Here is a 57,671-nt window from a genome sequence, read left to right on the forward strand (position 1 = left end):
GTAATGGTTCAAAACTTGGCAGTGCAAGCAATACGCTAGGTTATAATGGCACCGTATTTGAGCCTATTGATGAATTTAAAGGTGATCTAGCGCGCGCCTATTTTTACATGGCAACCCGCTACGAGAACCGTATCGGCAGCTGGCAAGGAAATACTGACAACGCTGATGCCATACTTGATGGTACTAGCACGGTGGTTTTTGAAGCTTGGGCTCTGGCGATGCTAAAGCGTTGGCACCAAGAAGATCCTGTGAGTGCTAAAGAACGCCAGCGCAATGACGCCGTTTATCAATTTCAAGGTAACCGAAATCCCTATATCGATCATCCTGAATATGTAAGCCAAATTTGGGGTCATTAGGCTCTTTATATTGGGTAAGTAGATAGGCGCGATAGTAGTGCCTATCTACTTGTTATTTATTGTTTGTTGTTCGGAATTGTCTACTGGTATTAGCCTTTATAAATACAACCCGCCGTGCAGGTTTCTTTAATTTCAACTTTGCTGAGCAGTGGTAAGCTTGGCTTTAATTGTTGCCAAATCCATTTCGCAAGCACTTCACTGGTTGGGTTCTCTAACCCTTCAATGTCATTCAAGTAATAGTGATCTAAACGATCATAAATAGGTTTAAATATCGCTTTAATTTCAGAAAAATCAATCACCCAACCAGTATGAGGATCGACCTCACCTTCTACATACAGACGAACTAAAAAAGAGTGCCCATGTAAACGGCCGCACTTATGCCCTGCAGGTACATGAGGTAAACGATGCGCGGCTTCAAACATAAACTCTTTGTATAATTCTGTTTTCATCTTGGTTCTCAAGCTTTTAAAAGAGAGGCAATACTAAGGAATATAGACTCACGAAACAAGTTTCTAGACAGCTTTGTTTACATTGCAAGACAGATGAAGCAGTACAATTTATCACGGTGATACAACGGAAAATCCCACGCCTTTGAGTGATATTTTAAGCATTAATAGGGAATCATGACGTGCCACATCACATTTGTTAAACCTATAATATGTATAGGGTCACACTCCAAAGACTACAACTTTTGCACTAGTGCATATTAACGCTATATTTACACTGTCACCCTCTCAATAATAATAAAATTATCATGAACTCAACAATTACGTCTAAATTGCTACTTACGCTCATCACCGTTTTTGCTTTTGTATTAACGGTATCAACCAGCTATCAATATATACAACAACGTGACCTTCTCAATTCGGTGTTGAGCGAGCAGTTACACGATAAAGCGAGTAACTACTTTGATAGCCTCAATATGATGATGTTGACTGGTACCATGGCTCAGAAAGAGACCTTACGCCAAAAGGCACTCGCGCAAGATGGTATTGAACAGGTGCGAGTATTACGTTCAGAGGCGGTCAGTAAACTTTATGGTCCTGGAAAAGAAAATCAACAGCCAATGGACGAGATAGATAAACGCGCACTGGCCGGGGAAACCGTCATTGAACCATTCAATGCTTCCTGGGGGAAAGGATTAGTCGTCGCCTTACCGATGAAATCAAGCCTAGATTACCGAGGCACAAACTGCGTATCTTGTCATATGGCGGAAGAAGGAACCGTTTTAGGAGCTATTCGTCTTGAATATAACCTGAGCCATGTAAACCAAATGATCAGTACTCACACTGTCATTGCCGTTATTATTATGGCTTCCATTGCCTTTATCGGATTTATGATCACGCTTTTTTTGATCCGCAAGATGATTGTTCGCCCTATCCAGCATACGTCACGATTCATGTGTGAAATCAGTAAGAGCAAAGATTTATCAAAACGACTTATCAGCACCAAAAAAGATGAACTCGGACAACTCGCGGTCTCCATCAACTCTTTAATGGACACGGTTTCGGACAGTTTGGCAAAAGTGCAAGAGACCTCTCATTCGCTTGCCGATTCAGCAAACCAGTTAACCGACGTAGCACAAACAACCAACCAAGCGGCAAAAAATCAGCAGCGTGAAACCTCTGACGTTCAGCTCAATATTGAAGAGATGCAATCTCAACAACAGACGGTTAATCAAGCTACCGTTGATGCATCAAAGCTTATCAAACATACCGCTAATGTCGCTCAACAAAGTGCACAGCAAGCACATACAGCTAGCGCAGATATCAAAGGTTTGGTAAGCGATATCGAGTCCGTGAAAGATAAAATTTCTGAACTTAATAATCAGACAGGGCTGGTTTCCTCCATTCTTGAAACTATTAAAAGTATCGCCGAACAAACTAATTTGCTGGCTTTAAACGCGGCGATTGAAGCAGCACGAGCGGGTGAACAAGGAAGAGGCTTTGCGGTCGTGGCCGATGAAGTGCGAAAACTCGCCTCACGAACAGCAGAAGCGACTGGAAACATTGAGAAAATCATCGCTCAATTCCAACGTGACAGTGAAACATCGCTCGCCTCAGTTGATTTGGTTTGCTCACATGCGCATCAACGTTCAAATGAAGTCGAAGTTTTATCTTCCGCAATGAGTAATGCCGTACAAGAGATGCAGCAGGTGCTTGATCATGCAAACAATATTCAAGATCAAACACGAACGACCACACAAGTCAGCCAAGAAATTCAAGGGAAGATCGAAGTCATTACTCGACATGCTGATGATACGTCTCAATCGGCAACGCAAACCCGAGAAATCAGCGTCAATTTAAAACAGCTATCGCAGCGCTTAGAAACATTGATGAATCAATTTACGCTTTCTGCTAAGAATTCGGCCACGAATCGACAATAAAGGTTGATGCGAACGAATTGACAGGTAATATGTGCCATTGAATTAAAAAGTAATAAGCAACCCAATGTTTCGCTTGTTTTTTGTCCACTTTATAGAGTGAGAATACCTTTGAACATTGGGTTGAATTTTTACCTCAATGGAGACTATATCAAACATGACTTACGCGCCTGTAACAGACGTATTGAGCGGTAAGCTGGCCGTTGACAGTGAAGTGACTGTCCGAGGCTGGATTCGTTCTCGTCGTGATTCCAAAGCTGGAATCTCTTTTCTTGCCATTTATGACGGCTCTTGTTTCGACCCGATTCAGGCCGTGGTCCCTAATAATCTGAATAATTACAATGACGAAGTGCTAAAGCTCACTACTGGCTGCTCTGTCGAAGTAACAGGTAAGATTGTTGAGTCCCCTGCTTCTGGTCAAGCATTTGAACTTGCAGCAACTGAGGTGAAGGTTGTTGGCTGGGTTGAAGATGCTGAAACCTACCCAATGGCAAAAACTCGCCATTCAATTGAATATCTTCGTGAAGTGGCGCATCTTCGCCCACGCACCAACGTGATTGGCGCAGTGGCTCGTGTACGCAACTCCCTTTCTCAAGCCATCCACCGCTTTTACCACGAGCAAGGTTATTTCTGGATGTCAGCGCCGCTGATTACCGCTTCTGATGCAGAAGGTGCGGGTGAGATGTTCCGTGTTTCAACGCTGGATTTCGCTAACCTTCCTCGTACTGAGCAAGGCAATGTCGATTTCAATGAAGACTTCTTCGGCAAAGAGACATTTCTTACAGTTTCAGGACAGTTAAATGCCGAAGCGTATGCTTGTGCATTAAGCAAAGTGTACACTTTTGGCCCAACGTTCCGTGCTGAAAATTCAAACACGAGCCGCCACCTTGCAGAATTTTGGATGGTAGAGCCAGAAGTCGCGTTTGCTGATCTAAACGATGTCGCGAAACTGGCTGAAGATATGCTGAAGTATGTCTTCAAAGCCGTTCTTGAAGAACGTCGTGATGACCTTGAGTTTTTTGCTTCGCGTATCGACAAAGAGGCAATTACTCGCCTTGAGCAGTTCGTTAATTCAGATTTTGCGCAAGTAGACTATACCGATGCGGTGAAGATCCTAATCGATTCAGGTCGTAAGTTTGAATTTGATGTTGAATGGGGCATTGATCTTTCTTCTGAACACGAGCGCTTCCTTGCTGAAGAGCACTTCAAAGCGCCTGTGATCGTCAAGAACTACCCTAAAGACATTAAAGCATTTTACATGCGTCTAAACGACGATGGTAAAACTGTCGCTGCAATGGATGTTCTTGCCCCAGGTATTGGTGAAATCATCGGCGGCTCTCAACGTGAAGAACGTTTAGATGTTCTTGATGCGCGTATGATTGAAATGGGCATAGATCCTGAACACATGAGTTGGTATCGCGACTTACGTCGCTACGGTACTGTACCGCACGCGGGTTTCGGCCTTGGCTTTGAGCGCTTAGTATCCTATGTGACCGGTATGGGCAACGTGCGTGATGTGATTCCTTTCCCACGTACACCACGCTCTGCAAACTTCTAAAAATCAAACACGATTTTTGTAAAAACCACCGACGTTAAACTTGGTGGTTTTTTTATTTCCCCAACAATCAGTGTTCATTCTCAATAACAATAGAGTGAATTTCAAATAAACATGAGATCAAAATCACCTCAATTTCATCTTCCTTTGTTACATTTAGTTCAATTACATGATCATGTTCACTCTATTGTGCTATGCAACCGAGTTACATTAACCACGTATTCAGATCGATCCATGGCGAGAACTTATATGAAAAAAAATGATGTAGATAATTTGCAGTACAATGGTGAAACAAACGGTGTTCATGGCTGGATGACTCCTTCTGGTCAACCTTACTACTGGCATCCTGATTGGCTTCATATCGCAGAAGATGCTACTGGCTTAAAGCCTAAACAAGCGTTAGATGTGGCAGAAAATGAGCAAGCAACAAAAAAACATGCCGTGTCGGCTATTTTGAAGCATATCAATCAATGGGCTTCAGAAAAGCTCGCCGAACACCCTGAAATAGAAACCGAAGCCATCGAATCTCAAATTGGCTTAAAAAAGTAACTACTACGACTTGTTGGGAGCGTCTCAACAAGTCGGTTTCAACTAAAAATAAATGAAGATCTGATCTATAAGTGCCTCGATGAAGCTCGTTGCAATATTTCCTGCGCTATTTGATTGAGTGGTAGCACCGAACAAGCACCACCACGTTCGATTGCCTCTTTGGGCATACCAAAAACGATACAGCTTGCTTCATCTTGTGCAACTGTATAGGCACCGCTCTCTTTCAACTCATGCAAACCTCGTGCGCCATCATCTCCCATTCCCGTCAAAATAAAACCGACAGCGTTAGGGCCTACATGCTTTGCCGCTGAGCGAAAAAGTACATCGACTGATGGTTTATGCCTGTTAACTGCGGGGCCATCTTTGATTTCGACTTGATAATGTGCACCACTTCGATTCAGTTGCATGTGACGGCCACCTGGAGCGATCAATGCCAACCCCGGAAGAACTCGGTCACCATTCTTTGCTTCCCTGACCTCGATTTGACAAAGCCCATTGAGCCGATCAGCAAACATCGCGGTAAATTTTTCGGGCATATGTTGCACGATAACAATCCCCGGAGAGACTGCTGGCAATGCTGTTAAGATTGCTTCTAAAGCTTGTGTCCCACCTGTAGATGTGCCGATCACGACCACTTTTTGTGTGGTCTTCAATGTTAATGTCGAGTGATTCGGATTCGGCATTGTTTGCTGTACTTTCTTGAGTACATGAGGTTTGGGTTTAACAATATTTTCTAGCTTTGCTTGTGCGGCGGCGCGCACCGCACTTAACATTTCCTGCCGACTTTCTTGTAGAAAATCTTTCAACCCTGCTTTGGGTTTAGTGATAATCGTCAACGCACCCGCTTGCAATGCTTGCATAGTCACTTCCGCACCACGTTCCGTCAGTGTAGAACAAATGATGACAGGCGTCGGATGCTCCGCCATCAGTTGCTTAAGAAACGTAATACCATCCATACGAGGCATTTCTACATCTAAAATAATCACATCTGGCCATTGAACAGCCATTTTTTTTTGAGCGAATATGGGATCAGAAGCGGGAGTAAGCACTTCAATATCAGGTTCATTACTCAACAAAGCGCTGATCACTTGCCGAACAACCGCGGAGTCATCCACGATTAATACTTTTATTTTTTTCATGTAATGCCTCTATAAGTCGACACTCAATGGCTGATTAATAAGCTACCTCTCTTGCAGAAGATCGCCCATATTGAACCCAAACATCACCATTTTGGACATCAAAAAATACTTTACGATAACGCTTTCCACCCACATCATTGCGGCTTACTTGAAAACCGTGCTCTTTCAGTAACTGCATACCCAGTCGCACATTTTGTTGTGCAACATTTATCGAAGCGACTTTGCTGTAGTGACCTGCAAACATAGTGCTACCTCCAAATACTTTAACAACACATTCCTTAGGATTGATTTGATGTCGTCGACACTGAAGGGAAAAGTACGCCACAACATCGCTAGCATAATAGCCTTCAGGTTGTTTGGCCTCTTCACCTAGGGCGGATCGCTGGCTCAACAGATAATGGCACATACCCACTAACTGCGTTTTTGGATGCCATAACGTAATGGCAACGCACGAACCCAGCAGCGTATGAATCCAACCTCTGTGATGACCAAAGAATATCTCGCCAGGCATCAAGTTCAGAGCCTCTGTTTTAGGTAAAAATTCGTTCGCCATTAATCACGAATCCCTCGTTTTTGATAGATAGACGGCTGCAGTAATTGCAAGTCATCGCAGTTGAGTCCGTTTAATGTTTCAGAGTGGCCTATTAATAAAATACCGCCACTTTTTAATCGGTTCGTAACGTTACTGATGACTCTTTGTTTGGTATTTTGATCAAAATAAATCATCACATTACGTAAAAAAATAAGATCAAAGTGACCAAGTTCATCCAACTGATTTTGTAAGTTCGCTAATCCGAATTTTACTTTTTTCCTTAATGAATTAACGATTTTCAATGTGTCATGCTTGGTATCAATGCCTTTTCGGCAATACGTTTTGAGATAGGCTTTCGGTATATGTTCATGGCGTAGCATCGGATAAATACCTTGTGATGCAATTTGCAACACTTGACTATTGATATCGGTACCAACTATTTGCCATTCTCCTTGGTAACGGCTGTCTAATAACATTGCCAGAGAATAAGCCTCTTCACCTGTCGAGCTTGCTGCGCTCCAGCAACGGATCTGTTTTTTCCCCCATACAGTAAAGAGATGGTGCTGGATGTAAGCAAAATGGGCCTCTTCTCTAAAAAAGTACGTTTCATTGGTGGTCAGCAAATTGATGGCTCGTTGCTGTTCAAGTTTGCGTACTTGCTGATCGCTAAATTTCGTCAAATACTCAAAATAGTCCCGATATGAACTTATACCGAGCTCTCTTAAGCGCCCGCTTAAACGCCCAACCACCAACGCTTTCTTACTGGGTGTTAGTGCGATACCTGCAGATTGATATATCCAGCCACGATACAACTCAAAGTCTGCATCACTGATAATGGACATTTGCTCCATGGCTGAATTCCCAAGTTGCTGAGATTTGTGCTTAACTTGCAAGTTCATTCTGCTCTTTGACCTGTTCCATCATGGCCAACTCTTCAACAGATAGGACTTTATCCTCCGCTAAAATAATGACAAACTCTTCATCGAATTGAGCCATACCACAAATAAATTCGGTCCGGATCTTGGTACCAAAATTAGGGGCAGGCCTCATAAACTTACTTGATATTTCAATGACTTCAGAAACACTGTCAACCATAACACCTAGGTCTTGACGCTGTTCTTCATTCGTCACTTCGATAATGACAACACAAGTCTTTTTATTCACTTCTTGCGGTTTAAGATAAAAACGCCGAGCTAGGTTGACGACAGGTACCACTTCACCACGCAAGTTAATAATGCCTTGAATGTAGTCAGGCATCATTGGCACCTGAGTTACTTTGCCATACTCTAATATTTCCTTAACATGCAAAATCGCAAAGGCGTACATTTCACCATTGAGCTGAAATGTTAAGTACTGTTGATCTTGTGCTAATTCTGTATTGGACTTAGCCAATATCATCGAGTTAGCCTCAACCGGGATAAGATTAGCCACATTCACCTCCAGCCACTAAAAGCGCACATACTCAGGTTCATCGTCCATAGAAATAAACTCAATATCCTTTTTCTGTTTAGGACGTTGCTGCTCGTGGTGAACTGAAGATTTATTTGCTGCTTCACGGTGATTATTTTCCGTTTTGAAGAAGGTCATTAGTTGCTGGAGCTGCTGTGCTTGGCTACTCATCTCTTCAGAGGTCGACGCAAGCTCTTCTGATGCGGAAGCACTTTGTTGCGTGATACTGTTGAGCTGTTCCATCGCTTGGTTAATTTGTGTTGCTCCGGTTGCTTGTTCCATTGAAGCTGCGTTGATCTCTTGCACTAAATCGGATGTTCTTTGAATAGAAGGCACCATTTCATCCAGCAGTTTTCCGGCTTGTTCCGCTAAACCAACGCTATTTTTAGCGACCTCACCAATTTCTTGAGAAGCAACCTGACTGCGCTCTGCCAATTTTCGGACTTCGGCCGCTACCACTGCAAAACCTTTACCATGCTCGCCAGCTCTAGCAGCTTCGATTGCGGCGTTGAGCGCAAGTAAGTTAGTTTGATAAGCGATATCATCAATAATACCAATTTTCTCAGCTATCGATTTCATCGCTAACACGGTTTTAGCTACCGCTTCTCCACCTTCTTTCGCTTCTTTAGCCGCTTTACCTGCCATGCTATCGGTCACTTTCGCATTTTCAGTGTTTTGCGCGATTGAGGCTGACATCTGCTCTACCGACGAGGTAGTCTGTTCAACACTGGCCGCTTGTTCGCTCGCACCTTGACTTAAGTTCTGAGCGGTAGCTGAAACTTCTTCGGATGCCGAAGCCAATGCATTACTTGAGCTATTCACTTCACCTACGATGTCTGACAACTTGGCCACCATTTTTTGCATGGCTTCAAGCAAGCGACCCAATTCATCGCCTGACGTCGCTTCAATTTTACCTGTTAAATCACCCACAGCGAGTCGGTTAGCCAGCGACACTGCTTGCTCTAAAGGATTACAGATCCCGCGGATCAAGGTAACCGCAAATCCAATACCAAACAGTAGCCCCAATATAATTGATCCAATGGCTATCATTTGTAGGTTGTCATAAAGCTCAACCTCATGGTTATAAACATTCTGCGCTTCATTCGATTGCAGCTGAATTAATGCATTTACTGTTTTTTCAACGGGTGCATAGAGTGGGCGCACTTTATCAACCGCAAGGCGAGTCGCTTCATCAATGTCTAAACGTCGCAAAGCATCAATGGTGGGCTGTAGAGCTTGCTCAACAAAGGCTTTGTTCTGTTCTTCAAACTGTTTGGCTAACTCAGCTTCCTCTTTAGTTAAGTTAGTTAATTTGTATTTGCTCCATTTTTCATCGATTACTTTGAGATGATTCTCGACGGTCTCGATTTGGGCACGAATAATATCCGCTTCTGGGTACAGTTGTGAGAAAGCCAGCGCTATACGATTGCTCAGAAGACGAGATTTAATGTCACCGATAGACAGTGCTGGTACGGTTCGGTCATAGTAGACCGTTTCTAGCCCATGCAGTGTTTTTTGCATGCCATAAAGCCCTAGTGATCCGACTACAATGAGTAACAAACTTAAGATGCCAACTAGCATACTTAGTTTGAATTTAACTGAAATATTTTTAAACATAGCCTATTCCTTTCTGACGATGTAATTGAGCCAAGTTAGTGCATTGCCAATAAGCGATGCTTCGACTCTTCCTTCATAATATGTTGCGATAAACTGGCGATATCTAAGATAAGAGCAATATCCCCGCTGCCCAAAATAGTCGAACCGCTGATTCCTTTAACCCGTGAAAAAATCGGCCCAAGTGGCTTAATTACGGTTTGTAATTCCCCCAACAAATTATCCACGATCAAACCAGCACTTTGCCCCGCACTACTGACCACCACCACATTTTGGCGTTTTGAGCGACGCGCAGTGAGGTTAAATTGCACTCTTAAATCAATTAAAGGCAGCACTTGTCCCCTGAGATTAATATAAGGTTTGCCTTGGCCATCTTTGAGCCACTGGTCATCAAGTTCAACGCATTCTTGAACGGCATCCAATGGCACAACGAAGGTTTCGCTACTCACTTCAATTAAAAAACCATCAATGATCGCGAGTGTGAGCGGCAATACAATGCGGATAGTTGTTCCTCGATTAAGTAGGCTGTGAATCTCTACTCGACCTCGCAAATCAGTAATATTTCGCTTCACTACGTCCATACCGACACCGCGTCCTGAAATATTGGAAACCTGCTGGGCCGTTGAAAAGCCGGGCTCAAAAATGAGCTGAAAAATCTCGTCATCGGTCACGAGTTGGTTTTCATCAAGTAGCCCTTTTTCAATCGCTTTTGCGCGCAATTTTTCGCTGTTAAGCCCTTTTCCGTCATCGCTCACATCGATCACTATATTGCCTGAGTCATGGTAAGCATTGAGCGTGATGGTGCCGTGAGAAGGTTTACCATTTGCGACACGCTCTTCCTCTGTTTCAATGCCGTGATCAATCGCATTGCGCACTAAATGCATTAAAGGATCGCCAATTTTTTCAATCACTGATTTATCTAATTCGGTATCCGCACCGGTAATCGTGAGATGAATACTTTTGTTTAGCTCCTTCGCCATATCACGAACAACGCGTTGAAAACGGGCAAATGTCGCACCGATAGCCACCATTCTAAGCTGTAGTGCCGCGTCTCTGACTTCTTCGAGAAGGCCATTGAGCCGTGCAACAGATTCAATCATTACATTTTCGCCAATTAGCTCCGCCTGTAATGCACTGCCGGCACCTGCGGTGACCAATTCCCCGACTAAATTAATTAAGGTATCTAACTTTTCAGCATCCACTCGCAAGCTTTTTTGCTCTTTGGTTAGCGCCTCTCGGGCTTTACTTTGTTTATCGACCGCCGCATTGAGTACGGGTGCTAATTGAGCATCAGCCTGAGTGATAATTTCGCCTATGGGTATCGCGTCCGAACTCGCTTCTCGCCGCTCACTTTGTTGCTGCAATGCACGCTTCAATTCAGTCTCAGTGAGCGCGCCACAACGAACTAATATTTCGCCAATTCTATAATTTTCATCGGGCATTGATTGAATGTGCTCAATGAAGTCACCCACTTTGGCACTGGGTGGAAAGATGCGAACGTCACCTTCTTCACGAATGAATTCAAACACGTCTTCGATTTGTTGTTTAGATGCCGGCGAATAGAAACGCAGTTCAAAACCCAAATAACAACATTCCGGATCAAAGTTGTGCCAATCAGGTAATTTTCGGTCGACCGCCTCGATATAAATAACCTCTCCCAGCGTAGTTAAATAAGAAAGAAAAGAGAGCGGATCCATACCATCTTGGAATGCATGAAGCGGGAAAGTTAAAGAGATATGCCAGCAGAAATTGTCGAGTGCGGTGTGATCAGGTTCAGATTCCGTGGCTGGTGAATGACTTTCTGGTTCAGATTGACCTAAAAACTCAGACAATCGGGCTCCTAAGCGCTGTCCGGTAACGTCATCTTCTGATGACTCTTGCCCCGTTTGAGCATCATCAATCAAGCTCACCATGTGATCGCGGCACTCAAGCAACAAGGAAATATGCTTTTCATGCAACTTAAGTTGTTCTGAGCGCAATAAATCAAGCAAGCTTTCTACTTTATGAGTAAAACGAACGATCTCATTTAAGTTAAATATCCCTGCTGAGCCTTTTACAGTATGCGCTGCTCGGAAAATTGCGTTTAATCGCTCATTTAAGCCATCAAGATTCCCGCTATCCAGTTCAAGAAGGTCAGATTCCATCCCTTCAAGCAACTCCCTACTCTCATTAAAATAAGTTTGGAGCGCCGCAGCCATCATTTCGTCCATAGTATCTCCCTGGGGCTTCGTCATTAGCTTGTCACTTTGTCTTATTGTGAACTCGAAAGAACGATAGGGTCATGAAACCATCCCACTAGCCCCAGTTTACCCAGCACATCCACCACGACTTCACTGTGATGAATCAGTTCACATCCCTGTTCTATTCTTGCTTTTTTAAATGCCATCAATACTTGTACGCAACTGCTGTCCAGAGCAGTGACTTGGGAAAGTTCAATGGCGATCTTCTCGCTATGAGACACAAAAGGGGTCAGCTGCTCAAACAAATTTCGAGCCTCATAAATCGTCAGTTCACCGTCAAGTTTTAACATTAATTGCTCATCGGTTTGGTGTGGAGTCAGCATAATCCCCCCTTAGGCTTGGATCAGTTTTGCTACGGCGGCAAGCATCTGTTCAGGTGCAAAGGGTTTTACAACCCAAGCTTTCGCACCCGCAGCACGACCCTGTTCTTTCTTCGATGCCTCAGATTCAGTTGTGAGCATAATCACCGGCGTAAATTTTGTGTCTGGCCTTTGCTTCAGCTCTTTAAGTAAGGTAATGCCATCCATATTCGGCATATTTACGTCGCTGATGACCAAATGAACACGATTCCCGGCCAATTTGGATAATGCATCTTTACCATCATGAGCTTCGATCGTCTGATAGCCTGCTCCTTTTAAGGTCATACTCACAACCTGCCGAATTGAAGCCGAATCATCTACAACAAGTACCGTTTTGTTCATCACGAGTTCCTCATTTATTTATTTACGGTTCTCAAAAGAAAGTAATGTCCGTGCTAGTCACCTTGCTTTTCACCTCAGTAACCTTGCCTTTGTGGCTTTCATGTTGTTCTATCATGGTGTAGTTCTTGGTCATTTTTTCCAGCCATTTTTGCGGGGATAATTCGCCTGCGATCGCATGATTGCTGTCTTGTTTGAGCAGCTCTAATGAGTCACTGAGTTCTTTGAGATTGGTGCTGATTTGCTCTAATATTTGGCTTACTCGGTCTTGAAATTGCAATTTCACAATCACACTACTGATTGTTTCCTTCACCGAAAATGCATCTTCTTTTAACCGCTCAGACTGTTGCTGTAAGGTTTGTGCCATATCTTGGAAGTGGTTAATGACATAATCGATACGCTGCTCGGTTTGTTCCATTTGTTCACTCTCAGCCGCAATAGCCATTTCAGCCGTCTTAAATGTAGTATTAATCGCATCACTGACAACGTTCACTTTCTCCGTCATGCTGCTAGCGATCTCCCTTGAACGCTGTGAAAGGTTACGCACTTCATCGGCCACCACTGCAAAACCTCGACCGGCCTCTCCTGCTCTGGCTGACTCAATGGCAGCATTAAGTGCTAATAAGTTGGTTTTTTCAGCAATGCCCACCACATCGGTTGCCATTTTTTTTAAATCGACTGTGTATTGATCAAGGCTGCGCATTTCATCAAGCATATGCTCTCTTGTCTTTTGGCTTTCTCTAAGCTCATCAACCGCTTTAGAAAGCATGGCTCGACAACGCTCAATTTCGCTCATTAAATTGCGCTCATCTTTTAAGGTTGAACCTTGCGAGAAGGAGAGTGCTTGTGAAAGCTGCGTGACAAGATCACCAAATTGCTGGCTCAGTTGAGTAACAGAATCGGTAAGTTGCACATTGGCTAAATCAATATGACGAGACCACACTGGTAGAGATTGAGCAAAGAGAGGCTCTAAAGAATGATATCCATCCAGTTGGATCTCTTGTGTTTGAGAAAGGTGTTCAATCGTCTTTTTTTGAGCTTTGACTTGGGAAATGAAGGATTCGTAATTCCAAATTGCATAGCTAACACTAGCAAAAGTAACAAATAATAGAGCCCAAACACCAAAATGTGTTGGCTGTGGCATAAGAGCAACTATCGACAATAGCACTAAGGGCACGTAAACACGTACCAGCCTAATGAGGAGCATGATTTATTATCCTTTAGCCATAAAACACTGACGAAAGCTATGACGTTATGTAAGAAGTTGTTATGCAACGCCTAGAGCTCATAACTAAAGATAGGAAAGCTTGGAGGAATCTGCAATGTAGTCGGTAGATGTAATTTTACTTTTGTTGTGTTAGGTAATTTTAAACAGTCCACTCTTATCAGTCAGAGTAACGATTGACTTTCGTTAAGTTCGGCTGAGTAACGTCATTAAGCCCTCTCCTCTGTTCTCATAACATGACGCACTGATCGGATCACATGGGCTTTATTTTATTTAGCTATCTTTCCTAGAAATACATCACTAGAATCCATCGCTTTTCTGATCCTCCGCACATCGGTTAGTTACGAAAATACAACATTGAACGAATTTAATCACCTAAACTTAAGCATCACATACTGTAATGAAATCAAATTCATGAATAATACCAAGCGAAACAACAGCCAACTCACCGCACTGCTCTACCTCTTAGCTGCGCTGCTATTTGCCACCTATGGCGGACGAATCTGTCCGATGTTGTCCAGTTTAAGCGCATTAGAAATCACCACTCATGTCACGATTAGTGTATTTTGTGCATGGGTAATGCGTCGATATCTCTTTATTCACCATCATTGGGCAAAAACAGAACAGTATGCGAAGCTCGATAGTGTTTTGTTTTTTCTTGTCAGTATTCCACTCGCTCTTTATTACAATCAGCACTATCAATTCACTCTCGATAGCAACGTAAAAGTCCTGTTTGGTTTAACACTGTTTGGTTTCTTTACCGGAAGCTTATTACAACTCATCGCTAAACGAGCTCAATATCGCCAGCACGCAGTACAATTGAATCGTCAACAACTCCAAGGTGAAAGGCATTCGATTGTTAAGCAGATGATCGGGTTAATGATGCTGATGATCCTCACTCTGACAGCCACACTCACGATGGTCGCAGTGAAAGATCTTTTTTGGCTTGAACATAACCCTGCCAGTTTAATCAATGGGCATGGCAAGATAAGTATTATTAAAGAGTTTATTTATGTTTCTTTGGTTTTGGGCGGTTATGTAATCGCTATCCTCTGGCAGTGGGGAAAACTGATGAAGCAAATATTGCACGCTCAAGAGCATTCGCTATGCCAAGTAACTCAAGGTGATATAGCACAACGCTTACCGATTTTTGAAAATAACGAGTTAGGCTCTGTGGCTTGGTTGACCAATCAAATGTTGGATAGCCTACAAAACTCACAGGATGAAGTAAAAACCACGCGTGATGTCGCCATCGTCAGCCTAGCCGCTTTAGCTGAATCTCGCGATAATGAAACTGGCGCTCATATTTTACGTACTCAAGAATATGTCAAAGTACTCGCGCAATATCTAAGCCAAAAACCGAAATATCAGCCTTTATTAACGCCCACTTATATTGATTTACTCTACAAATCAGCCCCATTACACGACGTTGGCAAAGTCGGTATCCCTGATGCCGTCCTACTGAAACCCGGCAAACTCACCGATGATGAGTTCACTATTATGAAGGGGCACCCAGAGATCGGCGCACAAGCGCTGTCGATTGCCGAGCAGCACCTTGGCACAAGTTCCTTTTTAGCAATCGCGAAAGAAATCGCCCTCACTCACCATGAAAAATGGGATGGTTCGGGCTATCCAAAACAACTCAAAGGGGAAGAGATTCCACTCTCAGGCCGTTTAATGGCACTGGCTGATGTATATGATGCGCTCATCTCAAAGCGCGTTTACAAACCCGCGTTTTCTCATGATGAAGCAAAAGCCATCATTCTACAGGGCGAAGCGACACATTTTGACCCACAAGTCGTAGAGGCTTTTTTGAGTGTTGAACAACAATTTGTCGCCATTGCCGCTCGCCATCAGGATAAACATTAATCTCTTATTACAGTGACTCCTCCGCTCAACGGCAATATATCGTATTTGATGATGAATTTTGCCGTTGAGCTGACTACTTCTCAAAGTAAAACCTATTTAATCTCCCCGCCTGAAAACGGTGGATGATAGAGTTTTTTTTAAAAAATCGCCTTTTTGTTCATGATTCTTAGCCAACACAAATTATTTTCAGTTTTTCTGTTTTGTGTGTTGTAACGGATATTTCATAAAGGTATAAATACCTTAATTTTATGTTTCTAAAATCCCTTCTAACACTTTACATGGATGATGATTATGTTTGAAAAAGTTGTCGCAGCTCCGGCTGACCCTATTCTTGGTTTAACCGAAGAGTTTAAAAAAGATCCTCGCACTGAAAAAATTAACCTCGGTGTTGGTATCTACAAAAATGAAGCAGGTGAAACACCTGTTCTTGCGACAGTAAAGAAAGCGGAAGCGGCGTTGCTTGAGTCTGAAAAGACCAAATCTTATCTCACCATTGAAGGTACTGCTGAATATGGGCTCGCGGTACAAAAACTCCTGTTTGGCGATGAATCTGAGATTGTGACGCAAAAGCTCGCAAAAACGGCGCAAGCGCCGGGTGGTACTGGTGCACTGCGTGTAGCTGGTGAATTTATTAAGCGTCAAATCGGCGACGTGAAAGTGTGGATCAGCAACCCAACATGGGCAAACCATCACGGTGTTTTTAATGCGGCTGGTTTAGAAACCACGCAGTATTCGTACTACAATGCCGAAACGAAAGATAAAGATTTCGCAGCGATGCTTACCGATCTTGAGCAAGCTCAAGCGGGTGATATTGTTCTTCTACACGGGTGCTGCCACAACCCAACTGGCATTGATCCAACCGATAAAGAGTGGGAAACGTTAGCAAAATTAGTCGCTGATAAAGGGCTTCTTCCTCTGTTTGACTTTGCTTATCAAGGTTTTGCGAAAGGTGTTGAAGAAGACGCACAGGGCTTACGTACTTTTGCGAAATACAATAAAGAGATCTTAGTGGCAAGCTCATTCTCTAAAAACTTCGGTTTGTACAATGAGCGCGTGGGTGCGTTTACCATCGTTGCTGGCTCAACAGATGTCGCTGAAACAACCTTCTCACAAATCAAAGCGATCATTCGTTCCATTTATTCAAACCCACCAGCGCACGGTGCTGCGGTCGTTACTTATATCCTCAACAACGCCGAACTGCGCGCAGAATGGGAAAACGAAGTGACGGAAATGCGTGAACGTATTCAAGAGATGCGTGAGCTGTTTGTTACCACCCTAAAAGCCGAAGGTGTGAAGGCTGATTTTAGCTTTATTGAACGTCAAAATGGCATGTTCTCTTTTTCTGGTTTGAACAAGGAACAAGTTGCTCGTCTGAAAGATGAATTGGCAATTTACATCGTCGGTTCCGGCCGTATCAGTGTGGCAGGCATGACGAAATCGAATATGGGCCCACTGTGCAAAGGTATTGCAGCGGTTCTATAATCGATAATGATAAGAAATAGACAACAATAGCCGCCACTTGTCGGCTATTTTTTTATCTTCAATTCACTGAAATGGCACTTGATTCACATCGAAGCGCGTACACTTTCCCCTCTTGCCTGCAAAGCACGTTCTTTTCATGTACTATAACTCTCTGAATCCTATGTCCAATGCCACCGATGTAACCGGATCCCTTTGACAAGTTATATCGTTTAGCTGGCTCACGATGTCAGAATCCCACAATATGAACTCCGAAACACAAGGAAGCCTCCATGGAAGCAGAACTAATTGAAATCAAGAACTTCCTTGCTCAATATCCACCGTTCAATGAACTACCTGAAGAAACACTGATCGAAGTGACGCAGAGCGTAGAAATCTCCTATTTTCGACAAGGTACACCCATCATTCATTTTGGTGATCATATCCAGGACTTGTATTTGATCCGCAGCGGCGTCGTCGAGGTGTACCGTCGCAAAGGCGAATTATACAACCGCCTAACCGAAGGCGGTTTATTTGGTCAAATGGGGCTATTGACGAATAACCGTGTTCGTTTTCCGGTCACAGCGATTGAAGATACGCTGGTTTATTGTATTCCAGAGGCAAGGTTTCAGGATTTATATGACAACTATGATTCCTTTGCTGATTTCGTTGAAGTGCAAGATAACGCGCGCCTTCGCCAAGCCGTACTGAGTAAAACAGAGCAGAATGATCTCACCACCTCGAAAGTACGAACCTTACTCAGCCGAGAAGCCCCTTTCGTTTACAAAACAGAAACCATTCAACATGCGGCGATCAAGATGGCGGAAGAGAGTATCTCTTCACTGCTGGTGATTGATCCTGATATTTTGCAAGAGAGTGACGACGATAACAGCCCGGTAATCGGCATCCTGACTGACCGAGATCTCTGCACGCGTGTATTAGCCGTTGGCATCGATCCTAATCACCTCGTCACGGAAGTGATGACAACGGAGGTTATCTCATTAGATCATAATGCTTATGTCTATGAGGCCATGCTGAAAATGCTTCGGTACAATGTTCATCATCTTCCTATACTCAAAGAAAAAAAGCCGATCGGTATCATTGAAGCGACCGACATTGTTCGCTACGAATCACAAAACTCATTGCTGCTCGTCAGTCGCATCTTCCAGCAACAAAGTGTTGAAGAGTTAGCCACACTGTCGCACCAAGTCAAAGACAGTTTTGTTCGTTTAGTCAACGAAGATGCGAACTCACATATGATCGGCACGGCGATGTCAGTGATTGGCCGTAGCTTTAAACAAAGAATCATTGAACTTGCCGAAGAATTACTAGGCTCGCCGCCTATTCCATACTGCTTTTTAGCCTTGGGTTCTATGGGCCGTGATGAACAGTTAATTGTCACGGACCAAGATAACGCTTTAATTTTGGACGATAGCTATGAAGAAACACAACATGGTGCTTATTTCGAAGCGTTCGCCAAATTTGTCTGCGACAGCTTAGATCAATGCGGTTACAGCTACTGTACGGGGGACATTATGGCCAGCAACCCGATGTGGCGTATGACTCGTAAAGAATGGGAAGCCTGCTTTGCCGATTGGATAGATAACCCTAACCCTAAAGCGCTATTGAATGCATCCATCTTTTTTGACTTATACGGAGTGTGTGGCAGGACCAAATGGGCAGAACAACTGAATGGGTTTATTGTCCGTCGAGCACGCAAAAATAATCGATTTCTTGCATGCCTTGCACGAAATGCACTGAACCGCACGCCACCATTGGGGTTTTTCAAAGACTTTGTGATGGAAAAAGATGGACGACACAATAACACCATCAATTTAAAACGTCGCGGCACGGCACCGTTAGCGGATTTAATCCGTGTGCATGCATTGGCTGTCGGTTCACGTTCTACCAACTCGTTTGAACGTTTAGATGACATCATTGAAGCCGGAATTCTACCCAAAGGACGGGCGCAAGATCTGCGTGACGCAATGGAGTTTATCGCTATGGTACGCATTCGCCACCAAGCGGCTGACGTTGAACAAGAAATAGAGCCAGATAACAATATCGAGCCAGAAAACCTATCTGATTTTGAAAGACGTAACTTAAAAGATGCATTTCAAATCCTAAGCAATGCGCAAAATTTCTTGAAATTCCGTTATCAAGCCAGCAATAACTTTAAGTGAGAGTGATGATTAAACAATGGTTTCAAAAACCGAGCATCGATTGGGTAGCAAAATATGCCAATAAGCAGTCGTTGGTTAACCATCCGTTACTCAAAGATTTTTATTCAAGGCCGATTGCTAAGGGTTGCACGCCAATCGATGAAATAGAGTTTGTCGCTTTAGATTTGGAAACAACGGGTTTAAGTGCGCAGCATGATGACATTATCACCATTGGCTTGGTGCCTTTTACCTTAAACCGTATCTATCTCAACCGCTCTAAACATTGGATAGTTCGGCCACGCCAAGCGTTAAAAGAGGATTCGGTGGTTATCCATGGCATCACACACAACGATATTTTAGATGCGCCAGATTTGGCAGAAGTGCAGGAGTCGATACTGAAGGCCTTATCTGGAAAAATTGTTGTGGTTCATTACCGTCATATTGAACGTAGCTTTCTCAATCAAGCATTAAAAGTGCGATTGGGTGAAGGTATTGAGTTCCCTGTGATCGATACTTTGCAATTGGAAACGGAAATTCAACAACGGTTGCATGGAGGTTTATGGAACCAGTTAAAAGGGCAAAAACCACAATCAGTGCGTTTAGGGCAAGCGCGGGCGCGTTATGGACTACCAGCGTACACCCCACACCACGCTTTAGTTGATGCTATTGCCACCGCGGAATTATTCCAAGCACAAATCGCTCATCATTTTGATCGGCAGCAAAGTGTCCGAACGTTGTGGCTATAACTTTTTGATTATCCTTTCAAGGGATTCTTTCAAGGTTTAGTACCGTGATCGACACGAGCAAAAAAAGAGGAACCCATGTTAGGTTCCTCTTTTTTAATCACATCTCGGCTTTTACGCTTAGAACTTACAGCTTAAAGCGACGAATTTCATTTTCTAACTGATGCGAAAGCTCAGAAAGTTGTGATGCTTGTGCTGCTGCTTCATGCGCTTCTTGTGCAAGATCGTTAGACACATCGCGGATCCCTTCCGTGTTGCGAGTAATTTCCGACGTCACAGAAGCTTGCTCTTCAGCGGCCGAGGCAATTTGCGTCGCCATGTCACTGATGCGCTCAACTGAATTATGAATTTGCATCAAACTTGCTGCAGCGGCGTTCGCATCATCTACGCTGGTTCCAGCAAGCATACGGCTATCACCCATAATGCCAACCGCTTTACCCGTCGTTGATTGCAACGTTTCGATCATCTGCTGAATTTCTTTTGTCGAAGCATGTGTACGTTGGCTAAGCACACGAACTTCATCGGCAACCACGGCAAAGCCACGACCTTGCTCACCAGCACGTGCAGCTTCAATCGCCGCATTCAATGCTAGCAGGTTAGTTTGCTCTGCTATGTTTTGAATGGTCGCCAGAATCGTATTGATGTGTTTGCCGTGTGCTTCCAGCTCAAGGATAACATCAGTGGCCACTTGAACTTCTTTGGCCAGGTTTTGAATCGAACCTTGTGTTTGTGAAACTTGATTCGAACCATGTACGCAAGCCGTTACCGCTTCGCCAGAGTTTTGAGCGGTATGATCCGCGTTACCGGCAATCTCTTGTGTAGCTGCGGCCATTTCATTGATGGCCGTAGCCACCATATTAATTTCATCTTGTTGTAAACGGATACGCGCACTACGCTCTTTGGCTTGAGCGGCCGTCTGTTTTGACTGTTCAGACAACGCAGCAGAAACAAAGCTGAGTTTAGAAACCATGGTGTGCATATTACCGACAAAGGTATTAAAGTTTTGTGCTAATTGCCCAACTTCATCATCACTTCTTGGTTCAAGACGTTGAGTTAAATCACCGTCTCCGGAAGCAATTTCCTCTAAGGCTTTGGATACTCGGCTAAGATCTCTAAACAAAAAGCTCACTAACCAAGAGACGATCACAATCACAGCGATAGTAATCACAAGTGCAGTCACAATTAGGTCAATGAGCAAGGATGTATGCGCTGCTTCTTCCGTTGCACGATCCATTTGGATAGCAAAGATCCAATCGGTTTGCGGCACTTTGGCGAAGTAAAATAGCTTATCAACACCTTGTAATGACGCGTCTTCAACGGTACCTGAAGCCACTGCTTGCTCTATCATGTTCATCGTCAACGTCTTCGACAATGACGACACTGGTTTTAATAAGAAATTTTTATCTGGATGCGCTAAAAAGGTTCCATCTTGCGCATCAATCAACATCGCGTAGGCATTTTTGCCCGCATCTAAACTGATGACATCTTGGATCAACTGATCGATTAACACATCGGCACCAACGACGCCGACAAATTGCCCATTGCGACGCACAGGATCTGCAATTGTCACCAACAGTGCATTGGTGATCGCGTCTTTATAAGCGGTGGTGATAATTTGTTTATTCGCTGAAACGGCATCTTTATACCAAGGACGTTGGCGAGGATCATAGTCAGCACGGTTACGCTCAGGGTGTGAACGATACATCTCACCTTGCGGTGTACCAAAGAAAATATCATCAAAGCCACCCGCTTTGCGAGCTTGCTGTAAGAAAGGAACGACATCATCTTGAGCGGTGTAGTCATTAAAAGCGGTTGAGATCTCTTTACGGACCACAATCCAGTCCGAAATGCCTTTCGCAGCGGCAGCTGACAAGCTTTCTGCCCGCGAATATACGCCATTTCGAGTTTGTTCAAAGAGTTGATCAGCGGCTAGCCAAGTCAACGCGCTCGCCATAACGACGACGGCAGAAAGACTGGCACCGATTAGCTTTTGCTTTAAGGTTAATTTCATTGGTTTGCAGAATGTTAGATACAGGAACGGAGGCGGATATTAACCAGATTTAACACAAGATGCACGAAATATATGTCGAATTCTGACACAAGATAACCATTTGCTTTTCTTAGTATTTTAGCAAAACACTCTAATGACGATCGTCAAAAAAACATCAAAAAGGCGACTTTCGTCGCCTTTTCAAATCAATGTCGAAATTAACGTTTCAAGAGCTCGGTTCGCATTCCCAACAGTAGGCTGACACACATCAACAGCAGCACGATAGTAAATGGCAGCGCCGTTGATATTGCGGCGGCTTGCAACGCTTCAATAGCATTGGTGCCACCAATCCATAACAAGGCTACGGCGATAGCGCCTTCCATCAACGCCCAGAAAATACGCTGTAGGACAGGGGCATCCACTTTGCCTCCAGCAGTAATACTATCAATGACCAGTGACCCTGAATCTGATGAGGTGATAAAAAATACCAACACTAACACAACCGCAATCACTGAAAGTAACGTGCCATAAGGCAGTGCATCAAACATTTGGAACATCGCCAGTGGCACTTCGGTCAAACCATTCGCGCCTAATTGGCCAACATTGTTGATGACTTGATCAATCGCCAAACCACCAAATACAGACATCCAAATCAAGGTAACAGCAGTAGGTACTAATAATACGGCGGTGAGAAACTCGCGGATAGTACGGCCTTTTGATACTCGCGCAATGAACATTCCAACAAATGGTGACCATGAAATCCACCAAGCCCAATAGAACACTGTCCAACCTTGGAACCAAGCCTCATCAGTTCGACCGTGCGGGTTACTGAGTGGGATGATATTTTCAATATACGCCATTAATGTGGTTGGAATGGATGAAAAGGTTACGGTATAGCCAATCAGTGCAACCAAAATCAGCAGCAAGAACGCAACGATCATATTGATGTTACTGATGACTTTGACACCACCATCAATACCACGCACCACGGAGACCACTGCTAATAAAGTAACAACGGTAATCACGACAATTTGTAAGCCCATTCCGGCATCAATGCCAAACACATGATGGATACCACTAGCCGCTTGTTGCGCCCCCAGCCCTAATGACGTTGCTAAGCCAAACAATGTTGCTAATACAGCCAGAATATCAATGATATGCCCTGCCCAGCCCCAAGCGCGATCGCCAAGCAACGGGTAAAAAATAGAGCGAATAGAAAGCGGAAGCCCTTTGTTGTAAGTAAAGAACGCAAGGGAAAGCGCTACCACACCGTAAATGGCCCAAGGGTGTAGACCCCAATGGTACATGGTTGCACCTAATGCTAGTTTAGCTGCTTCGGGTGTGTTAGCTGCAACACCTAAAGGTGTCTCATACCAACCAGTAAAATACGCCACCGGTTCAGCGACACTCCAGAACATGAGACCAATACCCATCCCTGCGGCAAACAGCATAGAGAGCCAAGAAATAAAAGAGTAGTCTGCTGTCGCCTCTTGGCCACCTAAACGTATTTTACCAAAGGGAGAAACTATCAAGCCTAAGCAAAACAGCACAAAAAGATTACCCGACCAAATAAACAGCCAGTCAAAAGTGCCAATAATTTTCCATTTAACGCCATCAAGCACGCTCTTCGCAACCTCAGGATCAACGACTAAAGCGGCGACTAAAAATAGCGCAATAAATCCAGCACTAAAGCCAAACACTGGGTTATGAACATCAAACCCCCACTTTTGCACGTTATCTTGCCCGACAGTGTAGTCAGTACTGTCGATACTGTACTTATCAATACCTTTTGTCATTTTACCTCTCTAGAAATCTAGACATGATTTTTCAGTTGAGATTAATAACCATGAGAACGAAACAATTTTAAGAAAAAAAACCAAAAATAACTTCGTACTCATAGCAATTTGTTTTTCAATATGCTGAATACCCTACCAACATCACAGAAAAATTCCACTAAAAATCAACAAAAAATGCCATATAAGGCAAAAATCAAGCCTAGACGGTTAAATGTCAACCAATGAAGGGTGGGAATTGAAAACAAAAACATTCGAGTACTAATCATTTTACATCTCAACTTATACACTCATCATCTTAGACCAAAACAAAAGAGGTCGAATGCTACTGTTCAAGTGAAAAGAACTGCGCTATGGTCCCCGCTTATTAATAACTTTCTTTTTGGGACAATGAGTTTGGAAAAACATGAAGAAGTTTTGATCTCAATTCGACAAATTATTCGCGCAATTGATCTGCACTCTAAAAAACTGAATAGAGACGCTGGACTTACTGGTCCCCAGCTTATTTTAATGCGCTCAATTCAAACCCTTGGTGAGGTGACTATCCGCACATTGTCGGATCATACGAACATGAGCCAGGCCACTGCCACCACCATTTTGGATAGATTAGAGCGCAACGGATACGTACAGCGAATTCGCAGCAATACCGATAAACGAAAAGTGCACGCCCATTTAACGGACGAAGGTAAGAAGCTGCTAGAAAAGGCACCGCAACCATTGCAAGAAAGCTTTGTCGAACAATTTAGGCAGCTTCAAGAGTGGGAGCAAAGCCTGTTGCTCTCATCAGTACAACGTTTATCTTCTATGATGAATGCCGAAAACATCGATGTCGCACCGATGCTCGAAATTGGCTCTATTACCAAAGAAGAGTAGCTTTGATTGCATTTTAAAATTTGATCGTAAAAAAGCCTCGGGGCTACCGAGGCTAATTCATTCACAACGAACAGCAGATTAAATAGCTTTATAGATAACTTTGTTGCCTGCTAACTGCTCTTTCACTACCAGATTTTCTTCTACTAGTTTCTTGAGTGCGCCAGTGGCCCAAGCGGCGGCTTTCGCATCTTCTTGACCAGCACTTAAGCCGATCGATTTAGGATTCATACCTTCTGCGTGGTTAGCGACGATATCTAAAACCTGTTGCTGTTTTGGCGTTAACGCAACATCCACTTTTTTAGAGTTCGCTGCACCTTTATCCACAACTACTTTTGTTGCAGCGGTTTTTGCTACGGTCGATTGCGCTGTTACAGGCTTTGCTGATTGAGAGGCGATCAAGTTTGCAACCGTCGCTTTAATACGCTTTTGCAATTTTGCCTGCACCTTACGCTTATGAGCAAGTCTCATCGAATATTTCTCCATTTCACTGCGTTTCAAGCAGTGGTGAAAATTTGAAGCGCGTTTTATATCAAAAATCGTCCTCGATTTGTAGGGCATAGCACAGATTGAGGGGCAAAAACGCATTTTGATGCGTTAACTGACTACAATTTATACAGGTCGCAACAGCCAACAACGATGCTGTAGCTCGAAGGAGTTTCACTGGTTTATGCACACCCAACATTTGTCTAATACGCGCTTTTCTCTGCAATCACCTGTGGTTAAATGGGTCAATACGACTTGTATCATCGCTTCAATTTGCATTGTCATGTTCTCATCCAACATTATTCATGCGCTGCTGTTAGTAAGTGCACTGGCAGTGACTCTAATCACCTTCTATCTTTTGATTTTGAAAGGAAAAGTTAGCTACACCCTAACCGCTACCCATTTTCAGCAGCATCTCTTTAAAGGAGGTTGGGTCGTAAAATGGAACAATATTAGCCGCATTGGGGTATGCAGTTATGAATATCATGGTTGGCACCAACCTTTGCCTTGGATTGGGATCAAACTGAAGGATTATTCACCTTACCTTGAGAGTGTATGCCCCAGAATCGCTAGTGAGATCTTGCTCAGCCAGCGCGCGCTGCTCTACTTAGGAGCAAAACAACAGCGCAAAGAGACTCAATTTGAAGACTTGGTACTCGACAACGCACCTTACACTGCGCCAAACGGTAATTACTATCATGGTCTTATGGCAATGTTAGCCAATCGGATGCGCTATCAACGGCAATTTTTTGATTATGATATTTTTATCTCAGCGCACGATCTGGATCGTGACGCCGAGGCGTTTGTGGGGCTGATTCGGCGCTACCTCGCGGCGGCCGAACCAGACTAAGACATGGTTTAATGGGCGCAGAAGGAACACTCTGAGCCTAATCAAGATCAATACAGGGGCATTTCATCTGCGACATAAGGGTTATTGGCACGTTCACGGCCAAAAGTCGATTGCGGACCATGGCCGGGCACAAACGTCACATCGTTGCCAAGTGGCCATAGCTTAGTTTTGATCGAGTGAATAAGGGTATTGAAATCACCTTGCGGGAAATCCGTACGGCCGATACTACCGTTAAACAATACATCACCAACAAACGCCAATTTCGCTTGCTGGCTAAACAGCACCACGTGACCGGGCGTGTGGCCGGGCGTGTGCAATACTTGTAGAGTTTGAAGGCCAAACTTCACTTCATCACCGTCATTAAGCCATTGGGTAGGTTCAAAGGCTTCCGTCAGTGGAAAACCAAACATTTGGCTTTGACCTTCGAGGCCTTGTAGCCAGAAGTTGTCCGCTTTGTGTGGTCCAATAATATCGACGCCGCCCAACTGCTGCGCCAGCGGTTCGGTTCCACCGACATGATCTAAATGACCATGAGTAAGAACCAAACTGACCACTTTTACCCCGAGTTCATTGATCAACATCACGAGCTGTTTCACATCACCGCCGGGGTCAACCACGATCCCTTCCATGGTGTCATCACACCAAACGATAGAGCAGTTTTGAGAGAAGGAAGTGACGGGCACCACTTGATACTTTAACGACATACTAAAACCTTGTTCGAATTCGCAGTTGGCCGAACTATGACATTGACACTTTCATTTGACAAGTCACGAACAGCCTTATGACCAATGACGTACAGGCCCAGTATCAATGTGCACAAAATCACTGCTAGGATAATAACCAACACCGCCAGCGCCCAATTCGATCGCCGCTTCGCGTACTTGACTCAACTGAACACCATCTAACCGAAAATCAATTGCTTGGCCTAGCATATGGAAACTTTTCTTAGCAACCCCAGAGGAGTGAGTGCGCAACATTTCATTGGTGGCAGGAGATCGATAACCAGAGATGATTTGTACTTCCGCTTGCGTACCAAGTAGAGATTGAATTTTCGATATTTGGTCAAATAGATTTTTGTCCATTGGATGGACTTCGTTGCGGCGGAAATCACGGCAAATATGGTTGAGCCGATCAAGCTCAGATCGAACATAACGAACACCGTTGAAATAACAGGTTTCAAGTGTTTCACCGGTATGTAAATTATTCATCGCGAGTATGCGAGAGGTTTCAGGGTACGATGCCAATACTATCTGGGGGGCACACGCCGCTAAAACGACACCACTACCAGCCAATTTTATAAAATGACGACGAGAAACTAACAAGGTTGGATACCTTCACAACTGAATTTATTTTCAACAAGCCCGGACACTACCGGACTCCATTGTGAAGATCAAATGCATAAATTGTGCTCGAAATGCTCAAGAGAGAGCCACAGCATCGTTACTCTTTGAACATAAAAGAGATCTTTATTAAGTCATTTTTTGGTAAATTGAGAGACGCATCCCTGCTTACTTAGGTGACCACTGTTTTAGCGGTATCCATTCACCCATTACTGGTGCTGAATGCATCATAACGATAGATATCATCTCGGTAATGCAGTTCCCCACCTTCATACCAAACGGTTTGATAGATGATGTATACGGGGATGCGCTGCTTTAATGGGATCGTGCCATTCGTAGGCCCTTCTTTACCCGTTAATTTATCACCATTAATACCTTGGGTTTCTAATATCATCGAAGCAAACTTATCGGCATTTTGTACTCGAATGCAACCCGAACTAAAGGCTCGCGACGTATTATTGAATAGGTATTTACTCGGCGTATCATGTAGGTAAATCGCTCTACGATTGGGCGTATTAAATTTATACAGACCTAATGCATTATCTTGCCCGGCTTGCTGACGCATTCGGTAGGGAAAAGAGGCCGGATTCACCGCAGACCAGTTGATGTTGCTTGGGTCAATTTGATCGTTCGAGCGCCAGCTCGAAACAATATCAATATTGTGTTGACGCAAATAGTTTTGATCTTTTTTTACCATCGGCAGAATATCTTCTACCATAATTTTGTATGGCACATTCCACGTCGGGTTTAGGATCAAAGAATCTAATTTGGTGCTCATGAGTGGCGTTTTGCGTGAAACTCGGCCCACCACCACTTTAGACTGAAAGACTTCTTTACCTAAATACCAGTAACGCATGTCAAAGCTGGGAACGTTGACTACGATCTGTGTCTCTTTTGATTCTGGCCACAAACGAGTTCGCTCTGCATTTAATGCCAACATAGACAAGCGTGCCTGCAAAGACAAATTTAACCACTTTAAGGTCTCGGGGCCAATCATGCCGTCAGCTTTTAAACCGTGCATCGCTTGAAACTCTTTCACAGGTTTGACCAAGCTGTTGTCATACCAAGTTACGTCGTCACGCACTGTGCTAACATCGATATTAACTAATGATAAGCGGGCAATAAGCACACTACGTTGTGAGAGCTTATCGCCAGGTTTTTTTAAGCCTTTTTGGGTGTACAACGAGAGCGCTGCATTTTCAGTACTGAGCAGAAAATCATAGGCGTGTAGCAGTTGATCATAAGCCGCGTTGTTGGGCGCATAGCCATTGAGCAGATCTCCGATACTGTTAACTTCCACCGCAACATGAAGGGCGAACAAGGCTTCTTGGCTTGGTGGAGCAATGGCAGAGTTGAGCTTACGTTCAAAGAACCAAGCCATACCGACTTTGGGAGCTTGCTCGGCATAACTCAAATACAAAAGTAAAGTATCGGTCGCCAGCAGATCGTATTCGTTGAACGCTTGCTGATTCCGGTACGCTTTCATTTGCGCTAACTGGCGTGAAAATAAAGGGCTAAACCCCGCTCGGCGAATCACTTCCAATTGATGTTCAAATTGACGAACAATCTGCTCATCTTGCCAAATGCGCCGATTCTCATTCTCTTGGTAAATTCGTTCGACTAAATGTGGATATTGGATAAAAGATTGCAACGAGGCATTCTCTTGAGAGACAGCAAAAGGCTGTACCTTCTCGGCAGAGTAAAGAGAAAAGCTACTAAAAATCAATAATAAAGCAAATAGGATGCTTTTACTCATTCCGATCTATCCAACAACGCTGATTCACGTTTCAGTATGGCAAAAGAAACGGCTATCTGCTAAACGTTGTTGTCGATATCAACAATATATTCATAAACTCTCATGCAATGAGAATTATCATTAAACAAATTTAGTTCGCTTACTCAGCTTTTTTGGCGAGAGTAATCAATGGCAGACCAGTGATTGTCCCATTGGACATTACTACGCGTGCGTATTTCAGGTTGAGGATAGGGTGAATTAACGACCAAGCCAGCTCCTGAACTGACTTGGAACTGCTGATCTTGCACTACCACGCCAGAAGCATCCGGCAAAGAGGCCAACTCAACCAGTTGCAGTGTCTCTTTTGACCAAATACCGTAACAGTTACCTCGTGGAGAAGTCGCTAAAATCCATTGGTCGGTCGCCGCAATACTGGCAATGTAATGGTTGAATCTTGCCCATTGTTCAGGCTCTGCCAAAAGCGGAATGAGTTCGCCACCTTGGTGATGTAGCGCTACCAAAGGTGGATACTCTTCCGGCTGACCTCGGTATTGTTGGCCGCACAGCACAGTATCTGCACCATCATGAGCAAGATGACGGATGCTCAAATGGTGGTCGTTCAATATCCGTTGCTCAAGCACTTCTCCTTGATGAGAAAGGTAGGTCAAGCTTGGCATCATGCTCTCTACGTTGAGTGGCTCGCGGCCGAAGGTATGCACTCCACCCACCCCAATCGCGAGCCTGCCATCTGGCATCACAATGACTTCGTGAGGGCCAATACCAAACCCACTGAACTCAGCCACTTTTTGGTAGCTATGCTGCACATCATACACACCAATAATGCCGCGACTTGTCGCTTTCTCGCCTTCGGTTGCATAAAGCCACGCACCATCATTTGAGTAAACGCCGTGCCCATAAAAATGTCGCGTGGGTTGCGCCAGTTGCAATTTGATGAGTTCTCCATTTTGATAGTTAAACACCATCAAAAACTCACCGGGACGACGGGCAAAAGCGACCGCATGCGTCAAGGTAGGATGGATAGCAACACCGTGTCCCCTTGCAGGCAAAGGTAATTGGTGAATCGCTTGGCCTTGGGCGTCGGCTACAACGGCGCGAAACTGCGAGCCTTTATGAATAGCGCAACCAATCAAAGCGGGTTGTGGGTCGTCACGACGAGTAGTGGCGCACCCCAGCGGCAGCAGAGGCGCTGAAGTGCTCAATAACGCCGCTTTCAGCAGCGTACGCCTTGTTAGATCAGTCACCATCGGTTGCATTAAATCCTATCACTACGCCTAGCTCTACCGCGACTTCGTCATGCAGTAAATAATTGAGTTGTTCGAACTTGTTATAGAGCGCAAGCACCTCACGGTAGCCTGCTTTTGTTTGCAATAAATCAAATAAGCTGGTTGTTTGCGGCCACGTTTCCAACATCAAGGATAAATGTGCTTTTACGCGTTCGGCCATGGCGACTTGATCTCTTTCCCGCAACATCTGATCTAAACCGTCTTTTGCTAAATAGAGTGCTTGCATCGCTTGCACATTCCTTTGCAGGTTATTCAAAGAGACTTTGGCGCGCCACGATTCTGAAAAATAAGGGCGTGGCTGGCCGATATTGGCTAAGGGGCGACTGAGTTTTTTCATGCTGTAATCAAGCTGATTGGAGAACAGCGCAATGTATTCGGCTTGCCAAGCGCTCAGATCCAGCATCAACCATGGATTCTGTTGCCATTGCTCAGCAATCAAATGAGATTTCGTCGCCAAATTCGCGCTGATCGCTTGTCCAATCATACAGCCCGTTTCTAATTGCTGGTTTTTCAGAAGCGGCGATTGAGGGTCATAGAGTAACCATTCCAATGCGCCAATCCCCTGCACTGTAACACTCTGGTTTGCAATCTGCTCCTCACCCCAATGCTTGCCACTGCTCACTAACAGGCTCATTTTTCGCCCGGTAGTGTCTTTTTTATCTGGCCAAAATTGTACGTTCCAACTTTGCTCGAGTGCTTTAGCTGGCCCTCTCTCTTGCCCTTGTAAAAACATCCACGCCCCAATAGTTTGCTGCCACTGTTCTTTCAGCAAGGGCAATGCAACATCGTCCGGCTGGCATTGCTGATCAAATAATTGAGCAAGCTGGTGCGATTGTTGAGCAAAACGCTGCGCCGCAGCAAATTCAACCTCATAAACACCTTGGCTAACATGATTGGTCTTTTGCGGCTCAAGCGCTGATTTCGGCGTGGGTTGGCAAGCCGAAAGTACGCTGGTAACTGCTATCGAAAATAACAGAGGAAATTTCATGCTCGCACCCTATAAAGAATTAAGAAAAGCGATCAACGCGTTGCGTTCGCTGGCATTGAATTGACGTACTTTCTCTTTGGCACCTTGCGCCTCACCACCGTGCCAAAGTACCGCTTCCATGAGATTACGCGCTCGGCCATCATGTAAAAAATAAGTATGGCCGCTCACCTCTTGCGTATAGCCGATCCCCCACAAAGGCGGGGTACGCCACTCTTGTCCATTAGCTAAGGCTTCAGGACGATTATCGGCTAACCCTTCGCCCATATCATGCAGTAGTAAATCACTGTAAGGATGGATTTCTTGCTCTGACAAGGCTGGGTGATCCGTTCTTTTTACCGTTTTAAGGTCAGTGCGGTGGCAACTCTCACAGCCAACTTGTTTGAACAATGATTGACCCAGCTTCACTTGTGGATCGTCGACATTGCGACGCACTGGAACGGCTAAATGCTGAGAATAGAATTCGACAAAATCAAGAATGTTGTCACTGACCTCAGGGTCGCCGCCGTTAGGTAAGGTTTGACAGAGTGTTTGCTTCTCGGTGCAGTTTTCTTTGGGGAATAAACGGCTGGTCAATCCTAAATCGCCGTTAAACGCCGCGGCATTCTGTTGCATTAAACTAGGCTGCCCGGCTTTCCAACCAAAACGCCCGATGGCAAAATCTTTTTTTTCTACATCCCAAACACGGTTCACTTTGCCAGAGATACCATCGCCATCACTATCTTCAGGGTCTGCCATTGCTAATAAGCTGGCATCAGCAATGCTTTCAAGTAGGCCAAGGCCAATCATTGGCGGGGCGACACGCGCCGAAAACTGGGTATCAGGATGCATATCACCATAACCAAGTTCAGTAATTTTTAAATTAGGTTTGCGTAACATCACTTGGTGGCCATCCGTAAAAGCAACCGCAATCTCTTGATAAGTGATGTGGATTTGTCCTTCTGCTTTTTGATCGGGCAAAGCGAAATCTTGTAACTGTCCACCATAGATGGGTTCGGGGATCCCCCCTTCTTTGGCATAGATCGCTTTTTGTTCATCCGTCAGCGCTGGAATACTCAGGCGAACCAACATCGAAACGGCATGTGTGTCATTTTTTTCTGGCGGATGGCCGCGACCATCTTTGATGTGACAATTTTGACAACCATTGGTGTTAAAAAGCGGCCCTAAACCATCTCTTGCATCGGTAGATGATGGCGCTGGCACCCAAGGGTTACGAAAGAAACTGTTTCCCACGCTAAAATCGAGCCGTTTGCTCATCGGCAAATTGGCCGCAGGAAGCGAGTAAGCATTCGGCCCAGCTTTGGTTGTACTGGTTTTGCCACCCGATTTCACCTCATCGGCATAAACGGGGTTGGCAAACAAGGTTAGGAGCGCGACGGTAAAAAACGATCTCATTGGGCTTTTCTCAACATCTTTATTCAGTGTAAACGTGGAAAAGGGCTCATCTGAGCCCTTGGATTTTTCATCTTATTATTAGAATTCGTGGTCTGCAGTATCTGGATTAAGGTTATCAATTCCAATCACTGAAGCGGTACGTTCTATCGAAGCGGTTTGAGCCACTAAAGCCATAATGGCTCCATTGACTATCGCGTTGCCTTGAGGATTGTTAGCCGCGATCAATTGATCGAAATGCTGATTATCTTTTTCAGCCGACGTGACTAATTTGCCGACTTCAGCGCGCGCACTGTCAAACTGCTTTTGAATCTCTTTGGCTGCTTGTGCATCCTTTTGTGCCACTAAATCATTCAGGCTTGGGCCTGTTAGTACCTTTCCGTCTTGACGCTGGTAAGAACCCGTATAAAGGTTGTAAATACCTTGTTCATTGTAGTAATGAGAGTTATGAGTATTATCCGAGAAACAATCGTGCTCATCTTCAGTCGAGTTTGCTTCTAGCGCCACTTTCATACGCTCGCCCGCTAATTCGCCCAGTGATAAAGACCCCATACCAAATAGCATCTTACGCAAACCATTGTCTGCTGATTCCGCAAGTAATTCGTGACGGTAATTGGCTTTTTCATCCGCAGACCACTGTTTTTCCATCCATGCCAAATCTTGCACGAGCAGCTGAGCTGCCGCTTTTAAGTATTGAGCACGGCGATCACAATGGTTATTGGTGCATTCGCTACCCACGACAAAATCCGTGTAAGCACGAGCACCAGCTCCCGCATTGGTGCCATTTAAATCTTGGCCCCACAGTAGAAACTCAATGGCATGATAACCTGAAGCGACGTTAGCTTCAGAGCCACCGATTTCGTTTAAGCTGGCAATCAGCTCTGGTGTGATAGTGGAGACATCAATCGTTGTCGCACCAATTTTCAACGTTTGGTTGGCAATGATGTTAGCGCTGGCGCCTTCATTGCCCAGTTCATATTGGTAATCAGTAGCGACGTAGTCAATCAGCCCTTCATCAAGAGGCCAAGCATTGAGTTGCCCTTCCCAATCGTCAACAACGGCATTGCCAAAACGGAAGACTTCGGACTGCTGGTAAGGCACTCGCGATGCTAACCACGCTTGTTTCACCTCTTCCAATTTAGCCGCCGAGGGAGTCATCAAGAACTGATCGATTGATTTTTCTAATGATTGAGCGGTCGTCAGCGAATCAGCAAACACGGCATGGGCAATATTGGCATAATGTTCGACCACCTGCTCCTTAGTGACGGTAGCGGCAAATGACGCACTACTTGTGATGGCAAGTGAGGCAGCAATTGACTGAATAAGAAGCGTGTTAACTTTCATGGGAGCATCCTTGTTGAGGCGATTTGAGCTTTATCTTGTGGTAGTGCTAATTATTATCATTTGCACCTTTAGTCGCCGATAATACAAATTATCCATTTTTTTGCAAGGTAAAAACGTCAAAAACCTCACCGAAATGAGGTTTTTGGCTATCATCTATAAGTCTGAATTATAGTTTTAAGTTGTGTTTGCCATGGGAGACTTTGGCCTTGAGGTAATTTTCATTACCCGACTTAATATGTGCTGCGGTATTCACGACCTCTACAATTTCAATACCATGCTCCTTCAGCTCACGACTTTTTTTAGGGTTATTGGTGACTAAACGAATCTTAGTCACATTTAACGCTTTCAACATCTGCGCCGCTTCAGTGAAATCACGCAGGTCGTCACCAAAGCCAAGATGATTATTGGCTTCATAAGTATTCATCCCCGCACTTTGTAAGCGATAGGCATCAATTTTGTTGTACAGACCAATGCCTCGACCTTCTTGACGCAAATAGAGGATAATGCCGCCAACTTCGCCCATTTTATTAATGGTTTCTTCTAATTGTTCACCACAATCACAGCGTGATGAGTGAAAAACATCGCCCGTTAAACACTCTGAATGCATACGGACTAAAGGAGTTTCCTGAGTAACATCAGCGGATTTAAAAATGACCGCAACATGTTCTTTGTCTGTTTTCAGTCCTCTAAAAGAGAGTATTTCGGCGTCAATATTGCTTTTTAGACCGACTTTGAAATCCACTCTGGCTCGTACTTCCGCCATATCTACACTCACTTGAATAATTGCTTGTTGCAATGCTGAATTGATTTGCATTCGAATTGACCCATTGATGACCTAACTATGGGGATAGATACTCCCCTTTTCAATAAAAAGATCACTTGCTGAGAAATGTTATAATATAACAATTCTCAGCAATCAAAAGAAAAAATCTCACCACTTCACGTTATCTTGTTCAGTTCAAAGACAAAACACGTTGATTATTAGACTATATTCCATAGTCAGGACTCACACTCAACATCCAAAATAAGGAAAAATCATGCTGATAGGTTTCGACATTGGCGGCACCAAAATTGAAATTTGCGTACTGGATAAATCAGGAAACACCCTCTTTAAACACCGAACCCCTACCCCACATGAGTACGAGCTTTTTCTAAGCACCTTATGTCAACTGGTTGCAATGGCCGAAAGCGAAACGCAAACTCACTGCCAAATCGGGATTGGACTTCCCGGAGCCATCAGCCCAGCGACAGGGCTTATCAAAAATGCCAATTGCACTTTTTTAAATGGTCGAGATTTAAAAGCCGATCTGTGCGCTCGCCTCCAGCGCAACGTTGTAATTGCCAATGATGCCAATTGCTTTGCGCTGTCTGAAGCGGTCGATGGTGCCGCCAAAGATGGTAACGTAGTCTTTGGCGCGATTTTGGGCACCGGTTGCGGTGGCGGTATTGTGATCAACAAACAGGTATTGGTCGGTGCGAACGCCGTATGTGGTGAGTGGGGGCACAATCCGCTGCCAAGTTTTACCAGTGAACGTGATGGGCCTACTCGCCACTGTTATTGCGGACGCGATAACTGTATTGAACTCTTTATCTCCGGTTCTGGCTTAACAAAGAGTGCTCAGTTGATTGGTCAACAAGAGTGGAATGCAGCCGAAATTATCACTCGCTACCAGCAGCAAGACCCACAAGCAACAAAGCTTTATCAACAATTGATTGATCAAATGGCGCGCAGCTTTGCTTGCATCGTCAATGTGTTGGATCCTGATGTGATAGTGCTTGGCGGAGGATTATCAAACGTAGCATCGCTGTATGTTGATCTACCGCGGGCAACAGCGGACTATGTTTTTTCTGATAGTGCACAGATTGTGTTTACCCAAGCGAAATATGGTGACAGCAGCGGCATCCGTGGTGCAGCTTGGCTAGGTTTGAACTAGCAGAAAGTGATTAAAGTCACAACTTTAGTCATCGAAAAATTAAGTAAAGCAAGTGTTTTACATATCAACCAATTGATATTTAAACTATATATCCCTAATTCTGTTTACACTTCACTCCGCGCATAAATACAAATGATAGTAATTACCATTTAGATCCAATATCATTGCACACAGCTTAAATCTGTTATTGATGAATAAGGTAATAACTCAGATGTACACTAAAACACTACTATCAGCCTCCATATTGCTAGCACTTTCCCCTGCAGCTCTCGCAGAAGAAGTTTCTCGATTCGATGAGGTCGTTGTTTCGGCAACGCGAACTTCTCAAACCATCGAAAATACCGCCGCTTCTGTTGCTGTCGTTTCGAGCAAAGACATTGAAGCCAATATGGCAAAAGATGTTGCCGCTATCTTTGAATATACCCCTGGAGTTTCAACCAATAGCTCATCTCGCCAAGGTGTACAGACCATCAATATTCGCGGCGTAGAAGGTAATCGAATCAAAATCATGGTTGATGGAGTCACACAAGGACAAGCATTCGACGGAGGTCCTTACTCTTTTGTCAATTCGAGCGCTATCAGTATCGATCCCGATATGGTAAAGAGTGTTGAAGTCATCAAAGGTGCGGCGTCAAGCCTTCACGGCAGTGATGCCATTGGTGGTGTCGTTGCTTTTGACACCAAAGATCCCCGTGATTTCCTAAAAGGAGACGCAACCACAGGCGGACAAGCAAAGCTTTCCTACTCTTCAGAAGATAAATCTTTCAGTGAACATATTGCCATTGCAAATAGAAGTGGCAATTTAGAGACCTTGGTCGCCTATACTCGCCGTGATGGACAAGAGCAACAAAATTTTTCAGATCGTAAAGAAAATTATTCGATAGAGAGTCAAGATAGTGCAAAAAATGACTTGCTACTTAAGCTCCAATATCAACTGAGCGATGCTCACCGTTTGGAGTTCTTTGGTGAAGCACTGTATAACAAAACAGATTCTGATATCGCTCATTCCAGTTACAAAAACTATCATGGTCAAGATACAACGAAACAGTATCGCCTTGGCATCAAACACATTTGGCTAGCTGACTCTGCCATCGCAGACACCATCACTAGCCGAGCATCTTGGCAAAGCAAAGAAGATAACGGCTTAACGCACCGTTTTCAGCCAGCATCGTCAGGAAGGCCTCCTTACACTCCAGCCAATGCGGACAACCAACAAACCAAAGATTACTTCTACAATGAAGATAAAATTGAATTAGAAACGCAACTGGATAAGTTAGTTACCTTAGGTCAAACCGAACATAACTTTATTTATGGTTTAAGTTTTGCCAGTAGCGATATTTCAAATACCAATACAGAACTCAACTCGGATCCTGCAACGCCAAATCAAGTTTTGGTTTATACACCGGATGCTACAGACCAAAAAATCGGCCTCTTTGTTCAAGATGAGATCACCCTTTTGAGCGGTAATTTGATTGTCACACCAGGCCTTCGTTATGATTCATTTAGCACCGATCCCGGTGGTAGCACCACAGAACCTCTCGTTAAATTTGACGATTCAGCACTCACCAGCCGTCTTGGCGCACTGTACCGCATCAATAATCAACATTCAGTATTTGCTCAAGTCAGCCAAGGCTTCCGTGCCCCTAACTTTACTGAGCTCTACTACACGTATGACAACATTGCTCACCGTTATGTGAACGATCCAAACCCATACCTTAAGTCAGAAACAAGCTTGGCCTATGAATTAGGTTATCGTCACAATACAAACGTCTCGGCAACTGAAATTTCTGCATTTTATAGCGATTATGATGATTTCATTGAACGAGTTACAACTAAGAAAGTGAACGGAATAACCCACTACTCCTATGTCAACTTAAGTGAAGCGACGATCAAAGGGATTGAATTATCAAATCAATTAAAATTGGATCAATTAATTGGAGCCCCGAATGGTATGTCAACACGCCTAGCGGCAAGTTATAGCAAAGGTGAAGATGGTAACGGACGTCCATTGAACAGCGTAAACCCATGGAATGTTGTCGCAGCACTAAATTATGATGATGAAAGTACCACTTGGGGTACTAGCCTGAAGTTGAATTATACTGCTGCGAAGTCAGCCGGTAATATCAACCGTGACCAACTTAATAGCGGTACAGAAAACCAAGTTGAACTGCCGAGTGCGACCATTGTCGATATCACCGCTTACTTTAAACCAATGCAAGATGTCACGATTACTGCGGGCATATTTAACTTAACCGACAAAGAGTACTACCGTTGGAATGATATCCGCGGTAAAACAAACTTAGATAACGACTACTCTCAAGCTGAGCGTAACTATGCTATTACCGCTAAATATGAGTTTTAGCGATTAAACCATTATTCACAAAGCCAGCGTTATGCTGGCTTTGTTGTTCCATGAACTCCTCAATAAAAAAGGCTAGATAACTAGCCTTTTCTTCCAATATCCAATGTATCTTGAGCGATTAAGATTACGCGTTGGAAATTTTCTTATGCCCTTCATCAAGGTGCACAAAATCAACCATATCATCACCAGACACTTGATACGCCTGGCCAAAGCCTTTCACATAAAGACCTTTTTCTACTTTCAATTGGAATAAAGCAAAGTCTTGCAGCTGGCTTAAGCCGTCAATGATCTCGCCAAAACGAGCTTGCATTTGGCCAATGACTTGCTGCCATAATGCCGTTTCACGTGGTACAACACTCGCAACGGCGTCAAACGTCAACCGTTGACGGGCAAAAATCTGTTTTGATGAGCCTTCGTCTGCAATCATCATCAAGGAGACGTGTGGGTTCACCTCCAAGTTACGCGCATGACGAGCGATGTGCGAAATCAGCACAAAGTAACCTTCTTGGTTTTGCACAAATGGCGCGTAGCTCACATTCGGACGGCCTTCCGCGTCCACTGTAGCCAATTGCAATGTACGGCGTTCTTGACGAAACTCTTGGATTTCAGGTTCCAATCGTCCTTGTAATCGCTCTTGTTTGATCTGCTGCTCCATGACTTTCTCCTCGGCCCTTTCGCATTGCGTTCAGGGCTTATCGTTATATCAATATTATTGGTTGGAATGAACGTCTTGTTGTAATGCTTTAAAACGTGCGACTTGCTCTGCAATCAGTTCGCGCTTTTCATCTCGGCCTAGATAAATTTTAAAAATGTTATCGCCTTGCTCACTAAAGAAACCAAAGTAATGACTTTCACGTCCCATAAAAGGCTTACTGACTAAAGCAACGTGTTGGATGGATTCCAACTTTAAGTGGCCGTGTAACTCGCCCTCTTTACCCATCAAGTTATAATAGCCACGAGCCAACTTCCCTTTTGGAAAAGGTGCTTTCACTTCAAATATAGAGCCAAAAGAGTGGACAATCGTTGTGACCATTCCCCAATCCGCTAACGATTCCAACATCGATTGAGCTTGAGCACCATCAACAATCGCAACCATCTCTTTAGGCAATGCCTGCACCACTTCAAATTCAGTCACATTCAACTCTTGCGCCATCGCTGCCGGCAATAAGGTCGGTTGTTGCTCTAATAAAGAGGCCACTTTCTGTTCAAGTAAATCCATATTCATTTCCAGTTCGTTCTTCGCTTTAAATCGCCTTACGCTGGCTCAGTACATCACATTAATCGCCACTAAAAACCCGATCTAGTAAGTAAAATTTATGGCAAAGGTGAATTAATTCAGATTGTTTATGATTAATTGTGGTTGATAGAAAACCCTGTGCTAACAAGGCGTTTCTAACCCATCTTTTCAAATTCATAAAATCATAATTTGATGCAAATGATAATGCAATTGATAATTGATCTTATTTTGATGTTGAGTAATAATCCCTTCATCTGAACGCTTTGTTTTTATATGGAGTACAACGTGAATTTCACTAGATATCTTGTCGCTGGCAGCCTATCTCTCGCGATTCACGCGGCGATCTTGTTTGTTGATGACGAATCAAAAGTGTTTGCCATGCCTGCGGGAAATCAATCCACCTCAGTGTCGATTAACTTTGTAGCTCAACCTCAAGCTCAGGTAGAACAAGAGCAAGCAACAAAAAAACCACCTCCAGAAAAGAGAGCCAACAAGCCCAAAGCAGCAAAAAAAGAGCCGCAAAAAGTGGTGCAGAAAAAGAGCCTGTCAAAACCAGTAAAAGACAAACCGGCTCCTAAAATACCGACAAAATCAGCACAAGTGCAAACTCCTGTAAAGGAAGCTGTGGCATCCTCTGTAGAGAATGAAAATAGTGCAGAATCGACACCGAAAACCGCCGCCACCCAAAGCAGCAGCGGTGCAACTAATCAACCGAAATTAGTCGATGCGCCGTCTTTTGTTACTCGCCCAGCCCCTCCTGTTTATCCAAGGCTTGCACAAAAACGAGGTATTGAAGGGGTCGCTATGTATGAGGTGTGGTTAGACGAAAACGGCCGCCAAATCAAACAGGTGCTGCTCTCTTCGTCGGGCGCGGCGCTGCTGGATGAATCAGCTCTTAATGCCATCAAACAATGGAAATTCTCTCCTCAAGTGGTAGACGGCGAAAAAATAGCCCACCGAGTGCAAATCCCAGTACGTTTTAAATTGGAAGGATAATGGAACTACTTACTCAACTAGAACAACAACTTGGCCTGATGGCCTGGCCTCTTTTTGTCTGCTCAGCACTTGCGACAATGATCATTACTGAACGGCTTTTCCAAGTACTGCTTAGCCTTGGTGTTGGAAAAGGTGCGATCGGTAGTGCGCTCAACCAAATATCACCGACCAATACAGCGCAAATTGAGGCGTTAGCCAGTGAATTTTCCAGCAAGCGCCCATTGCTTTATAAAGGGGTTGCCATGCTGCTTGCTCATCACGATTTCTCTAAAGGATTACGTGAAGATGCGGCGGGCATTTGGTTGCAAGAAAAGCGTCATCAACTGCATTCTGGACTGCGTATTTTATCTTTGATTGGTGTGATCAGCCCGCTACTAGGCTTACTTGGCACTGTGTTAGGTTTGATTGAAATGTTCAAGGGGGTCGCGCTCTCTTCTGGCAATATTACGCCAAATGACCTTGCGGATGGCCTAGGGATTGCGATGCGAACCACGGCTGCAGGTTTGCTGATCGCGCTTCCCGCAATTACAAGCGCTCAGCTGCTTGGCGTATGGGCTGACAGAGTGATGGCAAAACTTGAGCACACACTCAATTATGTCAACTTATGGCTCGAAGGTGTTTCTTTACAGCATGATTGCACCACCAAACAAGAGCGTGTAGCTAAATATGAAGACGTCTCTGACAATGATGTGGTTAACGTATCATGATTAAAACGCCGCATTCTCCCTCATCCGCATTAATGCCAGATTTAACGCCATTGTTGGATATCATTTTTATTGTCATGGTGTTTTTACTGCTTACGGCCGCGGTTAAATTTGAGTCATTAGACGTTTCACTGCCAACAACCGACTCACCCACCGTGAGTGAAGTGAACAAGCAGTCAATCACAGTGAATCTTCTGGCGCACGAACCTTACTGGGCTATCGATGGCAAGCAGTATATCGATTGGAATAACTTCACATTGGCGTTGTTAGAGCAAAGCAAAGCGAGTGATCGCCCCATCGTGATTGGCGCAGACAAAACCGCAGAAGTGCAGCAATTGGTTAAATTGCTGGCGTTCTTGCAAGACAATGGCATCGCTGCCACTCAGTTATTAACCGACCATCCCCAATAGCCTATTCATATGCGCTTTTAAAAACCGTATGATTTTCATGAGTACAACACGATGACACACAAATCTCTTTCTCATTGGCTTGTTGCCATAACGCTCTTCATCTTCTCGCCTTGGCTCTGCGCGCAAGAACGAATTATCAGTGCGGGCAGCGCGGTGACCGAAATCCTCGTTGCGTTAGGCGCACAAAATAAACTTGTTGCGGTCGATGTCACCAGTGAAATTCCAAACGATCTTGCTCTCCCAAAAATCGGTTATCATCGCCAATTATCCGCAGAAGGATTATTAGCCTTAGCACCAACACAATTGATTGGTTCTAGTGAAATGGGGCCAGAAAGCACATTGCAACAGCTTAAAGGCGCTGGCGTTAACGTCGAGGTGGTGAACGATGAATCCACACCACAGGGGTTGTTGGCACGCATTGACCAAATCGCGACGCTCGCTGATGCAAAGCCTCAAGCTAAAGCGCTCAAACAGCAAGTTCAAAGCACAATAGCGGCGTTAACCCACCATCAATCTACCCACAAGACACCGAAAAAAGTGCTATTTCTCCTTATCCACGAAGGAAGGGCAGCCAACGTGGCGGGCAGTGACACCACGCCAAACAGCATTATTGAGTTGGCTGGCGCGGTTAACCCCGCCGCTGAACAAGTGACGTCTTATAAACCACTGTCGATGGAAGCGATAATTGAGATGCAACCGGACGTGATTTTAGTCAGTGGCCGCAGTTATGAAAAACTCGGAGGAGCCGACGCCATTTTGCAATCCATACCGGCATTAGTGGCAACTCCGGCTGGGATAAATAAGCAGATCATCACCATCGATGGCCACGCTCTCGTCGGCGGGTTAGGCCTTAAAAGCTTGGCTGAAGCGCAACGTCTAAACGCATTGCTCTATCCTTAAGGGGCCTATTTTGTTACGTCATCTCTCAAGAAATGTGGTGAATGCAACACTACTACTGTTGGTGGTTTTGGTTAGCCTTTATTCGATTACGGTTGGCCCAATGAATATCAGCTTCAGCGACAGCATAAAAAGTCTCGTGCTGCACTCCAATGACATTGCCGCGCACATCAATTTAGTCATCCACGAGATCCGCTTTCCGCGTACCCTGCTCTGCTTATTGGTTGGAGCAATTTTGGCGCTGTGCGGGACGGTGATGCAAGGCCTGTTTCGTAATCCATTAGCTGAGCCCGGCATTATCGGTGTTTCGGCAGGTTCAGCCCTCGGAGCCGCACTTGCGATTGTGCTATTCGCCAATTTAGCACTGTTTTCCAACCCGTGGATGAGTGCTGCGGTGGTACCTATTTTTGCCTTTTTAGGCGGTGCATTGACTACTTTGTTGGTTTACCGACTAGGCACCAGTAAATTTGGCACTTCCGTCACCATCATGCTACTCGCAGGCGTCGCCATCAGCGCGCTATCGGGGGCGGGTATTGGCTATTTGAATTATGTTGCAGACGATCAAATGCTACGCGATCTCTCATTGTGGTCAATGGGATCACTGGCGGGTGCAAACTGGCAAAATATTCTCTTGTGCGCCGTGACCTTACTGCTGCTGCTCGTCTGTTTCTCCCGTCAAGCGATGGCGCTCAACGCACTATTACTTGGCGAGTCTGAAGCGCGTCATCTAGGCATTTCTGTGCAACGGCTTAAACGTTCAATGATTTTACTCAGCGCACTCGGCGTTGGAGTGACCGTCAGCGCGGTGGGCATGATTGGTTTTATCGGGTTGGTCATCCCTCATCTAGGCCGGATGCTGGTTGGCCCCGATCACCGTAGTTTGATCCCCATTTCGGCTTTACTTGGTGCACTCTTACTCACTGTCGCCGATATGTTTGCCCGTATAGCAGTGGCACCTGCGGAGCTGCCTGTCGGGATTGTGACTGCGCTGGTTGGTGCACCTTTCTTCCTCTATCTTCTGTTTCAACAAAAAGGCAAAGTATTTTGAGTACAACGGCAGCAATCCAAGCCAGTAATATATCGGTTAAATTTGGCCATCGAACCCTTTTGGATAAGATTGATATTGAGATTTTTTCAGGTCAAGTCACGGCGTTACTTGGCCCCAATGGTGCTGGAAAAAGTACCTTGCTGAAAATACTCAGCGGTGAAATCTCATCAACAGGCAAAATGGCTTACTTCGGTGTTCCGCAAGCACTGTGGCAACCGAATGAGTTAGCAAAGCACTTGGCCATTCTTCCGCAGCAAAGTACGTTGAGCTTTCCTTTTATCGCTCAAGAAGTGGTGGAATTAGGCGCACTGCCATTAAATTTAAGCCATCAACAAGTCAGTGAAGTGGCGCTACACTACATGCAACAAACCGATATCAGCGATAGAGCGAACAATCTCTACCCGGCTTTATCGGGTGGTGAAAAACAACGTTTACATCTGGCGCGGGTATTAACTCAACTTCACCACTCCGGTGACAAAAAAATCCTGATGCTGGATGAACCAACGTCAGCGTTAGATCTGGCTCACCAGCACAATACACTGCGCATTGCACGTTCATTAGCACGCCAAGAGCAATGCGCTGTTGTAGTCGTGCTGCACGATCTCAACCTTGCGGCTCAATATGCAGATCGTATGGTGATGCTGCACAATGGCAAACTGGTTTGCGATGCCCCACCTTGGGAAGCGCTCAATGCAGAAAGAATTGAGCAGGTGTATGGCTACTCGTCACTTGTCGCCGCGCATCCAACCATAGATTTTCCTATGGTCTACCCCGTCTAATATTGTCCTTAATAACTGTCCGTATTTGTGGGCGCGTCCCTTCGCTATAATGCGCCCCAATTCTTTATCTCGTTTTTTAAAAGGTACCCCATGAGTCAGTATGTCGTCTGTGCACTCTATAAGTTTGTTGAACTCAATCACTACCAAGAGCTGCAAGCACCGCTTCTTGAACTAATGGAGGAAAACCAAATTCGTGGCACGCTATTATTAGCCAGTGAAGGAATTAACGGCACAGTGGCATCAACACGCAAAGGGATAGATGTGCTACTGGCTTGGCTTGATGCTGAACCGAATTTGAAAGGCACGGTTTACAAAGAATCACAAGCCTCAGAGCAGCCATTTAACCGTACCAAAGTGAAGCTAAAAAAAGAGATTGTCACTATGGGCGTTGAAGGCATTGACCCTCGTCACGTTGTGGGCACTTACGTGAAACCAGAAAACTGGAATGCGCTAATTTCAGACCCTGATGTGCTGGTTGTCGATACCCGTAATGATTATGAAATCCAAATTGGCACCTTCAAAAATGCGCTTAACCCACACACTGAAACCTTTCGTGAGTTTCCTGATTATGTGAAGAAGAACCTCGCACCAGAGAAACACAAAAAAGTCGCGATGTTTTGTACTGGCGGGATTCGCTGTGAAAAATCCACGGCTTATTTAAAAGAGCAAGGGTTCGATGAGGTGTACCATCTCGAAGGTGGTATTTTGAAATACTTAGAAGAAGTGCCGCAAGAAGAGAGCTTATGGCAAGGTGACTGCTATGTGTTTGATGGCAGAGTGGCTATAGGGCACGCTTTAAAAGAGAGTCACTACGATGTATGTAACGCTTGCCGTTTGCCGATTACCGATGAAGACAAACAGAGCGAAGTCTACGAGCAAGGCGTCAGTTGCCCATCCTGCTTCGGTACTCACTCTGCGGAACAACTGGCCCGTTTCCGTGAGCGAGAAAAACAAGTTCAGCTCGCAAAACAGCGTGGAGAAGCACACATTGGCGGCGATACCGCATCACTGATCGAGCAAAAGCGTGCGCAAAAATTAGCACGTAAAGCTGAGCAGCGCGGCTCAAAGCGCTAATATTTACCCCAATGCTTACTTCAAAGGATTCAAATCCTATTGGAATAGAAAAAGGCCGCAGCGTTAAAACTGCGGCCTTTTTTTAAAAAAAATCACTGAATACCGTATTTCGCTAAAATGGCATCAAATGTTCCGTCAGCTTTAATCGTAGCTAACCCTTTGTTATACGCATCAATATATTTCTGCGCATTAGGGTTCGTTTTGCCTGAGGTAATATGTAAAGGATTTTTAGACAAAGATGCCGTGGTAAACTGAAAATCATTGCTATTTAAGCCCGCCTCTTTCATGGTCGATAACGCAACCAACTTATCTTCAAGGGTAAGATCAATTCGTTTGGCTTGCAGTTTCTTCAAGTTAGTCGTGAGATCATTAGCGTCTGGTTTGTTGAAATTAGTGGCGGATAAAAAGTCATCCCCATAACCATAGCCCCTAACGATGCCAACTTGTTTGCCACTCAAACTATTTAAACCTGAAAATTCGAAAGCATCGCCTGCTCTTTTAATAAAGCTCAGTTCATTTTCTAAATATGAGTCACTGTAAAGTAAATAAGCCGTTCTCTCCTGCGTATACCAAGTTGCGGGCAACAGATCAATTCTGCCTTTACTCACCTCATCTAATGCTCGTGACCAAGGCATGATTTGAAAATTGACGTCATAGCCCTGTGTTTTCATAGCCGCAACAGCGATTTCTACCGATAGCCCCGGCATGCTTTTATCCGGTGAAATAAACGGTGGCCATGGATCTTGCGCAGCCGTAATAGTAGCAGCAAAGCTACTCGGTAAGGCCATCATCATACTGAAAATAAAGATCAACAGACGCTTCATACTTTCTTCTCCTTGAAGGTGGAACTTATGTTTTGAACTTACGCATATGAGTTTTAATGTTTGAGCTCAGTTGAAGAACTTCTTTCGTTCTCTGAGCATTATCTTGACCACTACTCGACAGTTCATTAGTGGCCTCTGATGCTTCAACAATCGCCTGACTGACTTCATCAATGGCTTGTTTCTGCTCTTCTGTAGCATGCGAAATCTCGCCATTTCTTTCAGAAATTTCAGAGATAGTATTTTTCACCTGCTCAACAGAATGTTGTGACTCTGATACTCGCTTAGCGGTGCTTTCTAACAAATTAGAGATGCGAATAATTTCTTGCTCAACCGATTCTGTTGCACTGCTAAGTGAGCGAATATTGGTTTGGATCTGTTCGGTGGATTGGCTGGTTTTGGTCGAAAGGTTGCGCACTTCGTCAGCCACTACTGCAAAACCACGACCATGCTCACCTGCGCGTGCCGCTTCAATAGCAGCGTTCAGTGCCAGCAAGTTGGTTTGCTCGGAAATGTCATTAATCACCCCGACTACCGTTGATATTTTTCGCCCTTCATCAAGCAGCTTATGCATCTCCGCGTTTACCGAACCCATTTCGGAACGCATGTTTACAATCTCGGCGGCAGAGCGTTCTATTGAGTGGTAAACATTATCGACCAATTGAGAAGCCTCACTTGCTTGCCTTGCGGCGTCATTAGCGGTTTCAGCCACTGTTGCCACCGACTGACTCATCTGTGTGGAAGCGGCAGCGACGGTCGATAAACTGTGTTTTTGTTGATCAATTTGCTGCGCATTTCTCATGGCAACCTGACCACTCATCTCTGCGGTGTCTTTTAACTGCACAGAAGCATTCGTTACTTGTACAACTATCTCCCTTAGCGACTCCGTAAAATGATTAATACTGCGGATGATCTGCGAAAACTCTCTATATTTGGGTTCTGGAATGATACGACTTAAATCTCCTTCACCGGTTGCAAGATCGGCCACTCGCTCTGTTAAATCGTTGAGCGGGCGAAGGACGGTTTTCGTTAACGCCAAAATTAGGAATACAATCATTACGCTATCTAAAATCAGCAACTCAATCAGGCTATATTGCAGACTTTGTAACAAGGTTTTTTCTAGCCTATCTGTGTTATAGAAAAGCTCTACCTGACCAACTTCATTTTCCTTTTCATACTCAACAAAGGTGAGCTTTTGCACCGAAGAGAGCATGGATTCGTATTGTTTCCCCTCATTGGGCTCCATCTCTTTCACATCTTGAGAGTCGGGTGATGTACTCAGGAAAAGAAGCGGTGTACCACCCGCATCTTTCACTCTAACCGCTTGTATGTCTGGGTTATTTAACTCTGCTGAAATAGTGAGTTTGGCGGCATGTAAATCAAAATCCCAAATTGCTTTAGGTAGGCTGTAGCTCAAACGCTCTTTTGCATTCAAGATTGATGTATCTAGGCTATGCTGTAGCTCCGCTTTCTTTGACTGGTAATCAATGTAACTAGAAATGCCCAACACAATGGACACTGCCAGAACAACTTGGGTAACAAAGATCACTTTGACACTTTTCCACATACTTCATTTCGCCTTAATCAATGGTATGAGTTAAGCACTGTGCGTTGGCTTCATCGCACCGCATGATAACCATCTGACTCTTGTGTTTAATGAATAGGACAATGCAGACCAGAAGAGAGGTCAATATCATCTCTGCTATTGTCTGAACTCATACCGATCATGTTGATCTCACTTATCTTTTACTTAAGGATAGACCAAGAAAGAAAAAGGTTATTATTTTTTGAGCCGAAAGTTTACTTTCGGCTTAATTTAGAATTGAGTAGCGAATGAAGAAGCGCTGACGGGCTGGATAGGAGAGTATTTGGCCGTAACCAACGCATTTAATAGTGATACTCCTGTCGCCTCTTGTTCGGTAAACACTCTTGCACTCATCACTGCTTTTCCGCCGTTGATGAACACTTCTAATGAAGAATTATCCGCGAGAATCTGCAGCTCAACCTGTTCACATTCTAAGGCCAATTCACGAATCACATCACCTTGGCGTATCAAAGTATGGGAACGATCAAAGCGTAATACTTTTTGCTGGGCATCCAAACTCAGTTCAATGTATTGCTCATCTTTTTCAAACAAACGTAAGCTTGCCCCCCACGGCAAAGTGATACACATTTCAAAACTTTTGGTGTTGAGAATGGTGCATTTATCGCTTAACTCCAAACTTACCGGCTGGTTGCATAACTGCTCTAGCTCCTTTATAGGCCTTTGAATAAGTTGACCATTCTCAACACTCAACTCACGCAGTGCCGTAAGTTGATGCAGCCAGCCGTTGTCACAACTAGGATGATTAATTTCGTCAGGCAGCCCCATCCATGCACACAAGACGCGCCGCCCGTCTGCCGTTTGCATTGTTTGAGGAGCATAAAAATCAAAGCCGTGATCCAGTGGTTGCAGATGACAAAAGTGAGGATGATCATTTTCATCCCATAAGACTTTTGCAATACGATTTTGATGGACAACTGTGTGGTTCACGTTATCTGAAATAATCCCTTGAGGGCCAAAAACAAAATAACTTTGGCCCGCAATTTCAAACATATCAGGGCATTCCCACATGTAACCTAGCGGTGCGATTTCTTCACCAAATAGACCATCGAAATGCCACTCTTTAAGATCATGTGAATGGTAAATAGCGATCCGACCTTGCAACTGCGTTGTTTGCGCGCCAAGCAACATGAGCCATTTGCCTCGGTGGCGCACTATTTTAGGGTCGCGAATGTGTTCCGTGACACCCGTTGGCAAATTACGGATCACTGGGCCACGTTTTTCAAAACGGAGGCCATCTTGCGACACAGCTAAACACTGCGTTGTTTGACGCAATCGCTGTTCACCTAACCGAACATTGCCAGTATAGAAAAGCATCAACTCATCGTTGTGACTTAAAGCATGACCAGAAAAAACTCCGTGACTGTCATACCAATCTGATGGAGTCAGTGCAATACCTTGCCATTGCCAGTGAATAAGATCAGTACTCGTCAGTTGTACCCAATATTTATCCTTGTGCTCACACCCATAAGGATACCACTGATAAAAAAGATGATATTTTCCTTGGTGATAAATGAAACCGTTTGGGTCATTGAGCAGCCCTTGCGGCGGAGAAATATGCCACGTTGGACGAAAGGGACAATCGTTTGGCGAGGAATAGGCGTACGCATTAAGCCGCAGCTGAGAGTCAATCATTCGACCTAAACTGTTGATCAGTTCATCGGCATATTCATTGATGCTATCTTGTTGAATCAAAAATGAAAGCTGCCATTCACCGAGCACTTCACGCAATCGCATGTGGCTAGGCAAAACATTGACTAAAGCTGGATCTCGCAGCGCAATAACGATTTCGCCTCTTGGTGCGAGTACTCGCTGAATATTGGCCGGGCCGCCAACTAATCTCACCATCTCTTCAAATGACATTTTTTCCACTGGCACTGTTTCTAATGACATGACTTACACTCAATTTCTGGGAACGATTGCAAAATATAAAAAAATAAGCCTGCTTGCAAGCATTGGTGAAATATTGCCCTCAATTATGCGGGCTTCCCCTCAGCAAGTACCTTCAGTCTTAGCCGGTTTCACGTTCGATATTTTGGAATGTTAACACGACTTTACTCATCTCCTGCCCACGACCAGCAATACGTTCAAGCAACATCTTGGCTGCATTTTCACCTGCTTTATCAAAGGCATAGTTGAATGTTGATAAGCTTGGGTTACTGACAAATGCGAGCTCATCATTGCCAACTCCTAATACTTTTATTTGCGATCCAACCTGAACTCCAGACTCTTGTAGTGCTTTCACCGCTCCAACCGCAATTCTATCGGTTGCGCAAAAAAGACCATCTAATTGTGGGTATTGCGTGATTAATGTTTTAGCTTGTAAGTAACCAGATTCAATCGAAAAATCACCACGCACATGAAACAACAGGGTTAAATTGTTGATACCCAGTGCTTGCTCTAACCCTTGAGAACGCAAGCAATCCACCGCTACGTCATCGCTCTGAACACCAATAAAACCAATGTGTTGACAACCTTTTGCTATCAACCGTTTACCCGCTTCGAATCCAACGCGAAGATCATCATGAACAATACTTGGGATATCGTGCAGTGAACCATCTTGCCCAACCAAGACCACCGGGACATTAGATTGTTGGATTGCTTTCACTAATGGCATATCAAGGTGTGTGGCGTAAAGTACAATGCCTTCGACCCTCTTTTGATTAAATATTTGAATATATTCCAACTCTTTAGCGTGATCTTGATGAGTATTGGCAAGCAACACGTGTTTGCCCGCTTGTTCAAATATGGCACTTAAACCATCAACGCCTTGTGCTGTCGCATGCGAAGAGACTCGCGGAACGATGACTCCAATTAAATTGGTTTTTTGTGATTTGAGATCTTTAGCGACTTGGTTGACCATATAGCCGCATTCGGAAATTGCCTTTAACACTTTGATTTTTGTAGACTCTTTAACACCATACTCATCATTTACAACGCGTGAAACCGTCGATTTAGAAACTCCGGCCAGCTTAGCGACATCGTGCAAACTCGACATACATAACCTTACTCATTCTGTTTTGGGATTGTTTGCAAAACTCAGTGCTGCAAACGCTCGAATAGTGTGATTCTAACGCTGTTTGTAGAATTATCGATCTCTCTTTTACTGATCTAATTCACAGAATCAATGGTTGGCTTTTGACTACTTTGAATTATTCATCAAAAATCCATTCTGCAAACGTTCCCAAAAATACTTATTTTAATTTTATCCACCATGCTTATCTTAAAGAGATCAAGTCATCTGGATACCAAACAACAACCGGGGTGGGTTATGAACTATCCAGTCATAGCAAAACAATTATTAGAACAATTAGGTGGCAGAGAAAATATCCAAGCCCTTGCTCACTGTGCAACACGTTTAAGATTAGCGCTAAAAGATGACGCATTGGTTGATGAACAAGCCATTGATTCACTTGAAGGTGTCAAAGGACAATTCAAAGTAGCTGGCCAATATCAAATTATTTTTGGCTCCGGTATCGTTAACCAAGTTTATGCGGAAATGGCCAAGTTGACCGGCCTTGCTGAAATGTCAACCAATGATGTTGCAAGCGCGGGTGCACAAAAGCAGAACCTAGTGCAGCGCGCCGTTAAAGGGTTGTCTGACATTTTTGTCCCTATTATCCCGGCCATCGTTGCTGGCGGTTTATTGATGGGGTTGTTCAATGTACTGACAGCCACAGGGCTTTTTATCGAAGGGCAGTCACTGATTGATGCCAACCCGGGCTTGGCTGATCTTGCCAGCATGATCAACACCTTCGCTAACGCCCCTTTTGTTTATCTTCCTGTTTTGTTGGCATTTTCTGCTTCTAAAAAATTCGGCGGCAACCCATTCCTTGGCGCAGCATTAGGTATGCTGATGGTTCACCCAGACCTGCTTAATGGTTGGGGATTTGGCGGCGCGTCTGTCGCAGGCACCATACCTACTTGGAATATTTTTGGTTTTGAGATCCAGAAAATCGGCTATCAAGGCTCTGTCTTACCCGTTTTAGTCTCCGCCTTTATTCTTGCAAAAATCGAAAATGGCCTGCGCAAAATTATCCCTTCTGTACTGGATAATTTACTGACGCCTATGCTCTCGATTTTCATTGCAGGCTTTTTAACCTTCACTCTGGTAGGCCCGATTACCCGCGATATCGGCTTTCTATTGGGTGATGGGCTGAACTGGCTATACGATTCTGCTGGCTTCATTGGTGGTGCACTGTTTGGCTTTATCTACGCGCCGTTTGTGATTACTGGCATGCACCACAGCTTTATTGCTATCGAAACACAACTATTGGCTGACATCGCCATTACTGGTGGTACGTTTATTTTTCCTATTGCGGCCATGTCAAACGTCGCACAAGGTGCAGCAGCTTTAGCGGTTGGTATGAACACCAAAGATATCAAATTAAAAGGCATTGCGATTCCATCAGGTGTGACCGCCCTTCTGGGCATTACCGAACCCGCTATGTTCGGTGTAAACCTGAAACTTCGCTACCCATTTATTGCTGCGATCATCGGTTCAGCTTGTGCCAGTGCATTCATTACCTTGTTTAATGTCAAAGCACAAGCGTTAGGCGCGGCTGGGCTTCCAGGAGTGATTTCCATTAACCCAGAGAAAATCAGCTACTACATGATTGGTATGCTGATTTCTTTTGTCATTGCCTTTACCTTAACACTTGTTTTGGGTGCCAAAGAGCGCGCAAAGCTTGATAAACAAGCAACAGCGTAACCCCCCAAGGCTGTTATGCTCCTAAGCCCGCTCGATGTGAGTGGGCTTATTTCTTCAGCGAATAACACGGATATTGGAAGAAAAAATGAATCGAGTTTGGGTGACAGGCGACGCGGTCGTCGACTTAATTCCTGATGGTGAAGCACACTATCTAAAATGTCCGGGCGGTGCTCCGGCGAATGTGGCTGTTGCCATCGCAAGATTGGGGGGTAATAGCGCCTTTTTTGGCCGTGTGGGTAATGACCCTATGGGGCGCTTTATGCAATCCACATTAACCGAAGATAAAGTGGACACCCGATATTTGCAGTTGGATGATCAACAAAGAACATCAACCGTCGTGGTCGATTTAGACTCGCACGGCGAACGCAGTTTTACCTTTATGGTGAAACCGAGCGCGGATCAATTCGTCCAATGTTTAGACATTCCGACCTTTTTAGCGGGTGAATGGCTGCATTGTTGCTCCATTGCACTGGCCAGTGAACCGAGTCGCAGCACTACCATTGAAGCGATTAAACGCATCAAAGCCAATGGGGGATTTGTCAGTTTTGATCCCAATCTACGAGAAGAGGTCTGGCCTAACCCCGAAGAGATGATCCCAGTGGTGATGAGCGTAGTGGCAATGGCGGATGTGGTTAAGTTTTCCGATGACGAACTGCTCTTGCTCACGCAGCGCCCTAGCCTTGAGCAGGGATTAATCTCAGTGAAAGAATTGAACATTCCGCTGATTGTCATTACTCAAGGTGCAAAAGGAGCGCTGGTGATCACCGCAGAGATGCAAACAATGATTACGGGAAAAGCCGTAAAACCTATCGATACAACAGGTGCCGGAGATGCTTTTGTCGGTGGATTGCTGTGCCAGTTGTCATTACATAAAGAGTGGTTTACTAAGGGTAATATCATAAACGCAGTGCAATGGGCTAATGGCTGCGGAGCATTAGCCACCACTCAAAAAGGGGCAATGACAGCGCTACCAGATAAGCACATGCTTGATCGATGGATTGGCTAAAATGATGGCTTGTACTTACAAGGGCGTAAGTCGTGTTGAAGTTCAAGCAAACTGCGAAATAAACGGATGATTTTCAGAGGATATTTGCTACGCTTACTGCATGATTAAACAAATAGCACTCGGACCAGATGCAGACATTTGTAAAATATGAACGATGTAGACGGTGGGTAGTTAGCTTACTATTTTGCTTACTGCCCATCGTTGTAGCTAGCCCAATTATCGCTTGGCAGACACGAGCTGATTTGAATCATCACATGCAAAACGTTCTGGTAAAAGGTATAGATTACATTAATCTACTGCTAAGAAATGCTCATGTTGCCAACGAGCGTGCGGCGCCCTACCTTAATATGGATTGCCTAGATGCTACTCGTTATTTGCGCGAGCTAGTGGCGACAACTCCCGATATCCGGACCATCAATTTAGCAAAACAAAATACTATTTATTGTAATTCGTTAACCGGTCAAGTAAACGATCACTACCAAATCGACAGCTATGTCAGTGGTGAGCTCTATTTAATGGCTGGTAATCGACTCACACCTCTCCGGCCTGTGTTGGCTTTTCACAGAACTTACGAACAGGGTATGGTGATCACTGGTGTTAGTTCCTATTACCTAACTAACATGCTTATTTTACTAGATGGCTATGGCAAACTTTATTTTCACGTTGGCAAAAATCACCTCGACGAGACTGGCGTTGTAACTTCCGAACCGTTATTTCCCACAATCATTAATACTTCAGAACGCTACCCTTATTCACTATCGACCCTATTAACTATTGATGACTACTGGCTTTATTTTAAAAACACCAAACAAACCAGTGCGATGTTAGCTCTCTTAATGGGAATCGGTTTAGGAGGATTTGTTTTTTGGAAACTCGGCCAAGCTTCGTCAATGCAAGGAGAAGTGAAACGCGCTATTCAATCCAACGAGTTCATTCCGTATGTACAACCGATTGTTGATGGTAGTGGCCAGCTCAGCCATATTGAAGTGCTTGCTCGTTGGCAACATCCTGTTCATGGATTAGTGAGGCCCGATCTTTTTATTCCCTTAGCGGAAGAATCTGGGCTAATCATTCCTATTACGACTCAGTTAATGTCCCAAGTAGAGCATGAACTTTCATTACACCAGTCACAATTTCCAGAGCATTTCAGTATTGGATTTAATATTTCAGCCAAGCACTGCGTAGCTTCCAATTTGTTTGATGATTGCAAACACTTTATTGAAACCTTCGACAATCGTAAGCATATTTTAACGTTAGAGCTCACTGAGAGAGAGTTGGTTATTGATAGTGATGAAGCAAAAAAGCTCTTCCAGTCATTGGATAAAATAGGTGTGTTGCTGGCAATTGATGATTTTGGTACGGGTCACTCTAGTTTGAACTATTTGCAAGAGTTCAAGTTTGACATTTTAAAAATCGACAGAAGCTTTATTACCATGATCGGTAGTGATGCGATCTCTAGCCACATTGTTGAAAACTTAGTCGATTTGGCTAAGCGACTTGGGTTAAAAACCATCGCCGAAGGTGTGGAAACCCAAGATCAAATTGATTTTTTGAACGAAAGAGAAATTGACTATTTACAAGGCTACTTCTTTTATAAACCTATGCCGCTCAGTGAGTTTATCACTCTGCTTAAAACCACCTAGATCAATCTCTGGCATTCCAATACGATGATAACTAGAACTTCAGTGGTTATTTCTTATGACGAGAGGCCAACTGAGCACGGTAGCGAGCTAAATGAAAACGCTTGCGAACAGGTTGTTGAACAGAAAGTTGTTTTAACACTTTATTAAGCTGTTTCGTGTGATGTGCACTATTATGCTCTGCTGATTGCCCATCTTCTTCAATGAAAAATGAGGCGACACTCGCGGTCAATAAACCGAAAAGTGTAATACCCGTCAACATCAGAAACACGGCAACACCACGCCCAAATGGAGTGATTGGATACATATCGCCGTAACCAACAGTAGTAATCGTGGTCATTGCCCACCAAATCGCATCAGAAAAATCATTGATTGGGCTATCCGTGCCTTTTTCGACCAAATAGACAAAAGCTGCAGAAAGAAGCACTGTCGATAAGCTGGTTAGCCCAATAAAGCTGAGCGTTTTTTGTCTCAGTACCGCCTTTGTTTGACGCCATGCTCTTGGCAAGATCAGTAAAATGCGTAAAAAACGGAGCGGACGTAGGAATGGCATGGCCACAATCAACACGTCAGGCCAATTCTTAATCATATAACGGATAGGATTGGGGCTCAGCAACACTTTAATAAGTAATTCTGTTGCAAACAATGCCCAAATAATCCAAAGCAGATGCTCCAGAAAATCAAGCTCTTCGGGCTGTAAAGGTGCAATATCTGGTAGTAAAGCGACGATCACATAGACTACCGATAATAGCAGCATCGGAATTTCAGTTTTATGTTCGATCGCAGACAGTAGCTGTAAACGTGTTTTTAATTTCATGATTCAAATACCTTTTTCCGTTTACCTTAACGCTAAAAGTACCAAGTGAACAGTACAACCATCCCTTTCGTTACCCGATTAGCACCCAATTCAAAATGGAAATCACTATAAACTAGGTGGTTGAGATGTAAAGAATTGTGACCTTAACAGAGCTTAAAATAACCATCTTGAGCGTTATTCTAAGCTCTTCACACCCAATATCTCACTCACAAAAATCTCAAAAACACCATAGGAGTCAAGTTTCAATTGTGATACGATGCACAACTTTATGGATATCTCTCTATTTTCATATGGACGTGACCCGATACCCAAGCCACTTAGGATGCTGTCGATGACCAGTAAGTGAGGCCGAAAAAACATCAATAAAATGGTGTAATTGGCGTCAATGAACGTGATCAATACAGCAATGCTGCAAGTGGGACAGGTATAACTCCGTTGTTTTACTCCGAGGTCACTTATTACCATGTCTTTTTTAAAAGATTTAGCCATTCGCAAAAAAATTGCGCTTGCCTTTACTATTATCGCGTTAGTCAACATCGCCTTCGGTTATTACCTATATCGTTCATTGAACGAAATACAAGATGACCTACTCAATCTAACGGATGACACACTTCCATCAATGATGATGGTCAATAACGTCAAATACAATATGGCTTCTGTGCGACGTGCTCAAATCAGTTTGCTTTCCGCAACCGATCAAGCCGAAATTACGGAGGATATTCGTTGGATGCAGGAACACTATCAAGCAATTGATAGTGCACTAGCCACCTATGAGCGTGCGGTTTGGACCGATCACGAGCGTTCGATTTTTATGCCAGTTAAAAACCTCTGGCGTGACTACTTGACTGCGCTTGGCTCTTTTAATGACGATATCCTCAATCAAAATATCGTAAAAGCTCAAGGGGATATTTCAGCCTCTTTGGTTACATTTGAACGCCTAGAGAGTGCGATTGACGATCTTCTCAATTTAAACCAAACCTTTGTTGCCAAAAATCGCTCTGAACTGATGACGCTTATTCAAGCTATCACCTCATTTTCCACAGGCAGCATCGTTGCGCTGATAGCGTTTATGGTGTTCATTACACTATTACTTTCTCGCTTAATCTGCCAGCCACTACAGTTGGTTGTACAGCAAGCGAACGCCATTGCTGGAGGTAATTTAAGCCATCGATTAGCACGTCAGCATATTGGGCAAGATGAGCTAGGTGAATTGGCCGATGCGTGTTCAAGTATGCAAGAGAATTTACGCTCAATGGTGGAAGAGATCATCGCCGGAGCGACTCAACTATCTCATGCTGTCGATGAAGTTAGCGCCGTCTCTGAACAGACATCACAGGGCATGCAAGAGCAACAGGTCGAGGTCATGCACATTGCTACGGCCATGACGCAAATGAAATCAACGGTTGCAGAAGTGGCACGAAGCACAGAAGTCGCTTCTGACGCCGCTCGTGAAAGTAACCAACAATCCATCCTTGGATCAAAACAGATGGATTCCGTCGCTAATGCTATCTCTCTTGTGACTCAAGAAATTGATCAAGCAGAACAACGCGTATTAGAACTTGAGCAACAAG

At 44.3% G+C, this 57,671-nt stretch carries 50 protein-coding genes and 1 pseudogene (2 of these 51 cut by a window edge); 23 read left to right on the forward strand and 28 right to left on the reverse strand.

The annotated features are described in order from the left end of the window. Window positions 1-356, forward strand: a pseudogene (locus EXZ60_RS09345) (endonuclease); its annotated part reaches 739 nt to the left of the window's first position; the annotation flags it as partial. 89 nt (window positions 357-445) lie between these two features. Here the strand turns inward: EXZ60_RS09345 and queD are convergent. After that, complete coding sequence (gene queD / locus EXZ60_RS09350) at window positions 446-805, reverse strand: 6-carboxytetrahydropterin synthase QueD (protein ID WP_010320709.1); 360 nt, start codon at window positions 803-805, stop codon at window positions 446-448. 305 nt (window positions 806-1,110) lie between these two features. Here queD and EXZ60_RS09355 point away from each other — a divergent pair, with 305 nt between their 5' ends. The 3 genes from EXZ60_RS09355 to EXZ60_RS09365 all read left to right on the forward strand — a co-directional run bounded on the left by EXZ60_RS09355 (window position 1,111) and on the right by EXZ60_RS09365 (window position 4,843). Further along, window positions 1,111-2,742 carry a methyl-accepting chemotaxis protein gene (locus EXZ60_RS09355; protein WP_017048608.1) on the forward strand — a complete coding sequence of 544 codons (1,632 nt, stop codon included), beginning with the start codon at window positions 1,111-1,113 and terminating at the stop codon, window positions 2,740-2,742. Between the two features lie 154 nt (window positions 2,743-2,896). Beyond that, entirely contained in the window at window positions 2,897-4,297 is a 1,401-nt protein-coding gene (gene asnS / locus EXZ60_RS09360) for an asparagine--tRNA ligase (RefSeq protein ID WP_026028293.1), read from the forward strand. A gap of 246 nt (window positions 4,298-4,543) precedes the next feature. Beyond that, window positions 4,544-4,843, forward strand: coding sequence for a hypothetical protein (locus EXZ60_RS09365; protein WP_017043621.1), 300 nt, complete (start codon window positions 4,544-4,546; stop codon window positions 4,841-4,843). A gap of 65 nt (window positions 4,844-4,908) precedes the next feature. Here the strand turns inward: EXZ60_RS09365 and EXZ60_RS09370 are convergent, their stop codons facing one another. From EXZ60_RS09370 to EXZ60_RS09410, 9 genes are read right to left on the reverse strand one after another with little or no spacing between them, the layout of a single operon-like run. Next, window positions 4,909-5,982: a chemotaxis response regulator protein-glutamate methylesterase gene (locus EXZ60_RS09370; protein WP_013856766.1), complete on the reverse strand. Its 1,074-nt coding sequence runs from the start codon at window positions 5,980-5,982 to the stop codon at window positions 4,909-4,911. A 34-nt stretch (window positions 5,983-6,016) separates the two neighbouring features. Next, window positions 6,017-6,535 carry a chemotaxis protein CheD gene (locus EXZ60_RS09375; protein ID WP_013856765.1) on the reverse strand — a complete coding sequence of 173 codons (519 nt, stop codon included), beginning with the start codon at window positions 6,533-6,535 and terminating at the stop codon, window positions 6,017-6,019. Beyond that, entirely contained in the window at window positions 6,535-7,413 is an 879-nt protein-coding gene (locus tag EXZ60_RS09380) for a protein-glutamate O-methyltransferase CheR (RefSeq protein WP_064625292.1), read from the reverse strand. The genes EXZ60_RS09375 and EXZ60_RS09380 overlap by 1 nt, the downstream gene beginning before the upstream one ends. Next, window positions 7,397-7,945 (reverse strand): chemotaxis protein CheW, encoded by a 549-nt coding sequence (locus tag EXZ60_RS09385; protein ID WP_228209078.1) that lies wholly within the window; start codon window positions 7,943-7,945, stop codon window positions 7,397-7,399. The genes EXZ60_RS09380 and EXZ60_RS09385 overlap by 17 nt, the downstream gene beginning before the upstream one ends. A gap of 15 nt (window positions 7,946-7,960) precedes the next feature. After that, a complete protein-coding gene (locus tag EXZ60_RS09390) occupies window positions 7,961-9,580 on the reverse strand; it encodes a Tar ligand binding domain-containing protein (protein ID WP_277435608.1) in 1,620 nt (539 codons plus the stop codon). Between the two features lie 35 nt (window positions 9,581-9,615). Then, on the reverse strand, window positions 9,616-11,811 hold the full coding sequence (locus EXZ60_RS09395) for a chemotaxis protein CheA (protein WP_194567497.1): 2,196 nt from the start codon (window positions 11,809-11,811) through the stop codon (window positions 9,616-9,618). Between the two features lie 17 nt (window positions 11,812-11,828). Beyond that, window positions 11,829-12,140 carry an STAS domain-containing protein gene (locus EXZ60_RS09400; protein ID WP_013856760.1) on the reverse strand — a complete coding sequence of 104 codons (312 nt, stop codon included), beginning with the start codon at window positions 12,138-12,140 and terminating at the stop codon, window positions 11,829-11,831. 9 nt (window positions 12,141-12,149) lie between these two features. Further along, on the reverse strand, window positions 12,150-12,518 hold the full coding sequence (locus EXZ60_RS09405; protein WP_026027540.1) for a response regulator: 369 nt from the start codon (window positions 12,516-12,518) through the stop codon (window positions 12,150-12,152). Between the two features lie 31 nt (window positions 12,519-12,549). After that, a complete protein-coding gene (locus tag EXZ60_RS09410; RefSeq protein WP_013856758.1) occupies window positions 12,550-13,722 on the reverse strand; it encodes a methyl-accepting chemotaxis protein in 1,173 nt (390 codons plus the stop codon). Between the two features lie 432 nt (window positions 13,723-14,154). Between EXZ60_RS09410 and EXZ60_RS09415 the strand changes: the two genes are divergently transcribed. The 4 genes from EXZ60_RS09415 (at window position 14,155) to EXZ60_RS09430 (ending at window position 19,975) form a co-directional block, all read left to right on the forward strand. Continuing rightward, window positions 14,155-15,609 (forward strand): HD domain-containing phosphohydrolase, encoded by a 1,455-nt coding sequence (locus tag EXZ60_RS09415; RefSeq protein WP_277435609.1) that lies wholly within the window; start codon window positions 14,155-14,157, stop codon window positions 15,607-15,609. 282 nt (window positions 15,610-15,891) lie between these two features. After that, window positions 15,892-17,091: an amino acid aminotransferase gene (locus tag EXZ60_RS09420; protein ID WP_019282378.1), complete on the forward strand. Its 1,200-nt coding sequence runs from the start codon at window positions 15,892-15,894 to the stop codon at window positions 17,089-17,091. Between the two features lie 269 nt (window positions 17,092-17,360). Beyond that, window positions 17,361-19,250, forward strand: a complete 1,890-nt coding sequence (locus tag EXZ60_RS09425; protein WP_013856754.1) for a putative nucleotidyltransferase substrate binding domain-containing protein — start codon at window positions 17,361-17,363, stop codon at window positions 19,248-19,250. Beyond that, the gene (locus tag EXZ60_RS09430) at window positions 19,247-19,975 is read left to right on the forward strand and encodes a 3'-5' exonuclease (protein ID WP_064625300.1); all 729 of its coding nucleotides are present in this window, start codon (window positions 19,247-19,249) and stop codon (window positions 19,973-19,975) included. The genes EXZ60_RS09425 and EXZ60_RS09430 overlap by 4 nt, the downstream gene beginning before the upstream one ends. Window positions 19,976-20,099: 124 nt before the next feature. Here the strand turns inward: EXZ60_RS09430 and EXZ60_RS09435 are convergent, their stop codons facing one another. Next, entirely contained in the window at window positions 20,100-21,983 is a 1,884-nt protein-coding gene (locus EXZ60_RS09435; protein ID WP_094133828.1) for a methyl-accepting chemotaxis protein, read from the reverse strand. Window positions 21,984-22,180: 197 nt separating this feature from the next. Continuing rightward, window positions 22,181-23,758: a BCCT family transporter gene (locus tag EXZ60_RS09440; RefSeq protein ID WP_017044778.1), complete on the reverse strand. Its 1,578-nt coding sequence runs from the start codon at window positions 23,756-23,758 to the stop codon at window positions 22,181-22,183. A gap of 393 nt (window positions 23,759-24,151) precedes the next feature. On the opposite strand from EXZ60_RS09440, the gene EXZ60_RS09445 reads away from it, so the two are divergent. Then, window positions 24,152-24,628 carry a MarR family transcriptional regulator gene (locus tag EXZ60_RS09445; protein ID WP_010320725.1) on the forward strand — a complete coding sequence of 159 codons (477 nt, stop codon included), beginning with the start codon at window positions 24,152-24,154 and terminating at the stop codon, window positions 24,626-24,628. 78 nt (window positions 24,629-24,706) lie between these two features. On the opposite strand, the gene EXZ60_RS09450 is transcribed toward EXZ60_RS09445, so the two are convergent. Next, window positions 24,707-25,096 (reverse strand): hypothetical protein, encoded by a 390-nt coding sequence (locus EXZ60_RS09450; RefSeq protein WP_064625304.1) that lies wholly within the window; start codon window positions 25,094-25,096, stop codon window positions 24,707-24,709. A gap of 199 nt (window positions 25,097-25,295) precedes the next feature. On the opposite strand from EXZ60_RS09450, the gene EXZ60_RS09455 reads away from it, so the two are divergent. Beyond that, window positions 25,296-25,961, forward strand: coding sequence for a DUF2982 domain-containing protein (locus EXZ60_RS09455; protein ID WP_064625306.1), 666 nt, complete (start codon window positions 25,296-25,298; stop codon window positions 25,959-25,961). A gap of 47 nt (window positions 25,962-26,008) precedes the next feature. Here the strand turns inward: EXZ60_RS09455 and EXZ60_RS09460 are convergent, their stop codons facing one another. The 8 genes from EXZ60_RS09460 to ribA form a co-directional block, all read right to left on the reverse strand. After that, window positions 26,009-26,665, reverse strand: coding sequence for an MBL fold metallo-hydrolase (locus tag EXZ60_RS09460; RefSeq protein ID WP_010320728.1), 657 nt, complete (start codon window positions 26,663-26,665; stop codon window positions 26,009-26,011). A 75-nt stretch (window positions 26,666-26,740) separates the two neighbouring features. Then, a complete protein-coding gene (locus EXZ60_RS09465; RefSeq protein WP_088721176.1) occupies window positions 26,741-27,283 on the reverse strand; it encodes a DUF882 domain-containing protein in 543 nt (180 codons plus the stop codon). Between the two features lie 220 nt (window positions 27,284-27,503). Beyond that, on the reverse strand, window positions 27,504-29,057 hold the full coding sequence (locus EXZ60_RS09470; protein ID WP_277435610.1) for a L,D-transpeptidase family protein: 1,554 nt from the start codon (window positions 29,055-29,057) through the stop codon (window positions 27,504-27,506). Between the two features lie 143 nt (window positions 29,058-29,200). Then, a complete protein-coding gene (locus EXZ60_RS09475) occupies window positions 29,201-30,301 on the reverse strand; it encodes a DUF1513 domain-containing protein (protein ID WP_277435611.1) in 1,101 nt (366 codons plus the stop codon). Next, window positions 30,291-31,328 (reverse strand): imelysin family protein, encoded by a 1,038-nt coding sequence (locus EXZ60_RS09480; protein ID WP_277435612.1) that lies wholly within the window; start codon window positions 31,326-31,328, stop codon window positions 30,291-30,293. Before EXZ60_RS09480 ends, EXZ60_RS09475 begins: the two co-directional genes overlap by 11 nt. A 9-nt stretch (window positions 31,329-31,337) precedes the next feature. After that, window positions 31,338-32,720 (reverse strand): di-heme oxidoredictase family protein, encoded by a 1,383-nt coding sequence (locus tag EXZ60_RS09485; protein WP_094133548.1) that lies wholly within the window; start codon window positions 32,718-32,720, stop codon window positions 31,338-31,340. A 78-nt stretch (window positions 32,721-32,798) separates the two neighbouring features. Then, a complete protein-coding gene (locus tag EXZ60_RS09490; RefSeq protein WP_094145273.1) occupies window positions 32,799-34,061 on the reverse strand; it encodes an imelysin family protein in 1,263 nt (420 codons plus the stop codon). Between the two features lie 166 nt (window positions 34,062-34,227). Further along, entirely contained in the window at window positions 34,228-34,875 is a 648-nt protein-coding gene (ribA, locus tag EXZ60_RS09495) for a GTP cyclohydrolase II (protein ID WP_013856740.1), read from the reverse strand. A 223-nt stretch (window positions 34,876-35,098) separates the two neighbouring features. Between ribA and EXZ60_RS09500 the strand changes: the two genes are divergently transcribed. Together EXZ60_RS09500 and EXZ60_RS09505 are read left to right on the forward strand one after the other, a co-directional pair. Then, on the forward strand, window positions 35,099-35,995 hold the full coding sequence (locus tag EXZ60_RS09500; RefSeq protein WP_161437787.1) for an ROK family protein: 897 nt from the start codon (window positions 35,099-35,101) through the stop codon (window positions 35,993-35,995). A gap of 211 nt (window positions 35,996-36,206) precedes the next feature. Next, the gene (locus tag EXZ60_RS09505) at window positions 36,207-38,357 is read left to right on the forward strand and encodes a TonB-dependent hemoglobin/transferrin/lactoferrin family receptor (protein ID WP_277435613.1); all 2,151 of its coding nucleotides are present in this window, start codon (window positions 36,207-36,209) and stop codon (window positions 38,355-38,357) included. A gap of 124 nt (window positions 38,358-38,481) precedes the next feature. Here the strand turns inward: EXZ60_RS09505 and hutZ are convergent, their stop codons facing one another. Further along, window positions 38,482-39,012, reverse strand: coding sequence for a heme utilization protein HutZ (hutZ, locus tag EXZ60_RS09510; protein WP_277435614.1), 531 nt, complete (start codon window positions 39,010-39,012; stop codon window positions 38,482-38,484). 54 nt (window positions 39,013-39,066) lie between these two features. Then, window positions 39,067-39,576, reverse strand: a complete 510-nt coding sequence (gene hutX / locus EXZ60_RS09515; protein ID WP_277435615.1) for a heme utilization cystosolic carrier protein HutX — start codon at window positions 39,574-39,576, stop codon at window positions 39,067-39,069. 303 nt (window positions 39,577-39,879) lie between these two features. On the opposite strand from hutX, the gene EXZ60_RS09520 reads away from it, so the two are divergent. The 7 genes from EXZ60_RS09520 to EXZ60_RS09550 all read left to right on the forward strand — a co-directional run bounded on the left by EXZ60_RS09520 (window position 39,880) and on the right by EXZ60_RS09550 (window position 45,502). Further along, window positions 39,880-40,590 carry an energy transducer TonB gene (locus tag EXZ60_RS09520; protein WP_277435616.1) on the forward strand — a complete coding sequence of 237 codons (711 nt, stop codon included), beginning with the start codon at window positions 39,880-39,882 and terminating at the stop codon, window positions 40,588-40,590. Beyond that, the gene (locus tag EXZ60_RS09525; RefSeq protein ID WP_277435617.1) at window positions 40,590-41,297 is read left to right on the forward strand and encodes a MotA/TolQ/ExbB proton channel family protein; all 708 of its coding nucleotides are present in this window, start codon (window positions 40,590-40,592) and stop codon (window positions 41,295-41,297) included. Before EXZ60_RS09520 ends, EXZ60_RS09525 begins: the two co-directional genes overlap by 1 nt. Continuing rightward, window positions 41,294-41,704, forward strand: a complete 411-nt coding sequence (locus EXZ60_RS09530; RefSeq protein ID WP_010317505.1) for a biopolymer transporter ExbD — start codon at window positions 41,294-41,296, stop codon at window positions 41,702-41,704. The genes EXZ60_RS09525 and EXZ60_RS09530 overlap by 4 nt, the downstream gene beginning before the upstream one ends. Before the next feature lie 51 nt (window positions 41,705-41,755). Beyond that, complete coding sequence (locus EXZ60_RS09535) at window positions 41,756-42,604, forward strand: ABC transporter substrate-binding protein (RefSeq protein WP_277435618.1); 849 nt, start codon at window positions 41,756-41,758, stop codon at window positions 42,602-42,604. A gap of 10 nt (window positions 42,605-42,614) precedes the next feature. After that, entirely contained in the window at window positions 42,615-43,649 is a 1,035-nt protein-coding gene (locus tag EXZ60_RS09540; RefSeq protein WP_094500135.1) for an iron ABC transporter permease, read from the forward strand. Next, window positions 43,646-44,428 (forward strand): heme ABC transporter ATP-binding protein, encoded by a 783-nt coding sequence (locus EXZ60_RS09545; protein WP_277435619.1) that lies wholly within the window; start codon window positions 43,646-43,648, stop codon window positions 44,426-44,428. Before EXZ60_RS09540 ends, EXZ60_RS09545 begins: the two co-directional genes overlap by 4 nt. Before the next feature lie 90 nt (window positions 44,429-44,518). Further along, window positions 44,519-45,502: a rhodanese-related sulfurtransferase gene (locus tag EXZ60_RS09550; RefSeq protein ID WP_277435620.1), complete on the forward strand. Its 984-nt coding sequence runs from the start codon at window positions 44,519-44,521 to the stop codon at window positions 45,500-45,502. 92 nt (window positions 45,503-45,594) lie between these two features. Here EXZ60_RS09550 and EXZ60_RS09555 read toward each other — a convergent pair whose 3' ends face one another. From EXZ60_RS09555 to EXZ60_RS09570, 4 genes are all read right to left on the reverse strand, one after another. Then, window positions 45,595-46,326 (reverse strand): transporter substrate-binding domain-containing protein, encoded by a 732-nt coding sequence (locus EXZ60_RS09555; RefSeq protein WP_277435621.1) that lies wholly within the window; start codon window positions 46,324-46,326, stop codon window positions 45,595-45,597. Window positions 46,327-46,351: 25 nt separating this feature from the next. After that, entirely contained in the window at window positions 46,352-47,890 is a 1,539-nt protein-coding gene (locus EXZ60_RS09560) for a methyl-accepting chemotaxis protein (protein WP_013856727.1), read from the reverse strand. Window positions 47,891-48,139: 249 nt separating this feature from the next. Then, on the reverse strand, window positions 48,140-49,819 hold the full coding sequence (locus EXZ60_RS09565; protein ID WP_094148119.1) for a glycoside hydrolase family 32 protein: 1,680 nt from the start codon (window positions 49,817-49,819) through the stop codon (window positions 48,140-48,142). Between the two features lie 118 nt (window positions 49,820-49,937). Continuing rightward, window positions 49,938-50,924: a LacI family DNA-binding transcriptional regulator gene (locus tag EXZ60_RS09570; protein WP_010319758.1), complete on the reverse strand. Its 987-nt coding sequence runs from the start codon at window positions 50,922-50,924 to the stop codon at window positions 49,938-49,940. 273 nt (window positions 50,925-51,197) lie between these two features. Between EXZ60_RS09570 and EXZ60_RS09575 the strand changes: the two genes are divergently transcribed. The 3 genes from EXZ60_RS09575 (at window position 51,198) to EXZ60_RS09585 (ending at window position 55,286) form a co-directional block, all read left to right on the forward strand. After that, window positions 51,198-52,637, forward strand: coding sequence for a sucrose-specific PTS transporter subunit IIBC (locus tag EXZ60_RS09575; protein WP_277435622.1), 1,440 nt, complete (start codon window positions 51,198-51,200; stop codon window positions 52,635-52,637). A gap of 85 nt (window positions 52,638-52,722) precedes the next feature. Further along, window positions 52,723-53,643: an aminoimidazole riboside kinase gene (locus EXZ60_RS09580; protein ID WP_277435623.1), complete on the forward strand. Its 921-nt coding sequence runs from the start codon at window positions 52,723-52,725 to the stop codon at window positions 53,641-53,643. 254 nt (window positions 53,644-53,897) lie between these two features. After that, a complete protein-coding gene (locus EXZ60_RS09585; protein ID WP_234826567.1) occupies window positions 53,898-55,286 on the forward strand; it encodes a cyclic diguanylate phosphodiesterase in 1,389 nt (462 codons plus the stop codon). 46 nt (window positions 55,287-55,332) lie between these two features. On the opposite strand, the gene EXZ60_RS09590 is transcribed toward EXZ60_RS09585, so the two are convergent. Further along, a complete protein-coding gene (locus tag EXZ60_RS09590; RefSeq protein WP_013856721.1) occupies window positions 55,333-56,100 on the reverse strand; it encodes a potassium channel family protein in 768 nt (255 codons plus the stop codon). A gap of 463 nt (window positions 56,101-56,563) precedes the next feature. Here EXZ60_RS09590 and EXZ60_RS09595 point away from each other — a divergent pair, with 463 nt between their 5' ends. Next, on the forward strand, window positions 56,564-57,671 hold the 5' portion of the coding sequence (locus EXZ60_RS09595) for a methyl-accepting chemotaxis protein (RefSeq protein WP_017044803.1). 524 nt of this gene lie beyond the right edge of the window; the window shows 1,108 of its 1,632 coding nt (coding positions 1-1,108); its start codon is at window positions 56,564-56,566; the stop codon falls past the right edge of the window.

Origin of the sequence: Vibrio sp. 1151_11 (assembly GCF_029478525.1) — a bacterium.
GTDB lineage: Bacteria > Pseudomonadota > Gammaproteobacteria > Enterobacterales > Vibrionaceae > Vibrio > Vibrio anguillarum.

What these genes read in the sequence shown, in the direction of transcription:
- queD (WP_010320709.1), bottom strand. Translation starts at nt 805, where the DNA reads ATGAAAACAGAATTATACAAAGAGTTTATGTTTGAAGCCGCGCATCGT.
- EXZ60_RS09355 (WP_017048608.1), top strand. Translation starts at nt 1,111, where the DNA reads ATGAACTCAACAATTACGTCTAAATTGCTACTTACGCTCATCACCGTT.
- asnS (WP_026028293.1), top strand. Translation starts at nt 2,897, where the DNA reads ATGACTTACGCGCCTGTAACAGACGTATTGAGCGGTAAGCTGGCCGTT.
- EXZ60_RS09365 (WP_017043621.1), top strand. Translation starts at nt 4,544, where the DNA reads ATGAAAAAAAATGATGTAGATAATTTGCAGTACAATGGTGAAACAAAC.
- EXZ60_RS09370 (WP_013856766.1), bottom strand. Translation starts at nt 5,982, where the DNA reads ATGAAAAAAATAAAAGTATTAATCGTGGATGACTCCGCGGTTGTTCGG.
- EXZ60_RS09375 (WP_013856765.1), bottom strand. Translation starts at nt 6,535, where the DNA reads ATGGCGAACGAATTTTTACCTAAAACAGAGGCTCTGAACTTGATGCCT.
- EXZ60_RS09380 (WP_064625292.1), bottom strand. Translation starts at nt 7,413, where the DNA reads ATGAACTTGCAAGTTAAGCACAAATCTCAGCAACTTGGGAATTCAGCC.
- EXZ60_RS09390 (WP_277435608.1), bottom strand. Translation starts at nt 9,580, where the DNA reads ATGTTTAAAAATATTTCAGTTAAATTCAAACTAAGTATGCTAGTTGGC.
- EXZ60_RS09395 (WP_194567497.1), bottom strand. Translation starts at nt 11,811, where the DNA reads ATGACGAAGCCCCAGGGAGATACTATGGACGAAATGATGGCTGCGGCG.
- EXZ60_RS09400 (WP_013856760.1), bottom strand. Translation starts at nt 12,140, where the DNA reads ATGCTGACTCCACACCAAACCGATGAGCAATTAATGTTAAAACTTGAC.
- EXZ60_RS09405 (WP_026027540.1), bottom strand. Translation starts at nt 12,518, where the DNA reads ATGAACAAAACGGTACTTGTTGTAGATGATTCGGCTTCAATTCGGCAG.
- EXZ60_RS09410 (WP_013856758.1), bottom strand. Translation starts at nt 13,722, where the DNA reads ATGCTCCTCATTAGGCTGGTACGTGTTTACGTGCCCTTAGTGCTATTG.
- EXZ60_RS09415 (WP_277435609.1), top strand. Translation starts at nt 14,155, where the DNA reads ATGAATAATACCAAGCGAAACAACAGCCAACTCACCGCACTGCTCTAC.
- EXZ60_RS09420 (WP_019282378.1), top strand. Translation starts at nt 15,892, where the DNA reads ATGATGATTATGTTTGAAAAAGTTGTCGCAGCTCCGGCTGACCCTATT.
- EXZ60_RS09425 (WP_013856754.1), top strand. Translation starts at nt 17,361, where the DNA reads ATGGAAGCAGAACTAATTGAAATCAAGAACTTCCTTGCTCAATATCCA.
- EXZ60_RS09435 (WP_094133828.1), bottom strand. Translation starts at nt 21,983, where the DNA reads ATGAAATTAACCTTAAAGCAAAAGCTAATCGGTGCCAGTCTTTCTGCC.
- EXZ60_RS09440 (WP_017044778.1), bottom strand. Translation starts at nt 23,758, where the DNA reads ATGACAAAAGGTATTGATAAGTACAGTATCGACAGTACTGACTACACT.
- EXZ60_RS09450 (WP_064625304.1), bottom strand. Translation starts at nt 25,096, where the DNA reads ATGAGACTTGCTCATAAGCGTAAGGTGCAGGCAAAATTGCAAAAGCGT.
- EXZ60_RS09455 (WP_064625306.1), top strand. Translation starts at nt 25,296, where the DNA reads ATGCACACCCAACATTTGTCTAATACGCGCTTTTCTCTGCAATCACCT.
- EXZ60_RS09460 (WP_010320728.1), bottom strand. Translation starts at nt 26,665, where the DNA reads ATGTCGTTAAAGTATCAAGTGGTGCCCGTCACTTCCTTCTCTCAAAAC.
- EXZ60_RS09470 (WP_277435610.1), bottom strand. Translation starts at nt 29,057, where the DNA reads ATGAGTAAAAGCATCCTATTTGCTTTATTATTGATTTTTAGTAGCTTT.
- EXZ60_RS09475 (WP_277435611.1), bottom strand. Translation starts at nt 30,301, where the DNA reads ATGGTGACTGATCTAACAAGGCGTACGCTGCTGAAAGCGGCGTTATTG.
- EXZ60_RS09480 (WP_277435612.1), bottom strand. Translation starts at nt 31,328, where the DNA reads ATGAAATTTCCTCTGTTATTTTCGATAGCAGTTACCAGCGTACTTTCG.
- EXZ60_RS09485 (WP_094133548.1), bottom strand. Translation starts at nt 32,720, where the DNA reads ATGAGATCGTTTTTTACCGTCGCGCTCCTAACCTTGTTTGCCAACCCC.
- EXZ60_RS09490 (WP_094145273.1), bottom strand. Translation starts at nt 34,061, where the DNA reads ATGAAAGTTAACACGCTTCTTATTCAGTCAATTGCTGCCTCACTTGCC.
- ribA (WP_013856740.1), bottom strand. Translation starts at nt 34,875, where the DNA reads ATGCAAATCAATTCAGCATTGCAACAAGCAATTATTCAAGTGAGTGTA.
- EXZ60_RS09500 (WP_161437787.1), top strand. Translation starts at nt 35,099, where the DNA reads ATGCTGATAGGTTTCGACATTGGCGGCACCAAAATTGAAATTTGCGTA.
- EXZ60_RS09505 (WP_277435613.1), top strand. Translation starts at nt 36,207, where the DNA reads ATGTACACTAAAACACTACTATCAGCCTCCATATTGCTAGCACTTTCC.
- hutZ (WP_277435614.1), bottom strand. Translation starts at nt 39,012, where the DNA reads ATGGAGCAGCAGATCAAACAAGAGCGATTACAAGGACGATTGGAACCT.
- hutX (WP_277435615.1), bottom strand. Translation starts at nt 39,576, where the DNA reads ATGGATTTACTTGAACAGAAAGTGGCCTCTTTATTAGAGCAACAACCG.
- EXZ60_RS09525 (WP_277435617.1), top strand. Translation starts at nt 40,590, where the DNA reads ATGGAACTACTTACTCAACTAGAACAACAACTTGGCCTGATGGCCTGG.
- EXZ60_RS09530 (WP_010317505.1), top strand. Translation starts at nt 41,294, where the DNA reads ATGATTAAAACGCCGCATTCTCCCTCATCCGCATTAATGCCAGATTTA.
- EXZ60_RS09535 (WP_277435618.1), top strand. Translation starts at nt 41,756, where the DNA reads ATGACACACAAATCTCTTTCTCATTGGCTTGTTGCCATAACGCTCTTC.
- EXZ60_RS09550 (WP_277435620.1), top strand. Translation starts at nt 44,519, where the DNA reads ATGAGTCAGTATGTCGTCTGTGCACTCTATAAGTTTGTTGAACTCAAT.
- EXZ60_RS09555 (WP_277435621.1), bottom strand. Translation starts at nt 46,326, where the DNA reads ATGAAGCGTCTGTTGATCTTTATTTTCAGTATGATGATGGCCTTACCG.
- EXZ60_RS09560 (WP_013856727.1), bottom strand. Translation starts at nt 47,890, where the DNA reads ATGTGGAAAAGTGTCAAAGTGATCTTTGTTACCCAAGTTGTTCTGGCA.
- EXZ60_RS09565 (WP_094148119.1), bottom strand. Translation starts at nt 49,819, where the DNA reads ATGTCATTAGAAACAGTGCCAGTGGAAAAAATGTCATTTGAAGAGATG.
- EXZ60_RS09570 (WP_010319758.1), bottom strand. Translation starts at nt 50,924, where the DNA reads ATGTCGAGTTTGCACGATGTCGCTAAGCTGGCCGGAGTTTCTAAATCG.
- EXZ60_RS09575 (WP_277435622.1), top strand. Translation starts at nt 51,198, where the DNA reads ATGAACTATCCAGTCATAGCAAAACAATTATTAGAACAATTAGGTGGC.
- EXZ60_RS09580 (WP_277435623.1), top strand. Translation starts at nt 52,723, where the DNA reads ATGAATCGAGTTTGGGTGACAGGCGACGCGGTCGTCGACTTAATTCCT.
- EXZ60_RS09585 (WP_234826567.1), top strand. Translation starts at nt 53,898, where the DNA reads ATGCAAAACGTTCTGGTAAAAGGTATAGATTACATTAATCTACTGCTA.
- EXZ60_RS09590 (WP_013856721.1), bottom strand. Translation starts at nt 56,100, where the DNA reads ATGAAATTAAAAACACGTTTACAGCTACTGTCTGCGATCGAACATAAA.